The organism is Stenotrophomonas sp. GD03654, assembly GCF_029845105.1.
Lineage (GTDB): Bacteria > Pseudomonadota > Gammaproteobacteria > Xanthomonadales > Xanthomonadaceae > Stenotrophomonas > Stenotrophomonas africana.
Genome location: NZ_JAOCLC010000038.1, coordinates 1 through 47,248 on the forward strand (window position 1 = coordinate 1; position 47,248 = coordinate 47,248).

44 protein-coding genes are annotated in these 47,248 nt (G+C 66.3%); 15 read left to right on the top strand and 29 right to left on the bottom strand.

Annotated features, from left to right (window positions below):
- Window positions 1-51: 51 nt before the first annotated feature.
- The 4 genes from murU to N5J73_RS14595 form a co-directional block, all read right to left on the bottom strand.
- The gene (gene murU / locus N5J73_RS14580; protein WP_049447552.1) at window positions 52-762 is read right to left on the bottom strand and encodes an N-acetylmuramate alpha-1-phosphate uridylyltransferase MurU; all 711 of its coding nucleotides are present in this window, start codon (window positions 760-762) and stop codon (window positions 52-54) included.
- Complete coding sequence (locus N5J73_RS14585; RefSeq protein WP_099590129.1) at window positions 759-1,784, bottom strand: phosphotransferase; 1,026 nt, start codon at window positions 1,782-1,784, stop codon at window positions 759-761. The genes murU and N5J73_RS14585 overlap by 4 nt, the downstream gene beginning before the upstream one ends.
- Before the next feature lie 63 nt (window positions 1,785-1,847).
- Window positions 1,848-2,117: a GlsB/YeaQ/YmgE family stress response membrane protein gene (locus tag N5J73_RS14590; RefSeq protein WP_049434469.1), complete on the bottom strand. Its 270-nt coding sequence runs from the start codon at window positions 2,115-2,117 to the stop codon at window positions 1,848-1,850.
- 70 nt (window positions 2,118-2,187) lie between these two features.
- Window positions 2,188-3,681 carry a M20 family metallopeptidase gene (locus N5J73_RS14595; RefSeq protein WP_049447554.1) on the bottom strand — a complete coding sequence of 498 codons (1,494 nt, stop codon included), beginning with the start codon at window positions 3,679-3,681 and terminating at the stop codon, window positions 2,188-2,190.
- A gap of 199 nt (window positions 3,682-3,880) precedes the next feature.
- Here N5J73_RS14595 and N5J73_RS14600 point away from each other — a divergent pair, with 199 nt between their 5' ends.
- The 4 genes from N5J73_RS14600 to N5J73_RS14615 all read left to right on the top strand — a co-directional run bounded on the left by N5J73_RS14600 (window position 3,881) and on the right by N5J73_RS14615 (window position 7,031).
- The gene (locus N5J73_RS14600) at window positions 3,881-4,207 is read left to right on the top strand and encodes a helix-hairpin-helix domain-containing protein (protein WP_012510302.1); all 327 of its coding nucleotides are present in this window, start codon (window positions 3,881-3,883) and stop codon (window positions 4,205-4,207) included.
- Window positions 4,208-4,559: 352 nt separating this feature from the next.
- Window positions 4,560-5,645: a L,D-transpeptidase gene (locus tag N5J73_RS14605; protein WP_049447550.1), complete on the top strand. Its 1,086-nt coding sequence runs from the start codon at window positions 4,560-4,562 to the stop codon at window positions 5,643-5,645.
- A 17-nt stretch (window positions 5,646-5,662) separates the two neighbouring features.
- Window positions 5,663-6,388, top strand: coding sequence for a murein L,D-transpeptidase catalytic domain family protein (locus tag N5J73_RS14610; protein WP_010483599.1), 726 nt, complete (start codon window positions 5,663-5,665; stop codon window positions 6,386-6,388).
- A gap of 34 nt (window positions 6,389-6,422) precedes the next feature.
- A complete protein-coding gene (locus tag N5J73_RS14615) occupies window positions 6,423-7,031 on the top strand; it encodes a HutD family protein (RefSeq protein WP_049447549.1) in 609 nt (202 codons plus the stop codon).
- 46 nt (window positions 7,032-7,077) lie between these two features.
- Here the strand turns inward: N5J73_RS14615 and N5J73_RS14620 are convergent, their stop codons facing one another.
- The 13 genes from N5J73_RS14620 to N5J73_RS14680 all read right to left on the bottom strand — a co-directional run bounded on the left by N5J73_RS14620 (window position 7,078) and on the right by N5J73_RS14680 (window position 20,496).
- Window positions 7,078-8,688 (bottom strand): sulfite reductase subunit alpha, encoded by a 1,611-nt coding sequence (locus N5J73_RS14620; RefSeq protein WP_279941124.1) that lies wholly within the window; start codon window positions 8,686-8,688, stop codon window positions 7,078-7,080.
- A complete protein-coding gene (locus N5J73_RS14625) occupies window positions 8,685-9,656 on the bottom strand; it encodes an FAD:protein FMN transferase (RefSeq protein ID WP_049447547.1) in 972 nt (323 codons plus the stop codon). Before N5J73_RS14625 ends, N5J73_RS14620 begins: the two co-directional genes overlap by 4 nt.
- A 54-nt stretch (window positions 9,657-9,710) precedes the next feature.
- A complete protein-coding gene (locus N5J73_RS14630) occupies window positions 9,711-10,514 on the bottom strand; it encodes a DUF4198 domain-containing protein (RefSeq protein ID WP_049447546.1) in 804 nt (267 codons plus the stop codon).
- Window positions 10,515-10,589: 75 nt separating this feature from the next.
- Entirely contained in the window at window positions 10,590-11,108 is a 519-nt protein-coding gene (locus N5J73_RS14635; protein WP_004147429.1) for a DUF2271 domain-containing protein, read from the bottom strand.
- 26 nt (window positions 11,109-11,134) lie between these two features.
- On the bottom strand, window positions 11,135-11,773 hold the full coding sequence (locus tag N5J73_RS14640) for a PepSY-associated TM helix domain-containing protein (protein ID WP_005408421.1): 639 nt from the start codon (window positions 11,771-11,773) through the stop codon (window positions 11,135-11,137).
- A 199-nt stretch (window positions 11,774-11,972) separates the two neighbouring features.
- Window positions 11,973-14,393: a TonB-dependent receptor gene (locus N5J73_RS14645; RefSeq protein WP_049447543.1), complete on the bottom strand. Its 2,421-nt coding sequence runs from the start codon at window positions 14,391-14,393 to the stop codon at window positions 11,973-11,975.
- A 146-nt stretch (window positions 14,394-14,539) separates the two neighbouring features.
- A complete protein-coding gene (locus N5J73_RS14650) occupies window positions 14,540-14,941 on the bottom strand; it encodes a hypothetical protein (RefSeq protein WP_049447541.1) in 402 nt (133 codons plus the stop codon).
- A 164-nt stretch (window positions 14,942-15,105) separates the two neighbouring features.
- Window positions 15,106-15,783 carry a Fe2+-dependent dioxygenase gene (locus N5J73_RS14655; RefSeq protein ID WP_012510312.1) on the bottom strand — a complete coding sequence of 226 codons (678 nt, stop codon included), beginning with the start codon at window positions 15,781-15,783 and terminating at the stop codon, window positions 15,106-15,108.
- Between the two features lie 10 nt (window positions 15,784-15,793).
- Window positions 15,794-16,513 carry a tetratricopeptide repeat protein gene (locus tag N5J73_RS14660; RefSeq protein ID WP_049447540.1) on the bottom strand — a complete coding sequence of 240 codons (720 nt, stop codon included), beginning with the start codon at window positions 16,511-16,513 and terminating at the stop codon, window positions 15,794-15,796.
- Between the two features lie 68 nt (window positions 16,514-16,581).
- Window positions 16,582-18,870: a TonB-dependent siderophore receptor gene (locus N5J73_RS14665; RefSeq protein ID WP_049447539.1), complete on the bottom strand. Its 2,289-nt coding sequence runs from the start codon at window positions 18,868-18,870 to the stop codon at window positions 16,582-16,584.
- A gap of 148 nt (window positions 18,871-19,018) precedes the next feature.
- Window positions 19,019-19,423, bottom strand: a complete 405-nt coding sequence (locus N5J73_RS14670) for a hypothetical protein (RefSeq protein WP_049447538.1) — start codon at window positions 19,421-19,423, stop codon at window positions 19,019-19,021.
- A gap of 204 nt (window positions 19,424-19,627) precedes the next feature.
- Window positions 19,628-19,960: a non-heme iron oxygenase ferredoxin subunit gene (locus N5J73_RS14675; RefSeq protein ID WP_049447537.1), complete on the bottom strand. Its 333-nt coding sequence runs from the start codon at window positions 19,958-19,960 to the stop codon at window positions 19,628-19,630.
- Window positions 19,957-20,496: a GNAT family N-acetyltransferase gene (locus N5J73_RS14680; RefSeq protein ID WP_049447536.1), complete on the bottom strand. Its 540-nt coding sequence runs from the start codon at window positions 20,494-20,496 to the stop codon at window positions 19,957-19,959. The genes N5J73_RS14675 and N5J73_RS14680 overlap by 4 nt, the downstream gene beginning before the upstream one ends.
- 45 nt (window positions 20,497-20,541) lie before the next feature.
- On the opposite strand from N5J73_RS14680, the gene N5J73_RS14685 reads away from it, so the two are divergent.
- The 3 genes from N5J73_RS14685 to N5J73_RS14695 are packed head-to-tail and all read left to right on the top strand — an operon-like array spanning window position 20,542 to window position 27,341.
- Window positions 20,542-26,067, top strand: coding sequence for a wall-associated protein (locus N5J73_RS14685; protein WP_279941129.1), 5,526 nt, complete (start codon window positions 20,542-20,544; stop codon window positions 26,065-26,067).
- 3 nt (window positions 26,068-26,070) lie between these two features.
- On the top strand, window positions 26,071-27,027 hold the full coding sequence (locus tag N5J73_RS14690) for an RHS repeat-associated core domain-containing protein (RefSeq protein ID WP_080354896.1): 957 nt from the start codon (window positions 26,071-26,073) through the stop codon (window positions 27,025-27,027).
- A complete protein-coding gene (locus N5J73_RS14695; RefSeq protein ID WP_125437793.1) occupies window positions 27,027-27,341 on the top strand; it encodes a hypothetical protein in 315 nt (104 codons plus the stop codon). The genes N5J73_RS14690 and N5J73_RS14695 overlap by 1 nt, the downstream gene beginning before the upstream one ends.
- 574 nt (window positions 27,342-27,915) lie before the next feature.
- On the opposite strand, the gene N5J73_RS14700 is transcribed toward N5J73_RS14695, so the two are convergent.
- The 5 genes from N5J73_RS14700 to N5J73_RS14720 form a co-directional block, all read right to left on the bottom strand.
- Window positions 27,916-29,172, bottom strand: coding sequence for a cysteine desulfurase (locus N5J73_RS14700; protein WP_049447534.1), 1,257 nt, complete (start codon window positions 29,170-29,172; stop codon window positions 27,916-27,918).
- On the bottom strand, window positions 29,169-30,431 hold the full coding sequence (gene sufD / locus N5J73_RS14705) for a Fe-S cluster assembly protein SufD (protein WP_164078491.1): 1,263 nt from the start codon (window positions 30,429-30,431) through the stop codon (window positions 29,169-29,171). The genes N5J73_RS14700 and sufD overlap by 4 nt, the downstream gene beginning before the upstream one ends.
- Window positions 30,431-31,195: a Fe-S cluster assembly ATPase SufC gene (gene sufC, locus N5J73_RS14710; protein WP_021203137.1), complete on the bottom strand. Its 765-nt coding sequence runs from the start codon at window positions 31,193-31,195 to the stop codon at window positions 30,431-30,433. Before sufC ends, sufD begins: the two co-directional genes overlap by 1 nt.
- Window positions 31,196-31,269: 74 nt before the next feature.
- Window positions 31,270-32,745: a Fe-S cluster assembly protein SufB gene (sufB, locus tag N5J73_RS14715; protein ID WP_010483551.1), complete on the bottom strand. Its 1,476-nt coding sequence runs from the start codon at window positions 32,743-32,745 to the stop codon at window positions 31,270-31,272.
- A gap of 16 nt (window positions 32,746-32,761) precedes the next feature.
- The gene (locus N5J73_RS14720; protein ID WP_005412530.1) at window positions 32,762-33,217 is read right to left on the bottom strand and encodes an SUF system Fe-S cluster assembly regulator; all 456 of its coding nucleotides are present in this window, start codon (window positions 33,215-33,217) and stop codon (window positions 32,762-32,764) included.
- 209 nt (window positions 33,218-33,426) lie between these two features.
- Here N5J73_RS14720 and N5J73_RS14725 point away from each other — a divergent pair, with 209 nt between their 5' ends.
- Window positions 33,427-33,894, top strand: coding sequence for an SET domain-containing protein-lysine N-methyltransferase (locus tag N5J73_RS14725; RefSeq protein ID WP_029550719.1), 468 nt, complete (start codon window positions 33,427-33,429; stop codon window positions 33,892-33,894).
- 129 nt (window positions 33,895-34,023) lie between these two features.
- Window positions 34,024-34,566, top strand: a complete 543-nt coding sequence (locus tag N5J73_RS14730) for a type 1 glutamine amidotransferase domain-containing protein (RefSeq protein ID WP_049447532.1) — start codon at window positions 34,024-34,026, stop codon at window positions 34,564-34,566.
- Window positions 34,567-34,604: 38 nt separating this feature from the next.
- Here the strand turns inward: N5J73_RS14730 and N5J73_RS14735 are convergent, their stop codons facing one another.
- The 4 genes from N5J73_RS14735 to N5J73_RS14750 form a co-directional block, all read right to left on the bottom strand.
- Window positions 34,605-35,201 (bottom strand): DUF1439 domain-containing protein, encoded by a 597-nt coding sequence (locus tag N5J73_RS14735; protein WP_049447531.1) that lies wholly within the window; start codon window positions 35,199-35,201, stop codon window positions 34,605-34,607.
- Window positions 35,202-35,282: 81 nt separating this feature from the next.
- Window positions 35,283-35,831, bottom strand: a complete 549-nt coding sequence (locus tag N5J73_RS14740; RefSeq protein ID WP_049447530.1) for a hypothetical protein — start codon at window positions 35,829-35,831, stop codon at window positions 35,283-35,285.
- 55 nt (window positions 35,832-35,886) lie between these two features.
- Complete coding sequence (locus N5J73_RS14745; RefSeq protein WP_049447529.1) at window positions 35,887-36,195, bottom strand: DUF3861 family protein; 309 nt, start codon at window positions 36,193-36,195, stop codon at window positions 35,887-35,889.
- Between the two features lie 255 nt (window positions 36,196-36,450).
- Window positions 36,451-36,849, bottom strand: coding sequence for an HU family DNA-binding protein (locus tag N5J73_RS14750; RefSeq protein ID WP_010483539.1), 399 nt, complete (start codon window positions 36,847-36,849; stop codon window positions 36,451-36,453).
- Window positions 36,850-37,221: 372 nt separating this feature from the next.
- Between N5J73_RS14750 and N5J73_RS14755 the strand changes: the two genes are divergently transcribed.
- Entirely contained in the window at window positions 37,222-37,653 is a 432-nt protein-coding gene (locus N5J73_RS14755) for an OsmC family protein (RefSeq protein WP_005408443.1), read from the top strand.
- 98 nt (window positions 37,654-37,751) lie between these two features.
- Here the strand turns inward: N5J73_RS14755 and N5J73_RS14760 are convergent, their stop codons facing one another.
- Together N5J73_RS14760 and N5J73_RS14765 are read right to left on the bottom strand one after the other, a co-directional pair.
- Window positions 37,752-38,630, bottom strand: coding sequence for a PhzF family phenazine biosynthesis protein (locus tag N5J73_RS14760; RefSeq protein ID WP_049447528.1), 879 nt, complete (start codon window positions 38,628-38,630; stop codon window positions 37,752-37,754).
- A 70-nt stretch (window positions 38,631-38,700) separates the two neighbouring features.
- Complete coding sequence (locus N5J73_RS14765) at window positions 38,701-39,573, bottom strand: PhzF family phenazine biosynthesis protein (RefSeq protein WP_049447527.1); 873 nt, start codon at window positions 39,571-39,573, stop codon at window positions 38,701-38,703.
- Window positions 39,574-39,648: 75 nt separating this feature from the next.
- Here N5J73_RS14765 and N5J73_RS14770 point away from each other — a divergent pair, with 75 nt between their 5' ends.
- The 4 genes from N5J73_RS14770 to N5J73_RS14785 all read left to right on the top strand — a co-directional run bounded on the left by N5J73_RS14770 (window position 39,649) and on the right by N5J73_RS14785 (window position 45,691).
- A complete protein-coding gene (locus N5J73_RS14770) occupies window positions 39,649-42,243 on the top strand; it encodes a bifunctional aspartate kinase/diaminopimelate decarboxylase (RefSeq protein ID WP_049447526.1) in 2,595 nt (864 codons plus the stop codon).
- Between the two features lie 76 nt (window positions 42,244-42,319).
- Window positions 42,320-43,672 carry a UDP-N-acetyl-alpha-D-muramoyl-L-alanyl-L-glutamate epimerase gene (gene murL, locus N5J73_RS14775; RefSeq protein WP_049447525.1) on the top strand — a complete coding sequence of 451 codons (1,353 nt, stop codon included), beginning with the start codon at window positions 42,320-42,322 and terminating at the stop codon, window positions 43,670-43,672.
- Window positions 43,653-45,062 (top strand): UDP-N-acetylmuramoyl-L-alanine--D-glutamate ligase, encoded by a 1,410-nt coding sequence (gene murD, locus N5J73_RS14780; RefSeq protein ID WP_049447524.1) that lies wholly within the window; start codon window positions 43,653-43,655, stop codon window positions 45,060-45,062. Before murL ends, murD begins: the two co-directional genes overlap by 20 nt.
- A 95-nt stretch (window positions 45,063-45,157) precedes the next feature.
- A complete protein-coding gene (locus N5J73_RS14785; protein WP_049447523.1) occupies window positions 45,158-45,691 on the top strand; it encodes a hypothetical protein in 534 nt (177 codons plus the stop codon).
- Window positions 45,692-45,751: 60 nt separating this feature from the next.
- Here the strand turns inward: N5J73_RS14785 and N5J73_RS14790 are convergent, their stop codons facing one another.
- Window positions 45,752-46,345 (bottom strand): SMI1/KNR4 family protein, encoded by a 594-nt coding sequence (locus tag N5J73_RS14790; RefSeq protein ID WP_049447522.1) that lies wholly within the window; start codon window positions 46,343-46,345, stop codon window positions 45,752-45,754.
- Between the two features lie 131 nt (window positions 46,346-46,476).
- On the opposite strand from N5J73_RS14790, the gene N5J73_RS14795 reads away from it, so the two are divergent.
- Window positions 46,477-47,248: dienelactone hydrolase family protein (locus N5J73_RS14795; RefSeq protein ID WP_279941136.1), on the top strand; the 772-nt coding region annotated here is incomplete at its 3' end.

Sequence of the window (47,248 nt, forward strand, 5' to 3'; positions counted from 1 at the left end):
CCGCCCGGCCAAGCAAGGCTTCTGCTCTCAAAACGTCCAGCCACGAGGGGCTCAGCCGTTCGCGGCCAACTCAACATCCAGCGCGCGCAGGCGATCCACGGTGCCGACATCGGTCCAGCGTCCGCGATGGTGCTGCCCCGTCATCAACCCTTGCGACATGAAATGCTTCTGCAGCGGCACCACCGAGAACTTCGGCGGCAGCCGCTCGCTGCCCGGGGCATCGCCGATCACCGTGCGCCAGTCGGCCACGATCGAAGGGCGATACACACCGATGCCGGCATAGGTCAGGCACGGCCCTGCGCGGTCGTGGTGCAGCAGGCCCTGGGCATCCAGGCGGTAGTCACCATTTGGGTGCTGAGCCGGATTGTCGACCAGCACCAGATGGGCCTCGCCCTGCGGCTCGCGTGGCAGCGTGGCGAAATCGAAATCGGTCCAGATGTCGCCGTTCACCACCAGGAATGGGGCGTCGCCCAGCACCGGCAACGCGTTGAGGATGCCGCCGCCGGTTTCCAGCGGGGTCTGCCCTTCATACATGAAATGCAGGCGCAGGCCCCATTGGCTGCCATCACCCAGCGTCGCCGGGAACTGCTCGGCCAGCCATGCGGTGTTGACCACCACCTCGCGCACGCCGAGTGCGGCCAGGCGTTCCAGGTGCCAGACGATCAGCGGCTTGCCGGCCACTTCCAGCAGCGGCTTGGGCGTGTGCAGGGTCAGCGGGCGCATCCGCTCGCCGAGGCCAGCAGCAAAGATCAGTGCCTTCATCGGGCCACGCGCATCGGTGCGGCCAGGTCGGCCAGCGCTGGCTTGATGCGGTGCTCCAGCAGTTGCTGCAGCGGTGCCAGCTCGCGGTAGCGCGGCAGCACTTCATCCAGATAGGTGATGAAGCGCGGCGCGTCGTCGAGGTAATGGCCCTTGTTGTCGCGGTAGCGCAGGCGGCAGAACAGGCCAAGGATCTTCACGTGGCGCTGGATGCCCATCCAGTCGGCATCGCGCAGGAAGGTGGCGCGGTCGGGCACCGGCAGGCCGGCGTCGCGGGCACGCTCGTGGTACTGCGCCAGCCACTCGTCCACACGCTGCAGCGGCCAGCTAAGGAACGCGTCCTTGAACAGGCTCATCGCATCGTAGGCGATCGGGCCGCGCACCAGGTCCTGGAAATCCAGCACTGCGGGACCATTTTCGACCGGCATCAGATTGCGCGGCATGTAGTCGCGGTGGGTCATCAGCTGGGCCTGGCCCAGCGCGTTGTCCATCAAGCGGCGGTGTACCAGCTGCAGCCCCTCGATCTCGCCGCAGTCCAGCTCCAGGTTCAGGTGGCGCTGCAGGAACCATTCGTCGAACAGGCCGGCATCGCGCTGCAGCAGTGCTTCGCCGAACTGGCCGAAGTCGGCCGGCACCGGGATCGCCTGCAGACGCAGCAGCTGTTCGATCGAACGGCCGAACCATTCGTCAGCGTTGCGCTCATCGAGGATCTTCGCCAGGGTCGGGCCGCCGAGATCTTCCAGCAGCAGGAAACCGGCATCCAGATCCTGTGCCAGCAGCGCGGGCACACGCAGGCCGTTGTCGTGCAGCAGGCCGCGCATGCGCAGCCACGGCCGCGGATCTTCCAGTCCCGGCGGGGCATCCATCACGATGTGGCTGCCACCGGTGCTGGTGGTGCGCCAGTAGCTGCGCATGCCGGCATCGACCGAGGCGCGTTCGACCACCGCGCTGGCATCATCGAGCTGGGTACGGGCCCACTGCAGGCGCTGCGCGCTGCGCTGGGGGTCGGAGGCGGGTTCGGTCATGCAGGCATATCCGGGCGCGCCGGGCGCGCCTTCGTCGGGAACAGGAAGGGAAGGGGAGCGGGGTCAGCGGCGGCCGCTGAACAGGCGCAGGACGGCCAGCACGGCCACCGCACCCACTACCGCACCGAGGAAACCGGCCGGCTCACCGGGGGCGTACCAGCCCATGTACTGGCCGAACCAGCCTGCCACCAAGGCGCCAATGATGCCCAGCACGATGGTCAGCAGGCAGCCCATGCGGTTGTTGCCGGGCATGAAGAAACGCCCAAGCAGGCCAACGAAGAAGCCGACCAGGATGATGTAGAGCCAGCTGCTGCTGCCGAACAGACCATTCATGCGCGCGATTTCCACCAAGGGTGGACGCAGCCTAGCAAGGCCAGGCTGCGTCCGTCACGGTGTGCCGTAATCAGCAGCAGCCGTGGTCGCCGTGGCGAGTGCCACTGTCGGCAGCCACCGGCGAACCGCTGGTCTCGCCGCGCAGGCTGGCGGCGTAGTGTTCGCTGATCACCTTGGACACGCAGGCGGTGACCTTCTTGCCCATCGGGATGTGCAGGAACTCGTTCGGGCCGTGCGCATTGGAGTGCGGGCCGAGCACGCCGGTGATCATGAACTGGGCGCCCGGGAATTTCTCGCCGAGCATGCCCATGAACGGGATCGAGCCGCCTTCGCCCATGTACATCGCCGGCTTGCCGAAGAAGGCTTGGCTGGCGTCGTCGATGGCCTGGGTCAGCCATGGCGCCATGGCCGGAGCGTTCCAGCCGGTAGAGGCTTTTTCAAGGTCCAGGGTGACCTGCGCGCCGTTCGGCGGGTCGCGCAGCAGCGCTTCCTTCAGCAGCTCGCCGCAGGTCTTGCCATCGGCGGTCGGCGGCAGGCGCAGCGACAGCTTCACCGAGGTCTGCGGGCGCAGCACGTTGCCAGCTGATTCCAGCGCCGGCATGCCACCGACACCGGTGACCGACAGCGCCGGGCGCCAGGTGCGGTTGAGCACCAGCTCGGTCAGGTCCTCGTTCATCGGGCGCAGGCCGTCGACCATCGGGAACTTCTCGAAGATCTCGGTATCGACCACTTCTGCGGCGCGCTTGGCCTGTTCCTGGCGCTCGGCCGGGATCTCGACGTTCATGCCGTCGATCAGGATGCGGCCGGTCTCCTGGTCCTCGATGCGCGACAGCAGCTGGCGCAGCAGGCGGAAGCTGGATGGGATCACGCCGGAGGCATCGCCGGAATGCACGCCTTCGTTGAGCACCTTCACAGTGAAGTTGCCGCCGGTCAGGCCGCGCAGCGAGGTGGTGCACCACAACTGGTCGTAGTTGGCGCAGCCCGAATCCAGGCAGACCACCAGCGACGGCTTGCCGATGCGGTCGGCCAGGTGGTCGACGTAGGCCGGCAGGTCGTAGCTGCCCGACTCTTCACAGGCTTCGATCAGCACCACGCAGCGGGCGTGCGGCAGGCCCTGGGCCTGCAGCGCCAGCACCGCGGCCAGCGAGCCGAAGATGGCGTAGCCGTCGTCCGCACCGCCGCGGCCATACAGCTTGTCGCCGCGCAGGACCGGGGTCCACGGGCCGAGGTCGTCGTCCCAGCCGGTCATTTCCGGCTGCTTGTCCAGGTGGCCGTAGAGCAGGATGGTGTCGTCGCCGGTTTCGGCGCCGGTAGCCGGAATTTCCAGGAAGATCAGCGGGGTACGGCCTTCCAGGCGCACCACTTCAACCTTCAGGCCGGGCAGCTGCTGGGCCTTGGCCCAGTTCTCCATCAGCGTCACCGCCTGTTCCATGTAGCCGTTCTGCACCCAATTGGCGTCGAACATCGGCGACTTGTTGGGAATGCGGATGTAGTCGACCAACTGCGGGACGATTTCGCTGTCCCACTTGTCATTGACGAATTGGCCGAGCTTGGCGCTGTCCATCTGAAACTCCGGTTGCATGGGCTGATCCAGCCATTCTACGCCTGTGCCACGGGTAGGGTTTTTCCTACAGCACGTCGGGTATTTGGCTGGCTTTTAGAAATCCAGGAAACCGATAGGCTGTGTGCATGTGGTGACGGACACTGTTCCTGCCGACGGGATTGCCGGTCGGGACAGCCAGAATCACAAGGAGATACACGTCGTGCCTTGGAGTGTCGTGTTGAGGGCACTGGTGCTGGTCGTGTGGATCGCTGGGGCGCATGCCGCCGAACCGATCGACATCAACCGCGCCGATGCCCAGGCGCTGCAGCAGGGATTGACGATGGTCGGAGCCGCCAAGGCCGAGGCGATCGTCGAGCACCGGCGCAGACACGGCCCGTTTCATCGCGTCGAGGACCTGACGCAGGTGAAGGGGATAGGGAAAGCAATCGTCGAACGGAACCGACAGCGGATCACCGTAGGCAACAGGTTGTTGCCGGCGGATCCGGTACCCGGATCGGTACCGGTGCGGACCGTACCCAGGCGCTGACAGCAGGAATCGTCGGAACCGGCAGGAGGCTGGTTCACCGGTCACGGACAGGACGGCCGTGACCACCGACCGCCGCAGGATGCGGCACCAATCACCAGGATGGTGGCATCACAGACCTGTGGAAGGGGCTGAGATACAAACAGGACAGACGCGGCCGCGTGCAGGATGCAACGCTTCCCCCACAGCGCAGGATGCGAGGGGGCGGCAGCAGGCCGACAAGGACGTAACGATTGCCCGGTACGACACATGGCTGTGTCGCCGGGCAGTTTCATTTCCGGCGCCTGGTTTTGCCGCGGCCACCACGGGCCGATGGTGTACGGTGGCCGCTCCGCATGGAAAGGACACCCGCTGGATGCTCCCGCACCGCCCCACGACCCTGATGCTCGCCCTTGCACTGGCCCTGCCGCTGCTGGCCCACGCCGCTACGCCGACGTCGGCTGCCAAGCCTGCAGCTGCCGCAGCCAGCACCGCGGAAGTACGCGGACCGACCGACCTCAAGCCGGGCGAATACCTGTGGCATCCGGAAATCTCGCCGACCGGCCCGATCGTGCTGGTGGTCAGCCTCGATGAGCAGCGCGCCTACGTGTACCGCAACGGCATTGCCATCGGCCTGACCACGATCAGCTCGGGCAAGGCCGGGCACGAGACGCCGACCGGTGTATTCACCATCCTGCAGAAGGACAAGGACCACAAGTCCAACCTCTACAACAGCGCGCCGATGCCGTACATGCAGCGGCTGACCTGGGACGGCATCGCCCTGCATGGCGGCAGCCTGCCCGGGCATCCGGCCTCGCACGGCTGCGTGCGCCTGCCGCAGGCCTTCGCGCAGAAGTTGTTCAGTGAAACCCAGCGCGGCGATACGGTGGTCGTGGCAGATGCCAAGAGCTCGCCGATGACCCTGGCCTATCCGTCGGTGCTGGCGCCGGTCAACGCGCGTGGGCAGGCCTTGCCGGAGACCGAGGGCGGCGCGCCGGCGCAGGCGTGGTGGGATGACAGCGCGGCGCCGGCCGGGCAGGTCGGCATCCTGGTCAGCCTGCACGACCAGCGCCTCTACGTGCTGCGCGATGGCGTGATGATCGGCGAGTCGCCGCTGAAGGCCGACGCCCTGCCGGCGTTCCAGGGCACCACGCTGTTCGTGATGGGGCAGGGTTACAGCGACACCCCCAGCCCGCTGGACGTGAACCAGCGCCTGCACCAGTGGACGGCCTATCCGCTGCTGGGCCAGGACCGTGCCCGGGCCACGCCGGACCTGCTGGCCACGCCCTCGTTGCCGATGGCGCTGCCGGCCGATTTCGCCCGCCAGCTGTACCAGGTGCTGGTACCGGGCACGACCCTGCTGGTGACCTCGCTGCCGGCGGTCCGCCCAAGCCCGGCTGAATCCGGAATGCAGCCGGTCTTGGAATCCGAGCCGCAAGGGTCCACCCTCAAGGACAACTGAGTCCCCCTGTTGTGCCCATGACTGCATCCCGCCTGTGCCGGCTGGCCGCGTTCGGCCTGCTGGCGACCTCGGCCAGCGCCCCGGCGCTGGCACAGACGCCCGCCCTTGCCACCAGCGCCGATGATCTGGCTGCCCTGCTGTCGCGCAGTGCGCCCAAGGCTGACCGCCACGTGTTGCAGCTGGCGGCGCACGCCATGCGCTGTGCGTTGCAGCGTCCGGAGCTGGGCATCAATGGTGATCGCCTCAGCGTGATCGACTACTCGCGGCCGTCCACCGAGCCGCGCCTGTGGGTGTTCGACCTGGCCCACCAGCGCCTGCTGTTCGAGGAATGGGTGGCGCATGGCCGCAACAGCGGCGAGAACCGCACCGAGCACTTCTCCAACCGCGATGGCAGTTTCATGTCCAGTCTTGGCGCGTTCACCGCGCAGGAGACCTATATGGGCGGCAACGGTTATTCGCTGCGCCTGGCCGGGCTGGAACCGGGCTTCAACGACCGCGCGCGTGACCGGGCGATCGTCATCCATGGTGCGCCGTACGTGAACCCGGCCACCGCGCAGCTGCAGGGGCGGCTGGGCCGCAGCCTGGGTTGCCCGGCGGTGCGGCTGTCTGTGGCCAAGCCGCTGATCGATGCGTTGCGTGGCGGCACGATGGTGTTTGCCTACTACCCCGACCAGGACTGGCTGAAGCACTCGCAGCTCCTGGCCGGCGGATGCGGTGGCCAGGGCACGCTCGCCACGCGGTGATGCACGACGGCGCGCGGCATGATGCAATGCGCGGATGAACATCGACTCCCTGCTGCACACTCCGAGCCAGGTCATTTCCAGCCTGGACTATCGTCGCGAACGCTGGCGGAATGGACTTGGCTGGACCCGCGAGATCCTGCGCCTTCCTGCGCACGGTGATGACTGGGCGCTGCGCCTGTCGGTGGCCGAGATCGAGCAGGACGCCGCGTTTTCTGCGTTTCCCGGCGTTGAGCGCGAACTGGTGCTGCTGCAGGGCAATGGCGTGCGCCTGCGCTTCGAGGATGGCCGCGTGGCGGAAGTGCTGCCGCCACACGGGCGGGTGCGCTTTGCCGGCGAGGAAACGCTGCACGGCGAACTGGTCGATGGCACCACACATGATTTCAACCTGATGTGGAAGCGCGAGCTGCTGCAGGCCGAACTGCTGCACCGACCGCTGGTGGGCGCGATGTTCTTCTTCTGCGAACCGGGCGTGGCCTGGGCACTGCATCTGCTGGCCGGTCAGGCGGAGTTCGGTGCAGACAGCGGCCTGCCGGCGCTGCAGGCGGGCGATACCGCGTGGTTGGCGGCGGGCGAGCGTCAGCGGCACGCGTTGCAGGGCGGTGGCGAGTTGTTGGCGATACGGGTCTGTGCAGCGGCGGGATGATTCCTGGGCGCCGGTGGGCCCCACGCCATGCGTGGATGCTGCGACCTCAATACACATCGCGCCGGTAACGACCGGCCAGCAGTAGTGTTTCCTTGCCCGCAACACCCAGCACCTGCTCGATCACCGCATCAACCGCCGGGGCCATGCCCTGCAGGCTGCCGCAGACCAGGATCGTCGCGCCTTCATCCACCCACTGCCGCAGCGTTGCTGCTTCGGCCAGCAGCCGGTCCTGCACATAGCGCTGCGCGCCGCCGTCGCGGCTGAACACTGCATCCAACCGCGCCAGCGTCCCGTCGGCCAGCATTGCCTGCAGTTCTTCACCGAAGTGGAAGTCGTGCGCGGCGGTGCGCTCACCGAACAGCAGCCAGGTGCGGTGCGCGCCGCTGCGTACGCGTTCGTGCAGGTGCGCGCGCAGGCCGGCGATTCCGGTGCCGTTGCCGATCAGCAGCAGCGGCACATCGGCGGGCACGCCATGGAAATTGTCGTTGCGGCGTAGGCGCAGTTGTACCGGTTCGCCAATGGCCGCGTGGTCGCACAGCCAGCCGCTGCCGATACCGGGTGTACCATCGGCGCGCAGCTGTCGGCGCAGCAGCAACTCTACTGCGCCGTCGGCCATCACCGAGGCGATCGAGTACTCGCGATGCGGCAGCGGTTGCAGGGTCGCCAGCAATGCGGGCAGATCACCCGGAGGAACCAATGAGGGCAGGTGTGAGCGCGCAACGCGTGCCAGCAACGTCTGCCCGTCATCCAGCGCGATGTCCGCATCGAAGCCTTGTGCGTCCAGCCAGGCGCGCACGGTGTGCGGTGCATGCTGCGGGCCGATTTCGGCGATGTCACCGGCCTGCCACTGCGCATTTGCGTCGGCCGGGGGCTGCAGGCGCAACCAGTACACCGGGCCGCCGGGGCTGCCCGGGTTCAGATGCTCGCGTTGCAGCAGCGTCCACGATTGATAGTCGGCCGGACTCCAGTCGGGCAGTTCGCTGGCGCCACCGCCGAGCTGACCCAGCAACTGCTGCCAATGACGCAGCGCAGCCGGATCGGCGTTGTCGACTTCGATCGCATCGAACAGCGGATGCGCGCCGTGCTGGCGCAGCCACTGGTCAAGCTGGTGGCCGAATCCGCAGAAGTGGCCATAGCTGCGGTCACCCAGTGCGAGCACGCCGTAGTGCAGGTGCTGCAGCGAGGGCGGCGTGGCCATCACCCCGTGCAGGAAGGGCAGGGCATGGTCGGGCGGATCACCTTCGCCGGTGGTGCTGGCGATGAACAGCGCGCGCTGGCTGTCGGCCAGCAATGCGGCGTCGACCTCATGCAGCCCTCGCACGCGCACGCGCACGGGCACGCCGGCACCGCGCAGGGCCTCGGCACTGCGTTCGGCCAGTTCGCGGGCAAAGCCGGTCTGGCTGGACCAGACCAGCAGAATGGGCGCGGTGTCTCCGGTTGCGGCATCGTCGCGCGGGCGCCCCCGCCACCACAGTGCAGCGCAGGCAAGCGCATACAGCACCGTGGCGAACACCGCGATCTGCGACTGCCGCGCAGGCGGCGCGCCCTGCCACCAAGCCTCGCCCAGATGCAGGCGGAGCAGCGCCCAGCCGATCAGCGCCAACAGAAGCAGGACCAGAGTGTTGCCAAGCCACGCACGCGACGAACGAGTGCTCATGCGCTCTGCTCGTCGAGCAGGCGCTGGAAGGCGCTGCTGAGACATTCCCGCGGGCCACCTGCTGCACGCTGCAGGTAGCGCGCGGCCAGTCCTTCGCGTTCGGCCAGTGCCATGCCCTGTTCGCGACCGAGCACGGTCAGTGCGGTAGCCCAGGCATCGGCATGCATGGCGTCGTCGGCCACCACCGTGACCGCCGCTGCAACCTGCCGCACCGGTCTGCCAGAGCGCGGGTCCAGGCTGTGACTGTAAACCTCGCCATCGGCCTGGTACTGGTGCCAGCGATCGCCGGATGTGGCCACGGCCTTGCCATCCAGTGCCAGCACCCGTGGCGGGGTATCGGTGTGCGCATCCTCTTCCGGTGCGGATTCCACCAGCACGCGCCACGGCTGGCCGTCCGGTTTTCTGCCGTAGCCGGCCAGTTCGCCACCCACCTCGATCAGCGCTGCAGCAATGCCTTGTCCACGCAACCAGGCGGCCACCTGATCGACGCCGAAGCCCTTGGCGATCGCAGAGAGATCCAGTTCCAGTCCACCCGGTTGCAGCAGCGCATCGTCCTGCCACTGCAGGCGCTGCCAACCGCAGCGGTCACGCGTGGCCTGCACGGTAGCGGCGTCGGGCTGGCGGCGTTCACCGGCATGTGCACCGAAGCCCCACAGTGCAACCAGCGGACCGATGGTGGGATCGAAGGCGCCGTCACTGGCGGCCGCGATGGCCTGTGCGCAGGCCAGGACGTGGCGGGTTTCGAACGGCAGCGCGCACCATTGCCCAGCGCCGGCGCGGTTGTAGCGACTCAGGTCCGAACCGGGCTCCCAGGTACTCATCTGCGCGACCACCTCGTCCAGCCGCGCCTGGATGCCAGCATGCAGCGGGTGCAGGTCGCGCTGGAGCGGCGCGACCAGCGACACGCTCCAGGTGGTGCCCATGGTGGTGCCACCGAGGCGGGCGATGTCGAGCAGGGGATCGGTCATGGTGGTGTGCTGCAGATGCGATGCCGGGGCTGCCCGGCATCGCGGTCCACGTCATTACTGCGGCAGCACTTCCAGCGTGGCGACGTAGCTCAGGCGGCGCTTGGCGGCCTGCTTCACCGACGTCTTGTTGTCCTCGGTGCCGGTTTCCAGCCAGTACATCCCGGCGTCCGGCCAGGTCACCTTGATCTCGCCCTTGGCATCACTGGTGACCTTCAGCTCGTCCTGTGCGTTGCGGTAGCGGGTGGCACCACGCACGATCTCGAATTCCAGGCCGGCGGTGGGCTTGCCGTCGACCAGCACACGGAAGGTGGCTTCCTCGCCAGCGAACAGATCGTTCGGGTGGCCGACGGCGACCAGCTCGATGCCACGGTTGGTCGGCTTCAGCGCGGTGTCGTTCGGCGCACCGTTGGTGACGAAGGTCTCCACGCGGCCGACCGACTGGCTCACTTCCAGCTTCTTCGCGTCCTTCGGCAGTTCGCCGAAGGTGGCGACGCTGCCGCGCCAGCGCTTGCGCTCGCCGTTCTGCTCGTAGGTGGCGAACAGGCCGTCATTGACCGAGGCGATGCGGTAGGTGCCCGGCTGCTTCAATTCGATGTCGAACACGCTGCGGTACTTGCCGGTCGAAGCATTCTGCGGCTGCACGGTGCTGCCGTCCGGCGCGGTGATCACCAGCGATTCCAGGCGCAGCGGCACGTGGTTGAAGTAGAACAGATCGTTGGAGACCGCACCGTCGACGGTGATCCACGGCGCGTTGCCGGCGATCACGGTCTGCGAGGGCAGCAGCCAGGCCTTGTGGGCCAGGGCGGAGAAGGGAAGGGCAGCGGCCAGGGCGGCGGCGAGGACGAGCGTGCGCTTCATGCGGAAGACTCCAGTGGATGCGGGGTGATGCGACGAGGAGGAGGGAATTACGACTTAATCCCCTCCGTCCCCTTTTCAGGGTTTGACGGCGAGGGTGACCTGGCCCAGTTCGGTGGCGCCCTGCGCCTTGCCGTTCTGCGCGGCGGTGGCCGGCCAGGTGAAGGGGATCTTCAGCAGTTCACGGCCGCCGACTTCGCGCACCGCTTCCACCACCAGGGTGTAGTTGCCCGGGGCCAGCTGCTTCAGTGCCGGCTGCTTGTCGTTGAACGACAGCGCGTGCTTGCCGGCCGGGCGGGTCGGGCCGGTCACGCCGTCCACCGGCACCTGCAGGGTGCGGCCGCTCTTGCGCCACCACTGGCGCAGGTCGGGCAACCACTTGGTACCGTGGCCTTCGCTGTTGCTGGTCTGCTGGTACCAGACCGAGAGGTTGGCCGCGACCTTCTGGTCGGCGCCTTCCAGCCACACGGCCACATACGGGCGGTGGTATTCGGCCACGTTGAGCTTGGGCACTTCGACGTTGATGTCGAGGGTGGTGGCATAGGCCGGCGAGGTGGCCAGCAGGCCGCTGAGGGCGATGGTCAGGGTGACGCGCATGGGGCGGCTCCGGAAACGGGGAAAAGTCAGTGGATCAGCAACAGGGCGATCAGCAGCGGGATCATCAGGCCGAGGCCGACCAGCGGCCAGGTCATGCGCCGCTGCCGCGCATGCAGGTGCAGCAGGAACAGGCCGGTGATGCAGAAGACCAGGCAGGCCACGGCGAACAGGTCCAGGAACCAGCCCCACGCCGGGCCCGCGTTGCGGCCCTTGTGCAGGTCGTTGAGGTAGGACACCGCGCCGCGCGAGGTCGATTCGTATTCCACCGCGCCGGTCTCGCGATCGATGCTCAGCCAGGCGTCGCCGCCGGGGCGCGGCAGCGACAGGTAGATCTCTTCGGGCGACCACTCGGCCGGTCGCCCGCCGATGGCGATGCCCAGCTGCGTGTCCAGCCATTGCCGGGCAGGGCGCGGAATCGGTGCGTTGCCGTCTTCGCGCGTGCCGAGCTGTCCAAGCAGCGCGGCCGGCAGTTCAAGATGCTGGTTCTGCACCTCGGGCTTGGCCTCGATCTTCGCGGCATGGTTGAGGGTCAGGCCGGTCACCGCGAACAGCAGCATGCCGATCAGGCACACCGCCGAGCTGATCCAGTGCCACTGGTGCAGCGTCCGCAGCCAGAAGCCACGGTTCTGTTGCTGCTGCACGGTGGAAGAGGCAGGACGGCTCACGGCACGGTTCGAGGCGGACGGGGACTGCCCATTACATCATTGATGAGAATAGCTCGCAATTGCGTGTCGTTCTGTATCCCGGGAGCAGGCATTGCGGGTTGCCGGCCAGCGGCCGGCACTACCGATCGGTAGATCCACGCCATGCGTGGATGAAGCGGTGCCGACCAAGGTCGGCACCCACCGGGGCAGGGCGTGGCGATCAGAACTTCGCGTTCAACGAAATCCAGTAGCTGCGGCGCTGGTCCTTGGTCGCGTAGTCATCCACGCAACTGAACTCGCTGGGATTGAGCAGCAGGCACGACTGCGAAACGAAGTCCTTGTCGAACAGGTTGTTGACCCGTGCATTGACCGTCAGCCACGGCGTAGCCTTCCAGCTGCCCCCCAGGTGGAAGATCGTGTAGTCCTCGTAATAGCGCACGTGGCGGGTGCCGGCACTGTCGATGAGGGTGTCGCGATAGCGGTCGTAGCGGCCTTCGCCGATCAGCGACACGCTGATCGCTTCGTTGATCTGCCAGTTGAGGCTGGCGTTGGCCATGTGCTTTGCCGGCGTGGTGCCTGAGATCGGGCGTCCCTTGTCGGGGCCGCTGGTCTGCTCGCTCCTGGTCCAGGTGTAGTTGCCGCGCAGCTGCAGGGTGTCGAGCAGGTCGACATGACCGGCCAGTTCCGCGCCGCGGGTCTCGGCCTTGTCGATGTTCACGCTCTGGGTGAAGGTGCTGTAGCCCAGTGCTGCCCAGCCTGGGCCGATGTCCACGCAGTAGCCGCTGCCGGCGCGCGCCACTTCGCAGTTCGGGAACGTTCCGCCGCTGGCGATCTTGTCTTCGAACGTGTTGAAGAAGCCGGTGACGTTGAAGCCCCAGCGCTGGCCTTCGTAGTAGGCGGCCAGCTCGTAGTTGGTGCTGGTTTCAGGCTTGAGGTTCGGGGAACCGACCAGCGGCAGCACGCCCTGGCCACCAAAGCCGGTGATGCCCGGGAACAACTGGTCCGGTCGCGGGGTCTTGTAGCCGGTGCTGACGCCACCCTTGAAGGTCCACGCATCGCTGGCGTTCCACACCAGGTAGCCACGCGGACTGACGTGGCTGCCGAACACGTTGTGGTCGTCGTAGCGCAGGCCGAAGGTAGCGGTGAGGGTATCGGTCAGCGCCCAGTTGTCCTCGGCGAACAGCGCCCACATGCGGTGCTTCTGCCTGGTGTTGCTGCGATAACCGGCGCCATCCATGCCGAACACGCCGTCGATCATGTCGGTGTCGTTGTACTGGCCGCCAACGGTCAGCTTGTGCGCGCCGAAGTCGAGGTCGAGCATCGTGTCGAGCACGTAGCCTTCCAGTTCCATGGTGCGCAGCGGACGCGGCAGGAACGCCTGCAGGCGCGCCATCTCGCTCGGGTTGAGCGCGGCCAGTGCATTACCACGGCCGGCCGCGCAGTTGTTGGCGGCACCAGTGCGGCGGCAGACGTCGTTCCACAGGGTCTGCAGGTTGGCGCGTTCGTCCAGGGTCAGCGGCAGCGAGCGGCCCAGGTTGCTGCTCTTGCTGTGGGTCAGCGAGGTCTGCCAGGTACCGAAGCTGTAGCGGCCCTGGTGGGTCAGCGACAGCTGATCGCGCTCGTAGCGCTGGTAGGCGGTGTAGCCCACACGCGGCTGCACCACGCGGCGGGTGACGGTGCCGCTGCCATTCGGGTTGGGGATGACTGCATTGCCGACGCGCCACAGGCTGGCCAGGCTGTCGAGGGTGCCGGTCTGGCCCTCGCTGTTGTCGTACTTCTGCCGCGACACGTCGTAGTCCAGCCACAGTTCGTGGTCATCGTTGACGTGGAAGTTCAGCCGCACGCCGGTGTTCCAGTTGGTGTTGGCCACCGACTTGCCGCCGCCACCGAAGCCGATGCTGCGTTCCCACAGGCTGCCGTCGGGCAGGGTCAGCGCCTCCCATTCCGGATTGGAGGCCTTGGCGTCGTAGTAGCTGCCGCGTACCGCCAGGCCGATACGGTCCTTGACCAGCGGGCCGCTGAGGTAGACGTCGGTGGTGCGTGCATCGCCGAACTGATTGTCCTGCTGCACGGTGAAGCCCTGGGTGAGCGCGCCGTGCCAGCTGTCCTGGTTGCGACGGGTGATGATGTTGATCACGCCGCCCATCGCATCCGAGCCGTACAGCGTGGACATCGGGCCGCGCACCACTTCAATGCGCTCGATGGCATCCAGCGGCGGCAGGTAGGCGAACTGGCCACCGCCGAAGTTGTTCGGATACAACTGGCCGACATTGCTCTGGCGGCGGCCGTCGATCAGCACCAGGGTGTACTCGGAGGGCAGGCCGCGCATCGAGATGGTGGCACGACCGTTCTTGTCGCTGGCTTCCAGGCCGACGTCGATGCCTTCGACGTCGCGCAGCGCGTCGACCAGGTTGGTGTAGGGGCGCTTGCTGAGTTCCTCGCGGCTGACCACGCTGATGCTGGCCGGTGCATCAACCACCTTCTGCTCGAAGCCGGAGGCGGTGACCACCACCTTGTCCAGTGTCTGTGGCGCGCCGGAAGCGTCACCGTGGGCGAGGGCAGGGGCGGTCATGGCCGCCAGCACGGCGCTGGTCAGCAGGGTACGGGACAGGGACGAACGGACACGATGGCGCTGGGCCATGGCAGTAACCTCGAAGGATGCAGGGTGGTGCAATGCCAGGCGCGAACGGCGCGGCATGCACGGGGAGGCCCGGTCAGGGGCGGCAGGGATGAAGCAGGCAGCGGCGCGCGGGCACGACCGCGCAGGCGGTCACGCGGGACCGTGAATCAGGCGAGCGGCGGCGCCTGGCCGCGTTGCTGGCGGCGCCCGGGCGCATCGGCCCAGGGCGTGTCCGGAGCGGCCAGCGGCCAGTCCGGGCGCACGCCGGGCATGGCCTGCGTGGCGGGTACGAGGTCGAGTTCAGTGCGCAGCCATTGGCTGGCCAGCAGCAGGGGCGGGCGTGCCTTCTCGGCCGATTTCACCGGAGCGGAGGCGCAGCGGCGCAGCTTGGCCGGTGCCTCTTCCTGCAGGGGGGCTTCGCCACCGCGCTCTTCCAGCGGCATCTGCACGGCCATTCCGGCCTGCCCGTGTGGCAGCAGCGGCAGGGTGCCCAGCAGCAAGGCCAGCATCGCCACCCACGCCAGCAGGCTGGCCAGCGCAGGACGCTGGCCGCGCATGGCGGTGCCCATCTTGCGATGGATGAGTGGGCGAGGGCGAAGCGGGCGCAGCAAGCAGAGGTCCCCAAGGGTCTGCCGGCAGCCGCCGGCATCAACGGGGCGTGATTGTAATGAGAGCTGTTAGCTGTTGCAAATGAGAATGATTGCCAAAACGTCTCAGACTGGCCGAATGGGGCTCAGACTTCGCTCCAGCGCCGCAGCAGGTTGTGGTACACGCCGGTCAGCTGCAGCACCGCCTCGGCGTCGCCGCCGGTCTGCCGCAGGCGCTCGATCGAGCCGTCCATTTCCCACAGCAGGCGGCGCTGCACATCGTCGCGGACCATGCTTTGCACCCAGAAGAACGAGGCCACGCGCGCGCCGGCGGTGACGGGGCGCACCTGGTGCAGGCTGCTGGACGGGTAGACGATCAGGTCGCCGGCGGGCAGCTTCACTTCGTGCTCGCCGTAGGTGTCGCTGATGATCAGTTCGCCGCCCTCGTACTCGTCCGGCGCCGACAGGAACAGGGTGCAGGAAATGTCCGAACGCAGCTGTTCGCCGTTGGCCAGGTTCATCACCGCGCCATCGACATGGAAGCCATAGGTGCCGCCACCGCTGTAGCGGTTGAAGCGTGGCGGCAGGTACTTCAGCGGCAGCGCCGCGCTGAAGAACAGCGGGTGCCGGGCCAACGCGACGAGGATGATCTCGCCCAGTTCGCGGCGCAGCGGTGAGGCTTCGGGCAGCTGCTGGTTGTGCTTGGCCTGCGCGCCCAGATGGCCGACCGTTTCGCGGCCATCGGTCCAGTCGGCGGCATCGAGGCGGCGGCGAAAGTCGGCCACCTGGTCGGCGCTGAGAATATCGGGGATGTGCAGCAGCATGCGGGACTCCTCAGAGGGACGGCGGCGCGACCAGGGCGCGCACCTGTGGATGCGGCGATGCGGCCAGCTCCGGCACGATGTGTGCCATGAATGTCGGGCTGCCATTGGCCAGCGCCAGCTGCAGCCAGTGCACGGCCTGCTCGACCTGGCCGGCCTGCAGCAGGATCGAGGCGTAGTTGGCCTGGCCGCGGAAATCACCGGCCTCGGCCGCGCGCTGGTACCAAGCCAGCGCTGCCTGCGGATCGGGTGCGGTATCCAGCCCGTCTTCGAGGTGGCGGGCCAGCAGGTTCATCGATTTGGCATGGCCCAGGTGTGCGGCACGGGTGTACAGGGCCAGTGCCTGTGCGCGGTCCTGGGTCACGCCGCGGCCGGTGGCCAGCAGGTTGGCCAGGTTGTACAGGCCCCAGTCCAGCCCGGTGTCGGCCGCGCGCCGGTACCACACTGCGGCGAGTGTCGGGTCGGGCGCGGTGCCCTGGCCTAGTTCGTGGCAGCGGCCAAGCATGTTCATCGCCATCGGCGCGCCGTTGTTGGCGGCGGTTTCGTACCAGAGCCGTGCCGCCGAGGCGTCCTGTGCGGTGCCTTTGCCTTCCATGTGCATCTGCGCGAGCAGCAGTTGTGCCTCGACCTGTCCGGCCTGCGCAGCGTCGCGCACGCGCGCGAAGGCAGCCTGCGGATCGTGCTGCAGCAGCTCGGCCAGAGCATCGCTGTCGATGGGGGTAAGGGTCGCCATGGGGTGAGTATCGCCGGAAACAAAAACGGCGGCAGGAGATCCTGCCGCCGTGGTGGAGCGTAGTTACATCAGAACTTCACGTTCAGTGCCAGGGTGGCCGAGCGACCCGGGGCGATGCTCGCGTAGTGCGAGGCATAGGCCTTGGTGAAGTAGGTCTTGTCGGTCAGGTTCTGCACGTTGAGTTGCAGGCTGATGTTGTCCTGGATCGCGTAGCTGGCCATCGCGTCGAAGCGGGTGTAGCTGGCGATCCACTTGGTGTTGGCGACGTCACCGTACTGTTTGTCCGAGTAGAACGCACCGGCGCCGAGGGTCAGGCCGATCGGGAAGCGGTAGGTGGTCCACAGGTTGGCGCTGTGCTTGGCGGTGTTCGGGAACACATTGCCGTTGTTCGGCGACGGCACGTAGATACCGCTCGGGCAGGTGCGGCCGGAGACGGCGCAGACGAAACCGTTGTCCTTCAGTTCCGAATCCAGGTAGGTGTAGCCGCCGTACAGGCTCCAGGCATCGGTCAGCTGGCCGGTGAAGCCCAGCTCGAAGCCGTTGATTTCCTTCTTGCCCGCGTTCTGGCTGGTGCCGTTGTCGATGGTCACGCGTGCGTTGTTCATCACGGTGTGGAAGATCGCCGCGGTCAGGTTCAGGCGGTTGTCCAGCAGGTCCCACTTGGTGCCGAGTTCGAGGTTCTTCGTATCCTGCGGCTTGAGGTCGGCCACGGCGGCGCTCAGGCCGTCCGAACCGTCGCCACCATCCATGCCCGGCGGGGTCGAAGAGGTGCCCCACGACAGGTAGATGCTGCCGTTGGCGGCCGGCTTGAACACCACGCCGGCCTGGTAGTTCAGGAAGTCGTTGCTGTTGCGCACGCGGGTCGGTGCTGCACCGGCCACCGGGGTGGTCAGGGTGGTGCGGAAGTCGTCGTAGCGCAGGCCAAGGTTGACCATCCACTGCTCATTGAGCTCGATGGTGTCGAACACATAAGCAGAGGTGGTCTTGGTGCGCTGCTCGACATCCAGTGCCTTGTCGCTGCGGTATACCGAATGGGTGGCCGCCCACGGATCGCGCGGGTTCGGATTGGCGAAATCGGTGCAGTTATAGCCGGTGGCTGCGCCGGTGGTCGGGCACTTGCTGTTGCCGGTGAGCGGGTTGCTCGTGCCCGGGGTCATCAGGTAGCTGCCACGGGTCATCTTCTCGTCGCTGTACTCCACGCCCGCGCTGTAGCTGTGCTTGAGCGCACCGGTCTGGAAGGCACCGGTCAGGCCCAGCTGGTCGGCGAAGCTCTTGACGTCGACGGCGCGGCTGTTGGTGCGGCGCCACAAGGTGCCGTAATTGTTCGGGTTGCCCTGGCTGTCGTCCGGCTGGGTCCACAGGTAGTCGTTGCTGGTGTTGCCCAGGCGCGCGATGTTGCGCAGCTTGTGGCCGCCGAAATCGTAGCTGGCGTCCAGGGTGCTGATGTCGGCGCGGGTGCGCTGGAAGTCACGGTCGACCAGACCGTAGTAGTTGTTGCGGTCCGGCACCATCGGGCGGCCGTCGACCCACTTCGAGGCCGGCGCACCGTTCGGATTGCCGTACGGGAAACCACCCGCGTCCGGCAGGTCATCGCTCTGCATGTGGTAGTGGCTGGCGATCAGCTGCGCCGGGCCGTTCAGGCCGAACGCGATCGATGGCGCGATGCCCCAACGGCTGACATTGGCAGCGTCGCGGCCGGCGATGTCCGACTCGTGCTTCATCAGGTTCAGGCGGGCCGCGATGCCATCGCCCAGCACGTAGTTGGCGTCCACGGTGCCGCGCGCGTAGCTGTCGGTGCCGATGCCCATGCTGGCACTGGTCTCGTTCTTCAGCTTCGGCGTCTTGCTCACCAGGTTCAGGCTGCCACCACCGGAGTCACGGCCACCGTAGGCCGAGCTCGGGCCCTTGACCACTTCCACCTGCTCCAGGTCGAAGATCTCGCGGGTCTGCGAGCCGACGTCGCGCAGGCCGTCGACGAAGACGTTGCTCTGCGAATCGAAGCCACGGATGAACGGGCGGTCGCCGGTCGGGTTGCCGCCTTCGCCGGCACCGAAGGTGATACCCGGGACCATGCGCAGCGCATCCTGCAGGTTGGTCGCACCGGTTTCGGCGATCAGCTTTTCCGACACGATCGATACCGACTTCGGGGTGTCCAGCAGCTCGGCGGTGAACTTCGGCGAGGACGGATTGAACCAGCTGCCGCGCACCTGCACCTTGTCCAGCTCGGTGGCGTTGCGGGAGCCGGCGTCGGCGCTGTCGGCGGCCTGTGCGACCAGCGGTGCGAAACCGGCGGCCAGGGTGGCGGTAGCGAGCAGGGAAACGCGCGGGGCGTGCTTGCGGGACGTGATGTGGGTCATGGCGGTGGGTAGTGGCGTGGATCGGGAAAGGGCGAGGGCCGAAGCGCAGGCAGCGCGTCGACACGTGGAGGGCTTCTTCTGTAGAGCCGAGCCGATGCTCGGCTGGCAGGAAACGCAATCAGGCGCACGGCAACGGCCGCAGAGCGCCTCAGCTGGCGTGCGGTGCGGGCGGCGCGTGGCCGGGGTTCAACCGCAGTGCGGGATCGTGCAGCTGCCAGCGCAGGGCGTCGGAGCGCCACAACGGGATATGCGCGACCAGGGCGGCACGCGGGGGAGCCCGTCCGGTGCAGGGCGTGGTGCCCTCGCTATCCAGCGGCGGCTCTGGTGCGGGCGCGGCATGGTGCGGGCACTCGTCCACCGGCGGTGCCGGCATCGGCATGACCTGCTGCAGATCTTCAGCGTGTGCCTGCCAGCCGTGTGCGGCCGGATCGCTGGCACGCCCTTCGTGCAAGGCCGACCAGCCCAGCAGCAGCGTCAGCAGCGCGGCCACGAGCAGCGGCCACCCTTGACGGGCGAGCTGGCGCAGCGTTGCGGTGGGCACGGGCGAAGCCATGGCGCGGAGGCGGAGTCGTTACGAAGATGTTACGTAGAATAACATCAACGATAATGATTCGCATATGCGCAATCCGGCAGGGGGGGCTGGATGGTCCGGAAGGGACCCGGAAGGCCCCTCAGTGCACTCCAGTAGGTCCACCCCATGGGTGGATGCTCTCTCGCGGTGCGCCCCGTGGGTGATTCCTCCGGGCGGAGCGCCGCCTCAATCCCGGTCGTCGCGGGTCCAGACAGCGTCGTGTTCGCGCTTCACCGGAAACTTGGGCACAGGGCTGTAGGCCGGGGCACACAGGGCGCGGCCGTCTCGCACGTCGAAGCGCGCCCCATGCAGCACGCACTCCACGCTGCCCTCGGTCGTGTTGAACTCGCCCGAGGACAGCTCAAACTCCTCATGCGTGCACTGGTCTTCCAGGGCATACAGCTCGCCATCGAGGTTGAACACCACGATCGGTGTGCCGGTCACTTCGTCGAACACGCTCTTCATTTCACCCGGCAGCAGCTCGCTGCCGGCACAGACGAAGGTCCAGGTATCGCTCACGCGGCGGCTCCGGCCAGCGGCTTTTCCAGGATCTCGAAGCGCAGGTCGTCGCGCTTGGGAATGCCGAAGCGTTCGTCGCCATACGGGAACGGCTTCTTGATGCCGGTGCGCTGGTAGCCGCGGCGTTCATAGAAGGCGATCAGCTCGTCGCGCACGTCGATCACCGTCATCTGCATCACCGGCACGCTCCATTCGCGCGCGGCATGCGCTTCGGCAGCCTCCATCATCTGCTTGCCGACACCGCCGCCCTGTTGGGCCGGGTCGACCGAGAACATGCCGAAGTAGCCCTTGCCATCGACATCGGCAACGTGGGCGCAGGCTACCAGCTGGTTCCCGCGCTCGGCCAGCAGGATGGTGGAGCGCGGGCGGTCCAGGTCAGCCTGGATGCCTTCGGCGTCGATGCGGGCGCCGTCCAGCAGGTCGGCTTCAGTGGTCCAGCCAACGCGGCTGGCGTCACCACGGTAAGCCGAGGTGACCAGGGCGATCAGGGCGGGGATGTCGGCCGGCGTGGCGGCCCGGTAGGTCAGGGTGCTCATGGGGACATTCTAGGTGGAGCGGGGAGGGGCGCGGGAGGTCGCGGGATGGGGGGCTTTGCAGAGTGTGTCGACTACATCCTGTTGACGCCGCCTTCATGTTTCGTTCATAACTGCAGCCAGCACCCGCCCGCCGTGATGCAACGCGTGGCTGTCTGCCGGAGTGGGTGCCGCCTGGTCGAAGGCCAACTGCCGTTCGGCGCGGGTGGGGCACACAGGGACGTCGATCCAGGGAGGATCTGCATGCAGTCTGGCCTCATTTCTCATCCGCGCGCCGCAATGGCCGCCAAGTGTCTGCTTCTGGGTGTCGTTGCCCTGTGCGTGCTGGCACCGGTCGGCGTTTCCGCGCAGATCGTTCCCACCTGGCGCCAGGAGTACGACAAGCGGCTGAAGTACGGCGACCTTGTCGAACCGCTGAAGGGCGAGATCTTCGGCGAGCAGGTCAATCTCTATGACGGCTCGATCAGTTTCAAGGCCACGGATATTTCGATTCCGGGCAACGGTGGGCTCGCGATATCGCTCAGCCGCAGTTACGGGGATATCAGCGGCAGTGCAAGTGACAAGGAATATGGAAACTGGGATCTCGACATCCCATCGCTTTCAGGCATCTACGGAGACCAGCCCGAAACCGCGATCGGCGGGCATTGGACGCCAAGTGCCCGTTGCTCGACAGTTTCCGCACCCCCGTCGCTGGATGTCTGGAATTACAAGCAAACCCAGACCATCAGTTTTGCTCCGTACACCTATTGGGAGGGGGTGAGGCTTTCATTGCCGGGTGGAGGCGGTGAAACCGTCCTGGCGGGCAGCGGGGACGCGCGCCAGCCAACGCCCCAGGTTGGCACGCCAACGCCCTGGAACACAAAAGGGGGATGGTTCTTCTCCTGCCTCAGTGCACTCAAGAGCGGCCAGCCGGGCGAGGGTTTCCTGGGCCACGCGCCAGACGGAACCAAGTACTACTTCGACTGGATGGTGGCGCGCGAGAACGAGTCTGCCGTTCTCCAGCCCTACGACACCATCACCCATGCCACGCTGAAACGGAAAAAGGTCTTCCTTTATCCATCACAGGTTGTCGATCGTTTCGGCAACTGGGTCCGCTACGAATGGAGCGGCGGGCGGCTGGATCGAATCGTTGCCAACGATGGGCGCAGCATCAGCCTTGCCTATGACTCCCTGGGCCGTATCGCAACGGCGACGGCAGCGGGTCGAACCTGGACCTATGGCTACACCCCGGCGGGTGCGTTGCAGTCGGTGACGCTGCCGGACGGGACGGCGTGGAGCTACAACCTGCCGCCTGTCAATGTGACGAAGAAGTACCAGGAATACACCGGGCAGGACGTCTGGGCCTATATGGAGGTCCCGGCTCTTTGCGCGAAGACGAACAAGATTGTGCAGACCGAGGTTGCAGCCTCCATCACGCACCCATCAGGCGCGGTAGGAACCTTCGTGTTCCGACCCTTCCGGCATGGCCGCAAGAATGTTCCGTTCAACTGCCAGACTTCCGGCGACGACCAGTTGCTGGCCGACGGATGGAATCTCACGCCTATCTATCGGGACGCGATGTCGCTGGTGACAAAGCGGATAAGTGGCCCAGGGATGCCCACGGCGGAGTGGAGCTATCAGTACACCAATCTGGGGTGGGAGTACGACAGGAGAGTCGACCAAGCTGGGTGGCCGGCGATCCCGGTGGGGCAGGCAGAGCCCAAGATAACGATTGAAACCCTGCCGGATGGCACGATCCGGACATACGAATTCGGAAAGGAAGTTGGCTATAACGACGGTCTGCTGCTGTCGACGACAACCAGCTCTGGTGGCGCGGTGGTTCGATCCGAGCGCAGTAACTACTACCCGGACGCGCAGCTTGCCAGCGCACCGTTCCCGCGCGAGGCGGGTCGGAATCTCAAGTACGGGGCCACGGAGCTGGGAGAGCATCTGAACCGCCCAGTGCAGAGCACGATCATCAATCAGGACGGCGTGCAGTTCACCCGTACGGTGCAGGCCTTTGATGCCTTCGTCCGCGAAGTTTCCGTCGTCGAAGCGAATTCCGCTGGACAGAGTCGCACCAGCAGTACCAGCTACTACGACAATCCCGCGCTATGGGTGAACGGCCAGACGGCGCGCAGTGTGCTCAACGGCATCGAGCAGTCCCGCACCGAATTCGATACGGCCAAAGCGCTGCCGCTGCGCGCCTACGCATTTGGCCGCCTGGCCCAGCAGGTGACCTACGCAGCCGACGGCACGGTTGCATCGGTGGCCGATGGCCGTGGAAATACCAGCCATCTGTCGGGATGGAAGCGTGGTGTTCCGCAGCAGCTCCGCCTGCCGGCCACGCCCGAAGCGCCCAATGGTGCAGTGCGCACGGTTGTCGTCGACGACAACGGTTGGATCACCTCGCTGACCGACGAAACCGGCGCAACCACCAGCTTCAGCTACGACAGCATGGGCAGGCTGCGCAGCCTGCAGTTCCCTGGCGGCGACAGCGTGAACTGGAATGGCGTAACCATGGACCTGCAGCGCCTGGGTGGCGCGCAACTGGGCGTGCCCGCCGGGGCATGGAAGCACTCCCGCACGCAGGGCGGACGGCGCACCGATACCTACCTGGATGCGATGTTCCGTCCGGTGCTGGTAACCGAAAACGCCAACAACGTGCTGGACAGTGCCGTGGTCACCCGCTACGACACCAGCGGCAAGACCGTGTTTGCCTCGTATCCCACGCGGCAGCTCTCCGATATCAATGCCGCCCTGGCCGGCACCACGACGCAGTACGACGCGTTGGGCCGCCCCACCGTGGTCAGTCAATCGTCCGAGCTGGGGGCACTGGTTACCCGCACCGAGTACGTGGGCAACCTGTCGGTGAAAGTGACCAACCCGCGCGGCCAGGCGACGACGACACGTCACCTTGCCTACGACCAGCCCAGCTACGAGATGCCGCTGACGCTGCAGCACCCGGAAGGCGTGGTGACCGAGATCCAGCGAGACACGTTGGGCAAGCCGCTGGCGATCACCCGCCGCAGTGCAGACGGCAGCCAGTCGCTGACCCGCCGCTACGTCTATGACGGCTACCAGCAGCTGTGCAAGACCATCGAACCGGAAACCGGCGCGACCGTGCAGGATTACGACGCGGCAGGCAACGTGCTGTGGTCGGCGGCCGGCACGGGTTTGACCAGCACCACCGACTGCAACCGCAGTGAAGCGCTGGCCAGTGGACGTGCGGTGAAGCGTAGTTACGACGCCGCCAACCGCTTGTCGACCCTGATCTTCCCGGATGGGCGCGGAAATCAGAACTGGTCCTACGCACCTGATGGTCTGCCTGCCGAGATCAGTACGCAGAACGATCCGGCCCGGCCGATGGTCGTCAACCGCTACCAGTACAACCGCCGCCGCCTGCTCAGCGGCGAAACCCTGCAGCATCCGGATCTGGGAAGCCTGAGCCTGGCCTATGGCTACGATGCCAACGGCACACTGGCCAGCAATACCTATCCGGGTGGGCGTGTCGTCAGCTACGCGCCGGATGCACTGGGTCGGGCGACGACGGTCGGCGGCTATGCAAAGGAGGCCAGTTACTTCGCCAACGGCGCGTTGGCCCGCTTCGTCTATGGCAACGGGATCGTGCACACGTTGACCCAGAATGCCCGAGGGCTGCCCGACCGCAGCCGCGATGCCACCGCAGCGGCCGCAGTGCTGGATGACAGCTACGACTACGATGCCGGCGGCAACGTGATGGCCATTTCCGATGGCCTGCCCGGGGCGCCCGGCAACCGGGACATGACCTATGACGGCCTGGACCGGTTGCGGACGGTCACTGCGCCGGGCTTCGGCAACGCGTTGTATGAGTACGACGCGCTGGACAACCTGCGCCGTGCCAAGGTCGGCAGTCGCGATCGTACGCACTACTTCGATCCGACCAATCGGCTGGTCAACGTGATCGAAACCGGAACCGGGGCGACCGTGACCGGTCTTGGCTATGACGTGCAGGGCAATCTTTCGGTGCGCAATGGCCAGGCTTTCACGTTTGACTACGGCAACCGGCTGCGCGCGGCGGGGACGGCAGAGAGCTACGAGTACGACGCCCACGGTCGCCGGGTGAAGGCCGGGGCCAGTGGCAAGGGGGCAATCTACTCGTTCTACGACAACGGCGGCGTGCTGCGATTCCAGCGTAACGAACGCACCGGCAAGCAGACCGACTATCTCTATCTGTCAGGCAGTCTGGTTTCCCAGGTGCATGGTGAAGCCGCACCCAGCGTTCCCGCGCTGAGTGCGCCGGGCTACATCACCCAGGGCAGCGTGAACCTGACCTGGAGCCCGGCCGGTGGTGCCAACCGCTATGAGTTGCAGCGTGCCCTTGCAGGCACCTGGAGTACGGTCTTCGATGGCGCGGCGCAATCGTTCACCAGCACCGGTCTGGTCACGGGAACCTATCAGTTCCGCGTGCGCGGTTGCAGGACGGTGTGCGGCGGATGGAGCAATGTCGCATCAGTGGCCGTGGCATTGGCGCCATCCACCGTACCGACCTTGAACCTGCCTGCCACGGCCTTCAATGGCAGTTACAGCGTGGCATGGTCTGCGGCCTCCGGTGCCGAGCGCTATGAGCTGGAGGAAAGCGCCAATGGCGGCGCATGGGCTCAGGTGCACAACGCCATCGGTCAGTCCAAGGCCTTCAGTGGCAAGGCAGCGGGAAGCTACAACTACCGGGTTCGCGCATGTAACCCGGTGGGGTGCACGGGATACAGCGCCACGGCTGCGGTGACGGTGGTGTATCCGCCTGCCACTGCGCCAGGTCTCTCTGCGCCGGCACGCTCTGCGCCGGGCAGTATCGGCATTGGCTGGAACGGGGTGGCTGGTGCCACGCGTTACACCTTGCAGGAGAGCAGTAATGGTGGCGGATGGGTCACGCTGTTCGACGGCAACGCGGGTTCCTATGCCACCGCTGCACGCGGTGTGGGCAACTATGGCTATCGGGTTGCCGCCTGCAATGGCGCGGGCTGCGGACCGTGGTCGGCTACGTCGACGGTAGCGGTGATCGGGCCGCCGACGATCGAGCCGGTGATCAGCGCGCCGGGCCTGGTGAACGTACCGCAGTACAGCCTGAGCTGGTCGGTGCCGGCCAACAGCGAGAGCTTCGTGCTGGAGGAGAGTGCCAACGGTGGTGGCTGGACGGTAGTGCATAACGGCGGCGGGAACAGCTTTGGTGCCAGCCGTGGCAAGGGCAGCTACGCCTATCGTGTAAGGGCGTGCAACTTCGCTGGGTGCAGTCCGTACTCCGGAGTCGTGACTGTTGCGGTGGTGTTGCCGCCGGGGGCGACGAGCCTTTATCTGGCAGAGTGGCTGACGACACGCAGACCGCCTTATCAGGTCCAGTGTTCTGCCGGGTGGAGCCCGGTGGCAGATGCAACGGAGTATCAGCTCGAAAGCGGTGGCGGTGGCCAGCGTCTGTACACGGGCCCCCTGACCTACGTGAACGACAGTGGCGGGACATACTGCGCGCATGAGTATCGCGTGCGTGCCTGCAACGCAGGTGGTTGCTCACCGTGGTCGGCCGAACGGCCGGTCACCCGCGGCGTACTGAGCTGGGACTAAGTCATGAACGGACTCTCTTCGCTGTTGATTCGGGCGGTACTCGCGGTGGTGGTGCTGGCGGCCTGTGTGGCGCCAGCGACCGCCCAGGAGGTGGTCGAGTACATCCACACTGATGCACTGGGTTCACCGGTGGCGATCACCGATGCTGGTGGAAATGTCATCGAGCGTACGGTGTATGAGCCGTATGGGGCGGTGGTCAACCGGCCGTTGAAGGATGGGCCGGGATATACGGGGCATGTGACGGATTCGGGGACCGGGCTGAGTTATATGCAGCAGCGGTATTACGACTCGGGGCTGGGTGTGTTTCTTAGTGTGGACCCAATTTCTGCATCGAGCTCAATGTTTGGACGCTACTTCTACGGTAACAATAGTCCCTACAGATTTGTGGACCCGGACGGGCGTGCGTCTGAAGAGAAAAGCCAGAGGAGATCCGCAGTGGTGGGAAGCAAAATAAAGAATGGGATGGTCGCTCCAGGGAGCCGTATGGGAACTCTGGGAGCTGCGAATGCTGCATCAGGTTCGAATGGAAGCTATGGGCGAGAGCCGCGGGCATCCGATCCTGAATGGACCCGAGATCCTAAAGTAAAGGGGCAGATGGAGAGCGCTTGGAATGATTCGAACCCGTTCGCCCCGGCCGTTCGCAGAGGGGAGTCTGGGTCTCTGAAGCGAGAGAACGGCGGATGGATCGTCCAGTTTGTGGGAGAGGAAGGCCATGAGTTGGTAAGGTCGCCCGCGGGAACCAGGGACAGAATGTCAATGGAGTCCACTAGAAAGCCTTCTGAATTCGAATGCGGATGTATAGTAAAGGGGTATTTTCATACGCATCCAAATACAAGGGCAGAGGGTTATTTCCCTGGTACAAACGGGTATGACTACGACTATCAATTACAGCAGGGAGTCCCCGGTATGATTCGGGGGCATGAGGGTTATGAGTTCATCCCTATTCCGGGAGGTCGCTAATGATAATTTATAGGCTGACGCTTGGTTCAATGCTGTGCCTTGTCGCAACTGCGGGTTGTTCGGCGCGAGAGGTAAAGGAGGGCGGGCATGTTGATGCATGTATGTCGGTAATAGCTGACTACGTGAAGACCTCGCGGGGGTGGGGCAGAGATCTCTACGACATTGTTCCTGAGGGTAAGGAGGGGCCGCTTCGGGGATATGCAGTAATGCATCGTGACGACAAGGGCAGGTTGCCCTCAGAAGAGCTTAAATCATTTCACGTCGATTTGGATTCGAGCTGCAAGGCTGTCGTCGCTGAACTGGGTTATCAGTGATAAAGGGTGTTCTCGCGAGAGTTGTTCGTGCCCGTCGGTATGGGGTGGTAATTAAAGTTGAATGAAGCTCGCATTCTCCTTCCGGTAGGGGCTAAGTGACAGTCATTATTGAGAGCTATCCTGTCTGCTCTACCTTCATTCTAGGTGCCATGTGGGTAAACGCATTTGCGGCTCACAGGATGTTACTGAAAATCGAGCGTGAACGGCCGGAAGTACTTGCTGCAGTCGGAATCATCAAGGTTGATTGGTGGCTAAGGTGCTTGCGCGGTATTGCGGTGCTTGCCCTTACTTCCAAAGGGCAGACGCTCCATCAGGGGGAACGGTGGGTGTTGAGGGGCGTCGTGATGATGTACGTTTTCTTGATTGCCTCCGGGGTATCCATGCTTGTTGGCATGTAGAAGACGGTGTCTCAAGGCCGTTGATGATGGATGGATCGGCATTAGGGTGAGATTGCCCGTTCCTGGCATCACTCAGCGTTTCCCGGTCACGCCTCTGCTTGCTTGCGTCCAGCGCACAATAAAAAACGCCGCAGTTTCCTGCGGCGTTCTCATGTTTCCCCGAATCTGGCGAATCCTCAGCCCAATAGCTTCCGTACCTTGGTTAGCGCCGTCATGAACCGCTCGATCTCTTCATGCGTGTTGTAGAACGCCAGCGAGGCACGGCAGGTGGCCGCCACACCAAAGTACTGTAGCAGCGGATGCGCGCAGTGCTGGCCCGAGCGCACGGCCACGCCTTCCAGGTCGAGCAAGGTCGCCAGGTCGTGCGCGTGCGCGCCGTCGATCAGGAACGACACCACCGCTGCCTTTTCCGGTGCCTCGCCGATGATGCGCAGGCCATCCACCCGGCGCAGCTCTTCGGTGAAGTGCGCCAGCAGTTCGGCCTCTCGTGCTTCCACGTTCTCCTGGCCAAGCTGCTGCAGGTAGTCGGCGGCCACGCCCAGGCCGATGAAGCCGGCGATGTTCGGGGTGCCGGCTTCGAACTTGTGCGGGGCATCGTTGAACACGGTGCCGTCGAAGCTGACTTCCTTGATCATCTCACCGCCACCCAGGAACGGCGGCATCGCGTCCAGGTGCTCGCGGCGCGCCCACAGCGCACCGGTACCGGTCGGGCCGCACATCTTGTGGCCGGTGATGGCGTAGAAATCGCAGCCGATCGCGGCGACGTCGACCTTGCGGTGCGGCACGGCCTGCGAGCCATCGACCACGGTGATGATGCCGCGCTTGCGCGCTTCGCGGCAGATCTCGCGCACCGGATTGACCGTGCCCAGCACGTTGGAGACATGAGTAACCGCCAGCAGCTTGACCTCCGGGGTCATCGCCGCGCGCAGCGCATCCAGGTCCAGCGCGCCATCGGGGGTGATCTCGGCCACGCGGATGGTGGCGCCGGTACGCTGCGCGACCAGCTGCCACGGCACAATGTTGGCGTGGTGCTCCATGCGCGTGATCAGGATCACGTCACCGGCCTTCAGCCGCGGCAGCGCCCACGAATAGGCCACCAGGTTTATGGCGAAGGTGGTGCCACTGCACAGCACCAGGTCGCTGGGCCGCACGTTGAGGAAGCGTGCCAGCGTGTTGCGTGCGCCTTCGTAGGCATCGGTGGCTTCACTGCCCAGTGCATGCACCGCACGGCTGACGTTGGCGTTGTAGCGGCGGTAGAACTCGTCCACCGCGCCGATAACCTGCACCGGCTTCTGGCCGGTGTTGGCATTGTCGAAATAGACCAGCGGCTTGCCATGCACTTCACGCATCAGCAGCGGGAAGTCGAGGCGGACGCGGTCCCAGTCGGGGGCGCCGGTGCGTCCTTCGATCGGGCGCGGCGTGGACAGGTTCATGCCACACCTGCCTCGGCCAGCGCCTTGTCCAGACGGTGTGCCAGCTGCGCACGCAGTGCGTCCGGCAGGATCTTCAACGGCTCGTGGCAGAACGCGGCGCTCAGCAGTGCCTGCGCCTGTGCCTGCGGCAGGCCGCGCGAGCGCAGGTAGAACAGCGCGTTGGCATCGAGCTGGCCGACAGTCGCACCGTGCGCGGCCTTCACTTCATCGGCGTCGATCACCAGCGTCGGCTGGGTGTCGATCTCGGCATCGGCCGACAGCAGCAGGTTCTTGTTGGACAGGTTCGCGTCGGTGCCATCGGCGCCTTCGCGGATCTGGATGCCACCATGGAACACCACGCGGCTGCGGTTGGCGGCGACGCCGCGCCACAGCAGTTCGCAGGCGGTATCGCGTGCGATGTGGTCGATACCCAGGCGGGTTTCGACGTGGCGGCGGCCATTGCCAAGCAGCACGCCGTTGGCGGTCAGCTGGGCATTGTCGCCTTCGAGGCGCACGTTCAGTTCATGGCGGCTGAGCGCGGCGCCCAGTTCCAGGTCCACGCGGTGGTACTGCGCGTCGCGGGCCAGCACGGCGTCGGTGCGCAGGAAGCTGGTCTGGCGCGCGCTGCCGGCCTGCACGCGGGCGTGCTTGAGCACGGCATCACGGGCGACATGGGCATGCAGCACGGTGTTGTCCAGGTGGGCGGAGTCACCCACGCTGAAGCGATGCTCGACCACGCACAGGCTGGCGCCGGCACGCAGTTCGATCAGGTGACGGTGATGCCAGGCCAGGTCGGTATCGCCGGCGACGCTGGCAAACACCAGCTGCAGCGGCACGTCGACCTGTACGCCTTCATCCACGCGCAGCACCACGCCTTCATCGGCCAGCGCGGCATTCAGGCGGGCGAAGATCTCCTCGCTGCGCTCGTAGCGGCGGCCAAGGAAACGCACGGCGTCTTCGCCAGCGGCCAGCGCGGCCGACAGCGGCTGCAGCTGCACGCCGGCCGGCAGGGCCTGCACGTCGCTCAGCGCGGCGTCCAGGCGGCCATTGACGAACACCAGGCGCGGTGCAGGAATGTCCTCCAGCAGCGCGGCGTCCAGCGCCGGGCCCTGCAGCGGTGCCGCTGCGAACGCACGGCGTTCCAGCTGGCGCAGTGAGGTGTACTTCCAGGCTTCGTTGCGGGCGGCCGGCAGGCCGTCGCGCAGGGCCGCATCCAGCACTTCGCGGCGCGCATCGCTGCCGCAGAAGGCTTGGGCCATCGAGTCAAGCAGGGCGCTCATCAGACCGCCGCCTCGGGCACGACCCGGTCCTTCAGGAAATCATAGCCGTGCGCTTCCAGTTCCAGCGCCAGTTCCGGGCCACCGGTCTTGACGATGCGGCCATCGGCCAGCACGTGCACCACGTCCGGCTTGATGTAGTCCAGCAGGCGCTGGTAGTGGGTGATGACCAGGAACGAGCGGTCGGCGGCACGCAGTGCGTTGACACCGTCGGCCACGCTCTTCAGCGCGTCGATGTCCAGGCCCGAGTCGGTCTCGTCCAGGATCGCCAGCTTCGGTTCCAGCACGGCCAGCTGGAAGATCTCGTTGCGCTTCTTCTCGCCGCCGGAGAAGCCTTCGTTGACGCCACGGTGCAGCAGCTCGTCCTTCAGGTGCAGCACGGCCAGCTTCTGGCGCACCAGCTTGAGGAACTGCATGGAATCGAGTTCTTCCTCACCGCGCGCCTTGCGCTGGGCGTTCAGTGCCGCGCGCAGGAAGTAGGTGTTGTTCACGCCCGGGATTTCCACCGGGTACTGGAACGCCAGGAACAGGCCGGCAGCGGCGCGCGCTTCCGGGTCCTGCTCCAGCAGGTCGACGCCGTCGAACTGCACGCTGCCTTCGGTCACTTCGTAGCCGTCGCGGCCGGCCAGGACATTGCCCAGGGTGGACTTGCCGGCGCCGTTCGGGCCCATGATGGCGTGCACCTGGCCGGGCTGGACGTCCAGCGACAGGCCCTTGAGGATTTCCTTGTCGCCGATGCGGGCGTGGAGGTTTTCGATCTTCAACATGGTGGGGGTTTCCGTGGGGCGGGCCGCGGCCCGCCGGTAAAGAGAATGCGTTTGCGAGGGGCGGGGGCGGGCGGTCAGCCCACCGAACCTTCCAGCGAGACTTCCAGCAGCTTCTTGGCTTCCACCGCGAACTCCATCGGCAGTTCGCGGAACACCTGCTTGCAGAAGCCGTCGACGATCATCGACACCGCGTCTTCCTGGCTGATGCCACGGGCGCGGCAGTAGAACAGCTGGTCGTCGGAGATCTTGGAGGTGGTGGCCTCGTGCTCGACGGTGGCGCCCGGGTTCTTCACCTCGATGTAGGGGAAGGTGTGCGCGCCGCACTGCTTGCCGATCAGCAGCGAATCGCACTGGGTGTAGTTGCGCGCGCCATCGGCGTTGCGGTCCACCCGCACCAGGCCGCGGTAGGTGTTCTGGCCGCGGCCGGCGCTGATGCCCTTGCTGACGATCTTGCTCTTGGTGCGCTTGCCGATGTGGATCATCTTGGTGCCGGTGTCGGCCTGCTGGCGGTGATGGGTCAGCGCCACGGAGTGGAACTCACCGACCGAGTCGTCGCCCAGCAGCACGCAGGACGGGTACTTCCAGGTGATCGCCGAACCGGTCTCGACCTGGGTCCAGGTGACCTTGCTGCGCGCGCCACGGCATTCGGCACGCTTGGTGACGAAGTTGTAGATGCCGCCGACGCCGTTCTCGTCGCCCGGGTACCAGTTCTGCACGGTGGAGTACTTGATCTCCGCGTCTTCCAGCGCGACCAGCTCGACCACGGCGGCGTGCAGCTGGTTCTCGTCGCGCATTGGCGCGGTGCAGCCTTCCAGGTAGGACACGTAGGCCTTGTCCTCGCACACGATCAGGGTGCGCTCGAACTGACCGGTGTGGCCGGCGTTGATGCGGAAGTAGGTGCTCAGCTCCATCGGGCAGCGCACGCCTTTGGGAATGAACACGAAGCTGCCATCGGAGAACACCGCCGAGTTGAGCGCGGCGAAATAGTTGTCACCCACCGGCACCACGGTGCCCAGGTACTGGCGGACCAGCTCCGGGTGCTCCTTGATGGCCTCGGACATCGAGCAGAAGATGATGCCCTTCTCGGCCAGTTCCTTGCGGAAGGTGGTACCGACGGACACCGAGTCGAACACCGCGTCCACCGCCACGCCGGCCAGCTTGGCGCGCTCGTGCAGCGGCACGCCCAGCTTGTCGTAGGTGTCCAGCAGTTCCTTCGGCACGTCATCCAGCGAGGCGTACTTCGGGCCCTTCGGCGCGGAGTAATAGCTGAGCGCCTGCAGGTCGATCGGGGCGATCTCCAGCTTGGCCCAGTCCGGCATCGGCATGGTCAGGAAGTGGCGGTAGGCGTCCAGGCGCCACTGCGTCATCCACTCCGGCTCTTCCTTCTTGGCCGACAGGGCACGGATGGTGTCCTCGTCCAGGCCCGGCGGCAGGGAGTCCGATTCGATCTCGGTGATGAAGCCGGCCGAATACTTGCGACCGAGCTGCTCGTGGATCTCGCGGTTGGGGGTGTCGTCGTGGGCGACGTTTTCGATGGTTTCGGTGGCCATGGGGGCTGCCTGTGGATCAGGAGACGACGTCGACAGCGATGGTGCGGCGCTGTTCGTCATCGGCAAGGGGAAGAGGGGGCAGGATCTGGGCGAGAGTGACATCGCGCAGGGCCTCGGAAACCACGTCGTTGATCAGCCGCCAGCTGCTGCGCGCGCCGCACTTGGGCGCCATGCCGCACTGGTGGTGGTCGTGGCTGCATTCGGTCAGGGCCAGCGGCCCTTCCATGGCTTCGACCACTTCGAACAGCGAGATCTCGATGGCCGGGCGGGTGAGGCGGTAGCCGCCACGGACGCCGCGCAGGCCTTCAACCAGGCCGGCCTGGGCCAGCGGCTTGAGCACCTTGCTGACGGTAGGCGGCTCCAGACTGGTGAATTCGGCCAGCTCGGTGGCGCTGAGCACCTCGCCCGGACGGGCGGCGAGCACGGTCAGCACGACGGTGGCGTAATCGGTGAGTTTGGTGACGCGCAACATGGGGATGCGAGTGGTTCTTAAAGCGGACTGAAATTGTACGCTTTTCTTCGCCGCCATCCAACCCGGGCATTCAGCCGGCGCTGGGGCCAGGCCGGGAGGACACACCGGGGCCGTTGCCAGGGCGCCATGCTGCGCCAACGGGGTGATTTTCGCAATCACCCGGAATGGGCGAGAATCAACGTTCCTTTCGCTGCAGACCTCCCTTGCCGATGCCCAAGAAGATCCAAGCCCGCAAGTCCGCCATCCACGGCAACGGTGTGTTTTCCGTGGCCCCGATCAAGCAGGGCGAGCGCGTGATCCAGTACAAGGGCCTGCTGCGCAGCCACGGCGACGTTGATGCCGATGACAGCGGCGACGTCGAAAGTGGCCACACCTTCCTGTTCACCCTCAACGACGATTGGGTGATCGATGCCAACTACAAGGGCAATGACGCGCGCTGGATCAACCACAGCTGCGACCCGAACTGCGAGGCGGTGATCGAGGAAGACGAAGACGGCGACAGCCGTGGCGACAAGGTGTTCATCGAGGCGCTGCGTGACATCAAGCCAGGTGAGGAACTGACCTACAACTACGGCATCACCCTGGCCGAACGCCACACCGCCAAGTTGAAGAAGATCTGGGAGTGCCGCTGCGGCTCGCCCAAGTGCACCGGCACCATGCTGCAGCCCAAGCGCTGACCGTTACCGGGGACTGCCGGCCCCTGGCCGGCACTACCCGGAGGCTCTCCACCTGCCGTGCACGGCAGGGTCACCGCCGTGCAAGGGCCTTTCTTCCATTCTGTCGGCTCCCCCAACCGGAGTGCACCCATGGCAGAGCGATTGAAGGGCAAGCAGATTGCCATCCTGGCCACCCACGGCTTCGAACAGTCAGAACTGACCGAGCCCAAGCGGCTGCTGGAAGCCGAGGGCGCGCGCGTCAGCGTGGTGTCGCCTGCGAAGGAGGCGACGATCAAGGGCTGGAAAGAGAAGAACTGGGGCGACGCCGTCGCGGTGGATATTCCGCTGGATGAAGCGGATCCGGCACGCTTCGATGCCGTGGTCCTGCCCGGAGGCGTCATCAATCCGGACACACTGCGCACCGATGATGCCGTACTGGCCTTCATCCGCGCGGTGGATGAAGCCGGCAAGCCTGTGGCGGCCATCTGCCACGGCCCGTGGTTGCTGATCAACAGCGGCCTTGCTGAGGGGCGCGACGTGACGTCCTGGCCGTCCCTGCAGCAGGATCTGGTCAACGCAGGTGCGAAATGGCGCGATACTGCGGTTGTGATCGATGGCAACCTGATCACCAGCCGCAAGCCGGACGACATCCCCGCCTTCAGTGAGGCGGTGGTCAAGGCACTTGCCGCCTGATGCGCTACCGGTAGTGCCGGCCAGCGGCCGGCACTACCTCATTTGCCCAGTACGCCGGCCGGCACCAGGTTGCCCAGGTTCTGGTTGAACGTGACTACCAGCTTGCCGTTCTTCACCTGCGCCGACTGCACCTGCAGCGCACCGAGCAGGCCGGCCATGGCCGGGTCCAGCTTGTAGATCGGTTCGCGCTGGGCGTAGTCGCTCAGCCAGGCATTGAGCAGTCCGCGGGTGCGCGAATCGAGGCGACCCCCCTGGTTGGCCGGGGTGAAATCATCCACGCTGGGCTGCTGCAGGTGGAAGCCCTGGGTCTGTGCGTCGTAGCGCAGGCCACTGCTGAGCTTCACCGTACCCAGTTTGGCCGGGTTGCCGCCGGCGGTGGCCAGTGCCACGTCCATGCCCAGGTTCAAGCGCTCGCCGGCCGGAAGGCTCAGCTGCGGGTGGCTCATGGTCAGGGCGATCAGGCCGCCGAGCGCGTCCTGGGTGCGCGGGAAGCTGCCATCGAGGTACTGCTGCACGTCGCTGGCCCCAACCGACAGTTCGCGGCCGGAGATGGACGGGGCGGCCTGCGCGCCGATCGCAGCAGCGATCAGCACGGTGGAGGCGGCGAGGCGGGTCATCAGGGAACGCAGGCGCATGGCGGTGACCGGTGGGTATGAATGGACGAATCAAAGAGTAGCCGTGCCGGCTGAATCGTGCGTGCATGCCGCTGCAACGGTTCAGTCCAGCGTTGGCCGCAGTTGCGCCGACTGGATCTGCCAGGCACGGCCGTCACTGCTGGGCTGCACGCGGTACCAGCCGCCGAAGCGGAAGGTGCCTTCAGTGGTCACCGCGCGGATCTGCACCGGAACTTCCAGCAACTGCGGCGGCTGGTGACCGTCGCGCGCGACCGGTAGTTCGCTGGTCAGGCGCAGGCTGCGCACATCCATGAGCTGGCGCAATGCGGCATCGTCTGCGCGCCGTGCATCGCTGGGTGGGAAGGTCCATGCGGCGTCGATGGCCTTGCGATCGCGATTGAGCAGGGCCATGACATACGCATTGAGCATTCCCGCCGGCAGCTCGGCCTCGGCCGCAACGGCGGCAAACAGGGGATCGACATCGACGGGCTGCACGGCCGATGCATCGCCTTCTGCGTCGGTCTGTGGCGTCGTGCGGGAAGCCGCCTCGGTCGTGGCCGACGGTGCGGCATCTGCTGGATGGGGCTGCGATGGCGGCCGGGAACAGCCCAGCAGCACCAGCGGCGCAATCAATAACAGGACCCTGTGCATGTCTGCCTCCTCCCCGAGGCGAACGGAAGGAGGCAGTGTATCGGCTGCGCCGTGATCAGCGGGAAGAGGGCAGCTGTTCCAGTGCATCCAGCGCCGGCAGCACCTGCGCGGCGATGGCGGCCAGGGCGTGGCCTTCGGTTTCGGCGTGGCGTTGCACGATGTCGCGCAGCAGTTGGGTGGCGATCACCAGTGTCGCGCGCTCGTCGCCGCTGATGCCAGCGGTGCGCGGGGCAGCTTCCAGCAGGCGCATCAGGTCGCGGCTGGCGCGATGTTCCAGTTCGATGGTGCAGCGCCCGGTGCACTGCAAACCGTCCTTTTCGATGGGGGTCACCGAGATCCGGTAGCGGGTGGAGGGGCTGGACATGAGAGGGGGCTCGCCGTAGCTGTGGAGGATGTGCCCACCATAGGCAACGCCACGGCCGGCGGCGACGGCCGGCGCTGCACGCAGTGTTCCACCCGGTACGTTCCGGGGCCGGCACGTACCACGCCCAGCCAATGGCGACGGGCCTGTCCGGACATTCCCGGTGATGCGGCAACGCTGTGTTGCGGGCCGTGGTTGGGACAAAAAAAAACGGGACGGCCAGAGCCGTCCCGTCGGAATCCGCGTTGGGGCGCGCGCTTACAGCGCGGCGTCCTTCAGCTTCTTCAGCGGACGCACCTTCAGCTTGGTGGTGGCCGGCTTGGCAGCGAACCACTGCTCTTCCTTGGTGAACGGGTTGATGCCCTTGCGCTTCGGCTTGGCCGGCACATTGACGGTGGTGATCTTCAGCAGGCCCGGCAGGGTGAACGAGCCAGCGCCCTTCTTGTGCACCGAGGAGGCGACGGCGCTTTCCAGCGAGGCCAGCACAGCGCGGACGTCCTTGGCGATGACGCCGGAGGCTTCAGCGATGTGTGCAACCAGGCCGGACTTGGTCAGCACTTCCTTGATCGGCTTCGGAGCGGCCGGCTTGGCGGCTGCCTTCGTCGCGACTTTCTTCACTGCCTTCTTCGGGGCAGCCTTCTTAGCGGTCTTTGCCATGGTTTCCTGTTCCGTGAACGGTTGGTTGTTTGGTCGGCGCCGAACCCCGTCGGCAAGCGCAATGTAGGGCAACTCTCGGGCGCCGCCAATAGCCCGAAGCGCGGAAAGTGCATGTTTTTTCATATCCAGGCCGATTCAGTACATGGCCCGCAGTGGGGGAAGGGGCGGTGGCAGCGCGCGCGATGGGTGGCGCCCGCCCATTGGCTGAGTGCGCGAAACCACTGAAAACAAGAGAAAAATGCGTTTCTGGTTGGCGAGGAAGTGTCCACGCGCCGGGTTCGGAAGACGACCTCCAGCGTGCGGCGGAGCGACGCAGGGCTAACGCCTCCCGTGCGAGGGTGAACGTTCATCACCGTCACGCAGGAGCAGCACATGGGAATCTCGCGACACGCCACCGCGCACTGGGAAGGCGATCTGAAGTCGGGCAAGGGCCAGTTGAGCACGCCGCAGAGTGGCCTGCTGGACAAGACCCGCTACGGCTTCAACAGCCGTTTCGGCGACGAAAAAGGTACCAATCCGGAAGAGCTGATCGCTGCCGCGCACGCCGGCTGTTTCACCATGGCGCTGTCGGCCAAGCTCGGCGAAGCCGGCTTTACCCCGACCTCGCTGGATACCGAAGCCAAGGTCGATCTGTCTCTGGAAGGCGGCCCGCAGCTGTCGCAGATCCGGCTGAAGGTGAAGGCGGTGGTGCCGGGCATCGACGCGACGCAGTTCCGCGCGATTGCCGATGACGCCAAGCAGAACTGCCCGGTGTCCAAGGCGCTGAGCGCGGTGCCGATCAGCCTGGAAGCCGAGCTGGGCTGAGCCGGCGCATCTGTAGAGCCGAGCCCAGGCTCGGCTCCCCGGCTGCCATGGTCTGGGCGGAGAGCAGCCGAGACTGAGGCCGGCTCTACAGCATTCCTTTACCAATCGATGGTGCCGGCAATCACCGTCTGCACCTGGCCACCCGACCAGACCTCACCGTCCTCGTCGACCAGCAGCGTCAGGCGCGCGTCGTGGCCGACTTCGCGGCCCTGGCTGACTTCAAACGGTGCACGGCCACGCGGCAGCGCGCCGCGCAGGTCCAGCCACGCGGCCAGCACCGCATTGGCGGCACCCGAGGCGGCGTCCTCGAAGCGGCGTCCATTGCCGACGAAGGCACGTACGGCCAGGTCGAAACCCTCGCTGCCATCGCTGAAGGCATAGGCGAACACGCCCATGCTGTCGGTGGATTCAGCCAGTGCGGCTACCGCATCCCAGTCCGGCTGCAGCGCGCGCAATGCCGCCTCGTCGGCCACCTGCACCACCCACCAGCTGCGCCCGCCCTGCATGCGCGCCGGTGGCAGCGTGCCTAGCGGCCAGCCCTTCAGTGCGGACTGCAGGCGTGGATCGGTCGCGTCGGCAGTTTCGGCCAGCTGCGCGCGCGGGGTACGGATGGCGATGCGCTGCCGCGCACCCTCACCGCTGACGCGCAGCGGCAGGGCGCCGGCAATGCCGTCCTGCACCAGCACGCCATCGATCGGCGTGGCCAGGCCCGCCTGCAGCACTGCATGCGCGGTGCCGACGCTGGGGTGGCCGGCGAACGGAACCTCCTTCTGCGGGCTGAACATGCGCAGCCGGTAACTGGCACCGGCGACCTGCGGCGGGAACACGAAGGTGGTTTCGGGCAGGCGCGTCCAGCGTGCGATGGCCTGCATGCTGGCATCGTCCAGGCCCTCGGCATCGAGTACCACGGCCAGCGGATTGCCAGCGCCGGCGCGCGGGGAGAACACATCCAGCTGCAGGAAACGGCGGGTGGTCATAGGGGGCAAACTCCGTAAAACGAGAGGGGATACGGTTGCGCCGGGCCATGCCCGGCGACCGTGCGCGGCGCTACCAATGGATGCTGCCGTCGATCACGCACTGCACCTGGCCGCCGATCCATACCGTGCCCTGCGCATCAACCTCGACCTGTACGCGGCCATCGCGGCCGACTTCGCGGCCCTGGCTGGCCACGTAGCGGCCCTCGCGGCCGGGCAGAGCGTCGCGCTGGCGCAGCCAGGCACCGATCAGGGCATTGGCGCTGCCAGTGACAGGATCTTCCGGCACGCTGGCCGCATCGGCGGGGCAGAACGCACGTACCACGCGGGAGTGGCCGGTGCCGGCTTCGGCGGCGAACACCGCCACGCCGGTGGCATCGGTGGCCAGGCTCCAGTCGGCCAGCGCGGCCATGTCCGGTGCCAGCCCACGTACGGCGGCGGCATCGCGTAGCGGCAACAGCCACCAGCGTGCACCGTTGTCCCACAGTTCGGGTACGTGCCCGCTGGCAGCCAGCGCCAGCAGCTCCTTCGGCGCGGCGTCCGCGCTGGTGTCCAGTTGCCGCGCCGGCGGGCTGGCCAGCTGGATCTGCAGTGCCTCGGCCGGACCGCTCACCCGTACCGGCAGCAGCCCCGCCGCGCATTGCTGCAGCAGGGCGCCGTCGCGCGATTGCGCCAGGCCGCAGGTCACCGCCGCCCAGGCGGCGCCGACGCTGGGGTGGCCGGCAAACGCCAGTTCGCGGGTCGGGGTGAAAATACGGATGTGGTAGTCGGCGCCCGGCGTGCTGGGGCGCAGGAAGAACACCGTCTCGGACAGGTTCAGCCAAGCGGCAAGGGCCTGCATCTGGCTACTTGAGAGCCCGTCGGCGTCCAGGATGACGCCCAGTGGGTTGCCGGTGCCGGGGCGGGGGGCGAAGACATCGAGCTGCAGGTAACGGAGGACGGCCATCTACGGTGATATTGCGCTTAGAATCAAAGGTTCCGCCCCCGAGGGCGGCTTCCCCACATTCTACATAGCCAATCCATGTCAGCTTCCCCCCTTGTCGATCGTTGGATCGTACTGAAGTTCGGCGGCACCTCGGTGTCGCGTCGTCATCGCTGGGACACGATCGGGAAGCTGGCGAAAAAACGTGCGGAAGAGACTGGCTCGCGCGTGCTGGTGGTGGTGTCGGCGCTGTCCGGGGTCACCAACGAACTGACCGCGATTGCCGACGGCGCACCGGACAGCCATGATCGCGTGGCGGCGCTGGTCGAACGCCACGAGGGCTTCCTGGTTGAACTGGGCCTGGGCCGCGAGGTGCTGGCCGAACGCCTGGCGGCGCTGCAGGGCCTGCTGGACGACGCGCGCGCCGCGACCCGTCCGCTGGACTGGCAGGCTGAAGTGCTGGGTCAGGGCGAGCTGCTGTCCTCCACCCTGGGCGCAGCCTACCTGCACGCCTCGGGCCTGGACATGGGCTGGATGGATGCCCGCCAGTGGCTGGATGCGATGCCGCCGCAGCCGAACCAGAGCGACTGGTCGCAGCGCCTGTCGGTGAACTGCCAGTGGCGTGCCGATGCCGAGTGGATGCAGCGCTTCCGCGCGCAGCCGACCCGCCTGCTGATCACCCAGGGCTTCATTTCGCGGCATGCCGATGGCGGCACCGCCATCCTCGGCCGCGGTGGCTCGGATACCTCGGCGGCGTACTTTGGTGCGCTGCTCGGCGCCAGCCGCGTGGAGATCTGGACCGATGTGCCGGGTATGTTCAGCGCCAACCCGAAGGACGTGCCGGATGCGCGCCTGCTGACCCGCCTGGATTATTACGAGGCGCAGGAAATCGCCACCACCGGTGCCAAGGTGCTGCACCCGCGCTCGATCAAGCCGTGCCGCGATGCCGGCGTGCCGATGGCCATCCTCGATACCGAGCGCCCGGAACTGCCGGGTACCAGCATCGATGGCAGCGCCGCGCCGGTGCCGGGCGTAAAGGCGATCAGCCGCCGCAACGGCATCGTGCTGGTGTCGATGGAAGGCATCGGCATGTGGCAGCAGGTCGGCTTCCTGGCCGATGTGTTCAACCTGTTCAAGAAGCACGGCCTGTCGGTGGACCTGATCGGTTCGGCCGAAACCAACGTCACCGTGTCGCTGGACCCGTCCGAGAACCTGGTCAACACCGATGTGCTGGCCGCGCTGTCGGCCGACCTGTCGCAGATCTGCAAGGTGAAGGTGATCGTGCCGTGTGCGGCGATCACCCTGGTTGGCCGTGGCATGCGCTCGCTGCTGCACAAGCTGTCGGACGTGTGGGCCACCTTCGGCCGCGAGCGCGTGCACATGATCTCGCAGTCGTCCAACGACCTGAACCTGACCTTCGTCATCGACGAGGCCGATGCCGATGGCCTGCTGCCGATCCTGCATGCTGAGCTGATCGACAGCGGTGCGATGCCGGTGGAAGAGACCGAAGTGTTCGGCCCGCGCTGGCGCGAGATTGCCGGCACCGTGCGTCCGCGTGGCACCCCGTGGTGGCGGGGCCAGCGTGCGCACCTGCTGCAGCTGGCCGATGCGGGTACGCCGCGCTACGTCTACCACCTGCCGACGGTGCGTGCCCGCGCCCGTGCACTGGCCGCGATCAAGCCGATCGACCAGCGCTACTACGCGATCAAGGCCAACAGCCACCCGGCCATCCTGCAGCTGTTGGAAGCCGAGGGCTTTGGCCTGGAGTGCGTGTCGCACGGCGAGCTGAAGCACGTGTTCCAGCACCTGCCGGAACTGTCGCCCAAGCGCGTGCTGTTCACCCCCAGCTTCTGCCCGCGCAGCGAGTATGAGGCGGCATTCGCGCTGGGCGTGACTGTGACGGTCGACAACGTCGAAGCACTGCAGCGTTGGCCGGACCTGTTCCGCAACCGCGAGCTGTGGCTGCGGGTCGACTTGGGCCGGGGCGAAGGCCACCATGCCAAGGTCCGTACCGGCGGCAAGGACTCCAAGTTCGGCCTGCCGATCGCCCGCGTCGACGAGTTCGTGCGCGCGGCCACCGATCTGGGCAGCCGCGTGGTCGGCCTGCATGCGCACCTCGGCAGCGGCGTTGAGACCGCGCAGCACTGGCGCCTGATGTGCGATGAGCTGGCCGGTTTCGCCCGCCGCATCGGCAGCGTAGAGACGATCGACATTGGCGGTGGCCTGCCGATTCCGTATTCCGCCGAGGACGAGCCGTTCGACCTGGACGCCTGGGCCGAGGGCCTGGCCGAGGTCAAGGCGCTGCATCCGGCATTCCGTCTGGCGATCGAGCCGGGTCGCTACCTGGTGGCCGAGTCCGGCGTGCTGCTGACCCATGTCACCCAGGTAGTGGAAAAGGACGGCGTGCGCCGCGTCGGCCTGGATGCCGGCATGAATGCACTGATGCGCCCGGCCCTGTACGACGCCTGGCACGATATCGAGAACCTCAGCCGCCAGGGCGGCTATGCCGAGGCGGCGTTCGATGTGGTCGGCCCGATCTGCGAATCCAGCGATGTGTTCGGCAAGCGCCGCAAGCTGCCGGTGTCGACCGCGCCGGACGACGTGATGCTGATCGCCGATGCCGGTGCCTACGGCTATGTGATGGCCAACACCTACAACCAGCGGATGCTGCCGCGCGAAGACGTGATCGAATGATCGCCGCGCGCGCCCTGCACCCGCCCACCGACACGCCCCGCGCCCTCGCGCGGGCCCGTGCCTGACCGGATACACCATGACTGCTTTCGACAAACACCAGGTTTCCCGCTTCCGCTTCGTCCGCTGCGAATTCGCCGCGGATACCGGCGTGGCCAGGCTGGTCTATGCCTTTGATGACGGCCCGGAGATGGTGGAAACCATCACCGTGCCGGGCGCCCCTTTCGTGCTGGACGAGGCGCGTGCCGCCGCCGTGCAGCGTGCGCTGCAGCTGCTGCACCTGATCGCAGGTGTCAGCTACTACAAGGCGGGCGTGCCGGAGACGGTCAGCATCGACAGCTACAGCATCGATGCCGATACCGCCGCACTGGTGGAGACCATTTACCTCAACGGCCTGGGCGAATTCGCCTACCGCAATGGCCTGAACCTGCGCGGCCGCTTCCGGTTGCCGGTGCAGGGCGAGGCCGTGCAGGCGCCGTCGCTGGGCCTGCAGCCGCACGCGCTGGTGGCCATCGGCGGCGGCAAGGATTCGCTGGTCAGCATCGAAGCGCTGCGCCGTGCCGGCGTGGACGAGACCGTGACCTGGATCGGTGGCTCGCAGCTGATCCGTGCGTGCGCCGAGCGCACCGGCCTGCCGACATTGAACCTGGGCCGCACGCTGGCACCTGAACTGTTCGAGTTGAATCGCCAGGGCGCATGGAACGGCCATATCCCGGTGACGGTGGTGAACTCGGCGATCATGGTGCTGGCCGCGTTGCTGCACGGCGTGGACCAGGTGGTGTTCTCCAACGAGCGCTCGGCCAGCTACGGCAGCCAGATTCCAGGCACCGGCGAAGTGAATCATCAGTGGTCCAAGGGCTGGGCCTGCGAGCAGGCGTTCGGCAGCCATGTGCAGAAGTACGTGGCGGCGGACCTGCAGTACTACTCGCTGCTGCGCCCGATGTCCGAGCTGGCGGTGGCCCGCCAGTTCGCCAAGAGTGACTTCTACGACGCGCATTTCTCCAGCTGCAACCGCAACTTCCACATCCTCGGCGAGCGCCCGGTGAACCGCTGGTGCGGCGTCTGCCCGAAGTGCCATTTCGTGTTCCTTGCGCTGGCCCCGTTCATGCCCAAGACGCGCCTGGTGCGCATCTTCGGCCGCAACCTGCTGGACGATGCCGAGCAGGCCGGTGGCTTCGACGCGCTGCTGGAATTCCAGGACCACAAGCCGTTCGAGTGCGTGGGCGAAGGCCGCGAATCGCGCGCAGCGATGGCGACCCTGGCGCAGCGTCCGGAGTGGAAGGAAGACGTGCTGGTGAAGCGCTTCTGCAATGAGATCCAGCCGCAGCTGGATGCCGTCGAACTGGAACTGGCACCGCTGCTGCAGCTGCAGGGCGAGCACCGCGTTCCGGCTGCGCTGTGGGAACGGGTGCGTGAAGATTTCGCAGCTTGAAGGAAAGCGCATTGCGCTGTGGGGCTGGGGCCGTGAGGGCCGCGCCGCGTTTGCGGTGCTGCGTGAGCGCCTGCCAACGCTTGGCCTGAGCCTGTTCTGCCCGGCCGCTGAAGCCGAAGCCGCGCGTGCGGAAACGCAGGGCGCGCTGGACGTGCGTGGCGAACCCTCGGCCGAAGCGCTGGCCGCGTTCGATGTGGTGATCAAGTCGCCCGGCATCAGCCCTTACCAGCCGATCGCGCTGGCGGCGGCGGGGCAGGGCGCCACCTTTATCGGTGGCACCGCGTTGTGGTTTGCCGAGCATGCGGGTGCCGATGGCATCGTGCACGACACCGTGTGCGTGACCGGTACCAAGGGCAAGAGCACCACCACCGCGCTGGTGGCGCACCTGCTGCGTGCCGCCGGCCACCGTACCGGTCTGGTCGGCAACATCGGCCTGCCGCTGCTGGAAGTGCTGGACCCGCAACCCGCGCCCGAGTACTGGGCGGTGGAACTGTCCAGCTACCAGACCGGCGAAGTGGCGCGCAGTGGCGCACATCCACAGGTGGCGGTGGTCCTGAACCTGTTCCCTGAGCACCTGGACTGGCACGGCAGCGAGCAGCGTTACATCGAAGACAAGCTGCGGCTGGCGACTGAAGCCGCGCCGCGCATCGCCGTGCTCAATGCCGCCGACCCGCACCTGGCCGCGCTGTCGTTGCCCGACAGCGAAGTGGTCTGGTTCAACCAGCCTCAAGGCTGGCACATGCGTGGTGACATCGTGCATCGCGGCGAACAGGCGGTGTTCGATACCCGCAACACGCCGCTGCCAGGCCGCCACAACCGCGGCAACCTGTGCGCGGTGCTGGCCGCACTGGAAGCACTGGGCTTGGATGCGGTGGCGCTGGCACCGGCGGTGCAGGACTTCCGTCCGCTGCCGAACCGCCTGCAGCGCATCGGCGTGGCCGATGGCCTGACCTACGTCAACGATTCGATCAGCACCACGCCGCATGCCAGCCTGGCCGCGCTGGAGTGCTTCGCCGGGCAGCGCATCGCCTTGCTGGTGGGCGGGCACGACCGTGGCCTGGACTGGACCGATTTCATGCAGCACATGGCCCACGACGTGCCGCCGGTGGAGATCGTGACCATGGGCAGCAACGGCCCGCGCATCCACGCCATGCTGCAGCCGCTGGCCGATGCCGGTCGCTTCGGTCTGCACGCGGCGGCGGATCTGCCCGAGGCGATGGCGCTGGCACGTGCCGCGCTGGGTGTGCAGGGTGGGGTGGTGCTGCTGTCGCCGGGTGCGCCGAGTTTTGGTGCGTACCGAGATTACGTGGCGCGTGGCCGTCATTTCGCCGAACTGGCCGGGTTTGACCCGGACAGCATCAGCGCGATTCCGGGGTTGGGTATCGGCTGATCCACCGGCCCGGGGTCGGATCCCTTTCCGCAGGAAAGGGCTGTGACCCCAGCGAGTTACCATCGGCGCATTCCCGGACGGATTCGAGAAGCCCGATGTGCACCTTCATCACCGTGTTCCTACCCACCTCGTTTGCGCACGTTGACGCCGCCGCGATCATGGAGCGCAGCGGCCGTCGCCTGTTCGCGCAGGATTCGCCCAGCCTGCAGGCCGCGGTCGGGCCTGGCTGGCAGCCGTGGCTGAGCGCCGTGCACTGCGATTGCGGCACGGCGCTGGCGTCGATGCGGGCCGAGCTGGAATGGAAGGGCGATGCCGACCGCTGGCGGAAGAAGGGCTGGAGCGAAGCGAAGATCGCCCGCGCGCTGGCCGAGCAGCGGGCGCGGCATGCGCAGGATCAGCAGGTGCGTCGCGATGAAGCAGTGGGCGACGCCGGCCAGTGGCTGCTGCGCATCGAAGCCCTGCTGGCCGCAGGCGCGGCGCGCGTCGGACTGCTGGTACGCGACTACGACGGTTCGGTCGGTGCCCGGCAGCCGAAGCCACCGGAACGTCACTGGCCGCGTGCGCGCCTGGCGGCCGCGGATCTGCTGGCGTTCGAGCCGGGCACCTTGCATTGGATCGAACGCGGGTGAGGCCGTCATCCACGCATGGCGTGGATCTACTGTAGAGCCGAGCCCATGCTCGGCTGGATTTCAGTCCTCATGCCGGATGAACGCGTAACCGCCATCAATCAGCTGCTGCAGATACGCATCGAAGCTGGGCGCGATGACTACGTAGCTGTCTGGATCGTGCAGGTAGCGCACCACCTGGCCGACCGTGCCGCCCGGCGCGGGATCGAAATCCAGGTACAGCATCGAGGTGCCGCCGTTGTTCATGCAGTGCGAGAAGCACAGCCGGCGGCTCATCGGCAGATCCGCGTCGATGCCTTCACCCAGAATCTCCGGCTCGTCATCCAGCCATTCTTCGTAGATGGAACGGATGCTGTCGTCCCACTGCTGCTGGTCTTCGAAGATCTGCGCGACCGAGCGCAGGTAGTACGGGTAGCCGCCGTCTTCCACGTCCGACCCGAGCATCAGCACGCAGACCCCGCCGCCGGGATACGCGCGGAAGTGGGTGCCATCCACGCGGGACAACAGTTCCACCAGGCTGTCAGGCACCTGCGGCCATTGCATGCGCAGGCGCTGCAGGTCTTCTGCGCTGGCACCCTGGACGTGAGCCCACTGCGGGGCATCGTCGGCGGGCAGGCGTGGGATCAGGCCAGACAGAAAGCGGTCAACAAGGTTCATGCGAAATAGGGGACGGAGGGGATTAAGTCGTATCCAACCACACCTGCGTCACGTCGCCAATGCAGAATGCGACGCGGGAGGGGCGAACACGGCTTAATCCCCTCCGTCCCCTTTTTTTGCGGAGCAGGCGCATGAATCGTTGGCGATGTGGTGTAGCGGTGATGCTGGGCCTGGCGGCGATGCCGGCGTGGGCGGCAATGAAGACGCAGCCGGTGGAGTGGAAACACCAGGGCACGACCTTCAGTGGCGTGCTGGTCTATGACGACGGCGACAATGACAAGCGACCTGGCCTGGTGATGGTGCCGAACTGGAAGGGTGTGAACGAGTCGGCCATCGAGAAGGCCAAACAGCTGGCCGGCGATGATTACGTGGTGCTGGTGGCCGATGTCTACGGAAAGGGTGTGCGGCCGAGGACCGATGCCGAGGCCGGGCCGGTGGCGACCAAGCTGCGCAACGATCGGCCGCTGCTGCGCGCGCGTGCGCTGGAAGCGGTGAACGTGCTCAAGGCGCAGGCCGGGAAGGTGCCGCTGGATGCCAGCCGGATCGGTGCGGTGGGCTTCTGCTTCGGCGGTACCACCGTGCTGGAGCTGGCCCGTGCCGGTGCGCCGTTGGCCGGTGTGGTCAGCCTGCACGGTGGGCTGGGCTCGCCACTGCCGGCGCAGGCCGGTGGCAGCCATCCTTCGGTGCTGGTGCTCAACGGTGCCGACGACAAGAGCGTGACCGCCGAGGACATCGCCGGTTTCCAGAAGGAAATGAACGCGGCCAAGGTCGACTGGGAGTTCACCAACTACAGCGGCGCGGTGCACTGTTTCGCCGAGCGCGATGCCAACAGCCCGCCGGGCTGCCAGTACAACGAACGGGCGGCCAAGCGCGCGTGGAAGGCGCTGGATGAGTTCTTCGAGG

Excerpts from the sequence above, each read along its gene's own strand:
- murU (WP_049447552.1), bottom strand. The coding sequence starts at position 762 with ATGAAGGCACTGATCTTTGCTGCTGGCCTCGGCGAGCGGATGCGCCCG.
- N5J73_RS14585 (WP_099590129.1), bottom strand. The coding sequence starts at position 1,784 with ATGACCGAACCCGCCTCCGACCCCCAGCGCAGCGCGCAGCGCCTGCAG.
- N5J73_RS14590 (WP_049434469.1), bottom strand. The coding sequence starts at position 2,117 with ATGAATGGTCTGTTCGGCAGCAGCAGCTGGCTCTACATCATCCTGGTC.
- N5J73_RS14595 (WP_049447554.1), bottom strand. The coding sequence starts at position 3,681 with ATGGACAGCGCCAAGCTCGGCCAATTCGTCAATGACAAGTGGGACAGC.
- N5J73_RS14605 (WP_049447550.1), top strand. The coding sequence starts at position 4,560 with ATGCTCCCGCACCGCCCCACGACCCTGATGCTCGCCCTTGCACTGGCC.
- N5J73_RS14610 (WP_010483599.1), top strand. The coding sequence starts at position 5,663 with ATGACTGCATCCCGCCTGTGCCGGCTGGCCGCGTTCGGCCTGCTGGCG.
- N5J73_RS14615 (WP_049447549.1), top strand. The coding sequence starts at position 6,423 with ATGAACATCGACTCCCTGCTGCACACTCCGAGCCAGGTCATTTCCAGC.
- N5J73_RS14620 (WP_279941124.1), bottom strand. The coding sequence starts at position 8,688 with ATGAGCACTCGTTCGTCGCGTGCGTGGCTTGGCAACACTCTGGTCCTG.
- N5J73_RS14625 (WP_049447547.1), bottom strand. The coding sequence starts at position 9,656 with ATGACCGATCCCCTGCTCGACATCGCCCGCCTCGGTGGCACCACCATG.
- N5J73_RS14630 (WP_049447546.1), bottom strand. The coding sequence starts at position 10,514 with ATGAAGCGCACGCTCGTCCTCGCCGCCGCCCTGGCCGCTGCCCTTCCC.
- N5J73_RS14635 (WP_004147429.1), bottom strand. The coding sequence starts at position 11,108 with ATGCGCGTCACCCTGACCATCGCCCTCAGCGGCCTGCTGGCCACCTCG.
- N5J73_RS14645 (WP_049447543.1), bottom strand. The coding sequence starts at position 14,393 with ATGGCCCAGCGCCATCGTGTCCGTTCGTCCCTGTCCCGTACCCTGCTG.
- N5J73_RS14650 (WP_049447541.1), bottom strand. The coding sequence starts at position 14,941 with ATGGGCACCGCCATGCGCGGCCAGCGTCCTGCGCTGGCCAGCCTGCTG.
- N5J73_RS14655 (WP_012510312.1), bottom strand. The coding sequence starts at position 15,783 with ATGCTGCTGCACATCCCCGATATTCTCAGCGCCGACCAGGTGGCCGAC.
- N5J73_RS14660 (WP_049447540.1), bottom strand. The coding sequence starts at position 16,513 with ATGGCGACCCTTACCCCCATCGACAGCGATGCTCTGGCCGAGCTGCTG.
- N5J73_RS14665 (WP_049447539.1), bottom strand. The coding sequence starts at position 18,870 with ATGACCCACATCACGTCCCGCAAGCACGCCCCGCGCGTTTCCCTGCTC.
- N5J73_RS14670 (WP_049447538.1), bottom strand. The coding sequence starts at position 19,423 with ATGGCTTCGCCCGTGCCCACCGCAACGCTGCGCCAGCTCGCCCGTCAA.
- N5J73_RS14680 (WP_049447536.1), bottom strand. The coding sequence starts at position 20,496 with ATGAGCACCCTGACCTACCGGGCCGCCACGCCGGCCGACATCCCCGCC.
- N5J73_RS14685 (WP_279941129.1), top strand. The coding sequence starts at position 20,542 with ATGGGGGGCTTTGCAGAGTGTGTCGACTACATCCTGTTGACGCCGCCT.
- N5J73_RS14690 (WP_080354896.1), top strand. The coding sequence starts at position 26,071 with ATGAACGGACTCTCTTCGCTGTTGATTCGGGCGGTACTCGCGGTGGTG.
- N5J73_RS14695 (WP_125437793.1), top strand. The coding sequence starts at position 27,027 with ATGATAATTTATAGGCTGACGCTTGGTTCAATGCTGTGCCTTGTCGCA.
- N5J73_RS14700 (WP_049447534.1), bottom strand. The coding sequence starts at position 29,172 with ATGAACCTGTCCACGCCGCGCCCGATCGAAGGACGCACCGGCGCCCCC.
- sufD (WP_164078491.1), bottom strand. The coding sequence starts at position 30,431 with ATGAGCGCCCTGCTTGACTCGATGGCCCAAGCCTTCTGCGGCAGCGAT.
- sufC (WP_021203137.1), bottom strand. The coding sequence starts at position 31,195 with ATGTTGAAGATCGAAAACCTCCACGCCCGCATCGGCGACAAGGAAATC.
- sufB (WP_010483551.1), bottom strand. The coding sequence starts at position 32,745 with ATGGCCACCGAAACCATCGAAAACGTCGCCCACGACGACACCCCCAAC.
- N5J73_RS14720 (WP_005412530.1), bottom strand. The coding sequence starts at position 33,217 with ATGTTGCGCGTCACCAAACTCACCGATTACGCCACCGTCGTGCTGACC.
- N5J73_RS14725 (WP_029550719.1), top strand. The coding sequence starts at position 33,427 with ATGCCCAAGAAGATCCAAGCCCGCAAGTCCGCCATCCACGGCAACGGT.
- N5J73_RS14730 (WP_049447532.1), top strand. The coding sequence starts at position 34,024 with ATGGCAGAGCGATTGAAGGGCAAGCAGATTGCCATCCTGGCCACCCAC.
- N5J73_RS14735 (WP_049447531.1), bottom strand. The coding sequence starts at position 35,201 with ATGCGCCTGCGTTCCCTGATGACCCGCCTCGCCGCCTCCACCGTGCTG.
- N5J73_RS14740 (WP_049447530.1), bottom strand. The coding sequence starts at position 35,831 with ATGCACAGGGTCCTGTTATTGATTGCGCCGCTGGTGCTGCTGGGCTGT.
- N5J73_RS14745 (WP_049447529.1), bottom strand. The coding sequence starts at position 36,195 with ATGTCCAGCCCCTCCACCCGCTACCGGATCTCGGTGACCCCCATCGAA.
- N5J73_RS14750 (WP_010483539.1), bottom strand. The coding sequence starts at position 36,849 with ATGGCAAAGACCGCTAAGAAGGCTGCCCCGAAGAAGGCAGTGAAGAAA.
- N5J73_RS14755 (WP_005408443.1), top strand. The coding sequence starts at position 37,222 with ATGGGAATCTCGCGACACGCCACCGCGCACTGGGAAGGCGATCTGAAG.
- N5J73_RS14760 (WP_049447528.1), bottom strand. The coding sequence starts at position 38,630 with ATGACCACCCGCCGTTTCCTGCAGCTGGATGTGTTCTCCCCGCGCGCC.
- N5J73_RS14765 (WP_049447527.1), bottom strand. The coding sequence starts at position 39,573 with ATGGCCGTCCTCCGTTACCTGCAGCTCGATGTCTTCGCCCCCCGCCCC.
- N5J73_RS14770 (WP_049447526.1), top strand. The coding sequence starts at position 39,649 with ATGTCAGCTTCCCCCCTTGTCGATCGTTGGATCGTACTGAAGTTCGGC.
- murL (WP_049447525.1), top strand. The coding sequence starts at position 42,320 with ATGACTGCTTTCGACAAACACCAGGTTTCCCGCTTCCGCTTCGTCCGC.
- N5J73_RS14785 (WP_049447523.1), top strand. The coding sequence starts at position 45,158 with ATGTGCACCTTCATCACCGTGTTCCTACCCACCTCGTTTGCGCACGTT.
- N5J73_RS14790 (WP_049447522.1), bottom strand. The coding sequence starts at position 46,345 with ATGAACCTTGTTGACCGCTTTCTGTCTGGCCTGATCCCACGCCTGCCC.